This is a genomic window from Marinobacter sp. CH_CUG1437-1, from assembly GCF_037029655.1.
Taxonomy (GTDB): Bacteria; Pseudomonadota; Gammaproteobacteria; order Pseudomonadales; family Oleiphilaceae; genus Marinobacter; species Marinobacter salsuginis.
Map to the genome: position 1 here is coordinate 516248 of NZ_JAYMEW010000002.1, position 57671 is coordinate 573918.

The following is a 57671-nucleotide window of genomic DNA, read 5'->3' on the forward strand; positions in this document are numbered from 1 at the left end:
CAGCGCTCTGGTTCCGGTACCATCCGCTATTCTCGGTTTATCTGCGCCATCTGCTCACCTGCACCACTCGCGAGAACCAGAGAGACCTCAATCAACGGGCCGCCGACGCCTGGCTTGAACTGGACCATGCGGAGGAGGCTGCCAAACACGCCATTGCTGCGGAAGATCCCGAGCGAATTACCCGCGTGCTCTCCATCCACGGGCGCAAATTCTTTACCGAAGGTCAGTTTCACCTGCTTCAACGCTGCCTGGACACGCTGCCACAGGAAATCATCGCCGAGGATCCCACGCTGACTCTGCTTAGGGCGTGGGTTGCCCAGGGGCAGTACAAGTTTGATGAAGTCGAAAACTGGCTCTCAGCAGCGGAAGCCCGTCTGAGGGCATCCCTGAACGAGGACACGCAGCGCGCCGTTCACGGCGAATTCAGTGCCATTCGCGCCCAGGTGGCGATGAATTATGGCGACGGCGAACGCGCCCTGACGCTTGCCCGCGAAGCCATCGAACAGGAAGCGCGCTTCCTGCCCACTTCCAGAGTTGCTGCCGCCTCGGTCATTGGTGAGGCGCTGTTTGTGCGCGGAGAACTTGAGGAAGCCCTGGCCCGAATGCAGGATACAGAGCATCTCGCCCGGGCCCATCAGGCCCACCAGAACGTGATCTGGGCGCTCTGCCAGCAAAGCGAAATCAGTGTCGCCATGGGTCTCCTGCAAAAGGCCTACAACATTCAGGAACGTGCTTTCCAATACGCGGAAGATAACCAGCTGAACCACCTGCCGATCCTGGAATTCCTCTTCCGTATTCGCAGCCAGATCATGTGGGAGTGGCACCATCTGGAAAGCGCCGAGCGGTGTGCACTTCAGGGCATCGAAATTCTTGAAGCCCAGGGAGAACGCTGGTATGTCCAGAGTTACACCTCCCTGGCCAAGGTTGCCCAGGCACGGGGCCGACAGAGCCTGTGTGCGGATTACATCGCCAAGATTCAGAAAATGCTGGCAGCCGAAGACTACCACCTGGATTGGGTAGCCAATGCGCAGGCCACCATGCTGTCATACTGGGATGCAGTTCGGGATCACGACTCTATTCAGCGTTGGCTCACAATTGCACCGCACTGCGATCCGGTGAAGGCCACTAACCATTTTAATCAGTGCAACGGCCGCAACCAGGCCCGGGCGTTAATCAGCCTCGGCCAATACGAACTGGCACAACCACTCCTCGAGGAGCTGACCGCGGTAGCGCGGGAGTTTGGCCTTAAAACAGACCTGAATCGCAATCACATTGCCCTCGCCTACCTTTACTGGCAACTGGATGAACGCGAACAGGCTCTCGATCACATGAAAACGGCGCTGGAACTGGCAAGTACCACCGGTGCTGTGGGCAGCTTCCTGCGGTTGGGCAAGGAGCTGATTGTTCTGCTCAAGGCGCTGATCAACGATGAAGCCATTGAAGGTATGGAACTGCAGCGGGCAGAGCGTCTGATTCAGCTAGCCCAGCAACAGCGGGACTTCAGCCGCGCCATCCGGATCTCGCTGGATGAAGCCATCATCCAGGACATCATCGACCGGCCGGATGTGCCAGAACTGATCCGAACCTCTCCTCTTACCCGCCGCGAATGGCAGATTCTCAGCCTGATACATGCCGGACTATCCAATGACCAGATTGCGGAGCACCTGAAAGTGGCCTCGACAACAGTCAAGACACACATCCGCAGCCTTTATCAGAAACAAAACATCAGCCATCGTTCAGAGGCCATCGAACTGGCCAAAGACCTACTGAGCAAGATCCAGGGAGACTAGTGTCGGGCCTGACTACATCGAGAAAACCACACCAAGAAGCAGATAACTGACCAATGTCACCACCACAATGCCCATCAGATTGAGGGCAAATCCGGCTCTGATCATATCGCTGATCTGCATATGGCCGCTGGAGAACACGATGGCATTGGGTGGAGTGGCCACAGGCATCATGAAGGCGCAGCTGGCCGCGATGGCGGCAGGCACTGTCAACAGCAATGGTGACACTCCCTGACTGAGGGCCAGTGCTCCCAACAAGGGCAGAAACGCCGCTGCCGTTGCCGTATTGCTGGTCACTTCCGTCAGAAAGATGATGATGCCCGCCACCAGCACAATCATAACCAGTGTTGGCAAAGCGCCGGCGACACCCAGGCTCTGGGCGATCCATTCAGCAAGACCTGAACTGCTGATCACGCCGGCCATGGCCAGCCCGCCACCGAACAGCAGCAGCACACCCCAGGGAATCCCCTTCGCGGTCTCCCAGTCGAGAACGAATTCTCGGCTGCGGGTATTGACGGGTATGAGGAACATGGCAATGGCCGCGGCAATGGCGATGCCGGTGTCACTCAGCCAGGGCATGAGGTTCTCGGACAACAACGGTCTGAAGATCCAGGCGGTGGCCGTGATCAAAAACACCAGGGCCACGAGTTTTTCCCCTTTTCCCAGTGGCCCCAGGGCATCAAGCTCCTCGCGTATCGCCTCACCACCGCCTGCGGTACTACCCAATCCGAAGTCGCGACGAGTCAGCCACCACCACGCAAGGACCAGCATGACGACCGTGACCGGAACCCCCAGCAGCATCCATTGGGCAAAGCCCACGGAAATACCCTGGTTTTCGCTCAGGTAGGCCGCCAGCAAGGCATTTGGCGGTGTGCCAATCAGCGTGGCAATGCCCCCGATACTGGCGGAATAGGCAATAGCAAGCAGGAGGGCTGTGGCGTAACGCCGAATGCCCTCGGGATTATCATTGCTGTCCATCATTGCCACCACCGACAGACCTATCGGCAACATCATGATGGCCGTTGCGGTATTACTGACCCACATGCTCAGAAAAGCCGTTGCCAGCATGAATCCGGCAATCTGCCTGCGGGGTTTGCTGCCCACGGCCTTCAGCGTCAACAGTGCGATCCGCCGATGCAGGTTCCATCGCTGCATGGCAAGCCCTAGCGTAAATCCCCCAAGGAACAGGAAGATGATCGGATTCGCATAGGGCTCTGTGGCTTCACCAACCGTGCCAAGCCCGAGCGCCGGGACCAGAACGATTGGCAGCAAAGCTGTGGCCGGAATCGGAATGGCCTCGGTGGACCACCAGGTCGCCATTAGCAGCATCAGGCCGAGGGCGGCCCAGGCTTCCGCCGCCATGGTTTCGGGGGGTGGAAGAAGGATGGTTGCCAAAAGAAACGCGGCGCCGAGGATCAGCCCGATCACCTGGCTGCGGGGCAAGCCCCGGGGTTGGTTGTCAGCGCTGAGCTCTTCGGACATACCATTTTGTTCCGTTATTTAGACTCTCAAAATTTGCGGGCAAGAAAAACGTCAGAACTTCCGAAGCTGGCGATCATGCAACCGCCCAAGCAGGATAAGAGCCAGGATCGCGCCGGACAACGCCCAGGCCATATCCGACTGGGTATCCCAAACATACCCCTGGGTGCCCAGAAAAGCCTCAGCGGCTTCGTCGCTGAGCAAGGCCACCCACCACTCGATCAACTCATAGAAGGCGCTCAATGCCAGACAGAAACAGACGATGAAAAATGCGGCCCAACGGGGGCCGGAGAATACGTCGAATCGAATGACCAGTTCCCTGGCGACCATTGCCGGTATAAAACCCTGCGCCAGGTGGCCGAGCTTGTCGTAATTATTGCGCTGCCAATCAAACCAGTCCCGAAACCAGTCAAACAGAGGCACTTCCGCATAGGTATAGTGCCCTCCAACCATCAGGATGACGGCATGGATCAGAATCAGGAAATAGACCAGCGGCGTCAGCGGATAACGGAAGAAACACCAGACAACCAGTGCAAATCCGATGACCGCGGGCAGAACCTCAAGTACCCAGGTTGCCCGATCCATCGGCCCGATGGCAGACCAGACAAAGACTGCAAGAAAGACAACCACCCAGACTGCGGGCGCAAATCGTTGGTTCATAGGTTTCCTTTTGTCCGAAACTACCCAGACGCCCCGGCGCGCAGGAAGTGGCCGTATCCAGGTTCCCTGCCCAATGCAGGTTCCACCTCACCATCCGTTACTGCAGCTCGGCCGTTGATCAACACCTCTCTGACACATCCAGGCATCCGGTTCACCATTCGCTCCAGCCCGAAGTTTTCCATTTCGGCCCATTCGACCTGTTCCAGATCCTGATCAAGGCCACGGGGGTCCAGTACCGTTATATCAGCCCGGTCTCCTTCCCTTATATGACCCGCATCAACCCCCAGCCAATCTGCCTGCTCGCCCGTCAGCCTGTGCACGGCACGCTCCAGGGACATAACTGGCTCACCGTCTTCATGGCTTTCACGGACCAGCTTGAGAAACCGTAACGGCAGATTGTAAAAAGCCATATTCCGGATGTGGGCACCGGCATCGGAAAAGGTGATGAGGGCGCCGGGGTTGGTAACCATTTTCCGGAGCCGATCCTTTCTGTGATTGCCTACCGTGGTAAACCAGCGCAATGAGCGGCCATGGGCGACCACCATGTCGAGGAAGAAATCGACCACATGGATGCCGCGATCAGCCGCCAGTTCAGCGAAGTTGCGACCAACCACGCTTTTATCCGGGCAGTCGAGAATCACGGCATCACCGAAATCCCTCTGCCACACCCGGGGCGACAGCTTTTCCTTGTAGAATTTCCTGAACTTCCGTCGGTACTGTTCGTCTTTCAGGAGCTCGTTGCGCTCGAGTTGATCGCGAATATCTAGGGCCATCTCACCGGCACCGAATTCCTCGAACAACACGATATCCATACCGTCGGCATAAACGGTGAACGGCGTGGGCAACAGCTGCCAGCGAAAGTTGCCGCCAAAGCTGTTGGCCAGCCACCCCACCAGGCTTGCCATGGGTTTTACCGTGGGATTGCCTTTCAAATCAATCATGGCAATCAGGGTGGTTTTCAGGGGCTTTCTCAACCAACCCAGGGTCTCTTTCAAATACTGGGTAACCTGAAGAGGATTCGCCGCATTGGGTGCGCCCTGGTGCACCCGCCCGTAACGGCGCAGAAGGGCATTCAGACGGCTGACCTCCCGCCATCGGGCATAAGTGCTCGGCAGGCTCTTGGACCACTCACGGTCACCATCTACCTTGTCCCATTTCAGGCACATGGTAGAAAGCCCGAGGAATCCTTCCTGTAGCGCCTCCTCCAGCAATGCTTCCATTTTCCGCTGTTCTTCCGCAGTCGGCGTCACGCCTCGGTCGGTAGCCCGATGCAGCCCCATGACTGCCGTCCGCAGATCACTGTGACCGAGAAAGCTGATGACATTGGGCCCCAGTGGGTGCTGGTCCATGAACTCCACCCACTCTTTGGGTGTCTTCCAGGACTTGTGCTGTCGCAGTATGGGCAGCACCTTTGCCCTCGGCACGGTCTCCACCCGGGTAAAAATATCCGAGGCGTCTTCCGGATCGGCACAGACCATGCTCAGCGAACAGCTGCCGATAAGCACTGTGGTGACACCGTGACGCACAGATTCAGACAGAGAGGGCGCTACCAGCAACTCAGCATCGTAGTGGGTATGGGTATCGAGAAATCCCGGCGTTACCCAGCAACCGCTGGCGTCGATCGTGCGAGTGGCCAGACCGGTGTCAGGCTGTTCATCAAATATCCGGGCAATCCGGCCTTCTTTGATGCCCACGTGGGCTATGCGGGAGGGACCGCCGGTACCATCGAAATAACGACCACCGACAATCAGAGTATCGAACTGGTTCACCTCGCCAGGCTCCTTTTTGTTGTTTTATGTCGTCAGTCTAGCCAGCAGAACGTGATATGTCCTCTCATTTTAGTGGGCGGGCCCTGCAATATGGGCCATTAACGAACCCTGATCCTGCTGCCGTCTTCAAGTTGGCGATCAGGGTGGCGCACCACTCTATCCGAGTCTGCCAGCCCCTCCTGAATCACCGTTTGAAATCCATTGGTGCGCCCTACCGACACGTTGGTCAGGACCGCCCTGTCATCGACCACGCGGAACACCTGATGCTGCCCGTCACCGATGAAGATCGCGGATTCCGGAAGCTGCAGGACATTGTCTGACTGCCATAGCAGAAATTCGGCATCCACACGGTAACCGTCACCGAGGCTCTGCCAGGCTTCGGGGGAACTGGTAATGTCCGCAACCACCTGAACCCGCCTTTCCTCGACCCCCAGGGCCGACACGTCTTCAAAGCCCACCGGCTCAACCCGCCGGACTCTGGCATCAAGACTGCCCCCGCCCCACCCAGTCAATCGCACACTTACCCCAGGGCTAAGCTTGACCGCATCGAAACTGAGCACGTCCACGACCACTTCCAGTGCGCCGGGATCACCCAACTCAAGGATGGGCTCACCCGCCTGGATGACGCCTTCACTCTTGCGGGCAACGCCCAGCACAGAACCATTGACCGGCGACCGGACAGGCACTCTCTCCACGTTGCCATTGCCGGTCTCCCGGGCCGCCGATACCTCCAGACGAGTCCTTGCTGCGGCCAGCTCATGGGCCATCACCTCCTCATCAAAACGGGCCGACCGAAGGATTGCCTGGGCCCGGTCTGCGGCCGCCCGGGCCTGCTGTAACCGTTCATCGGACACGAAGTGGTCATCGCTGAGAGCCTTCAATCGCGACAGCTCGCGGATTGCCAGATCGGCTTCCGCCTCGGCTGCCGCCACTTTCTGGCGCGTTGAATTCAGAGCGGAACGAGCTGATTGCACTTTTGCTTCCGCTTCAGCCCGACTTCTGGCATCCAGGGTACTTGCCGGCATCGGATCCACTTCGGTAAGCAGCTCGCCTGGTATAACGGCATCCCCCACTTCCAGAGGTACCCGATGCAGGTAGCCCGCCACCGGGGATGACACCACGTAACGATCGCGGACCCGTGTTCTGCCCTCTTCCTTGATGGTGATTTCCAGGGGACCACGGCTCACGGACGCCAGATCGACCCACACGGGCTCCGGACGGACCGTATACACCAGTGCCGCCAGGGCGAGCAGCGCAAATACGCCCCAGAACAGCCATTTTCCAGAAAACCCTTTTACCGTCATGATATTCACTCACCCCCTGCTTCCAGATGCTTTTATTCCCGGGTTTTCAGCACAGCAACCAGATCCAGCGCTTTCAGGCGCCACCACGCAATCACTCCGGACGCCATCGCTGACACCACCACGACCAGCGCTGAAATTGCCAGCGTCTGGCTGGTGATGGTCAGAGGTACCCGGTAGAGCTCTGTCTGCATGGCCGTAACAATGGCCAATGCCAGTCCCTGCCCGATCAACCAACCCAGCGGCACACCCAGCATGATCAGCAACGCCACCTCGCCGAGCAGTATGTGCGCAACTTCGTTATGGGTGTACCCCAGCACCCGGAGACTGGCCAGTTCTCTACCCTTTTCGGCCAGGGATATCCTGATGGTATTGTAAACAACACCGAATGCGATGATGCCGCCCATCAGGCTGTTGAAGAAAGTGAACGTCAGGAAGGTCTTGGCCAGGGTGTCATAGAAGCTGTCCAGCATGGCCTGGCGAATGCTGAGCCCCAGAACACCGGGCGTTTCCCTCAGACTGTCATAGATCTCGCCGGCTCTTTCCGGATCAAGGTTAATCATGGCCTGATTGATCAGGGGGCCGTCGCCCAGAGCCCGGTTGAGAGCATCCAGGTTCATGTAGGCACCCACACCGAGAAATTCACTCGTAATGCCTGCAACAGGGACCTGGATTGTCCGTCGGTCACCCTCCAGCACTTCCAGTTGGACAATCTCCCCGGGAGTAACGCCCAGCTCTTGGGCGAGAAAATCCGTCAGCAACAAGCCTTCCTTTGGCAACTGGACCCGCGCCAGATTGCTGTCCACAACGAACTGGAGTCTTGCATCCGAGGGGATGCCGGTTACGGCGCTGCGCCACTGACGGTGACCAAACGTGAGCCGCGCCGGCACCAGTCGTTTTCCCTCGACATAGAGAATACCGGGCTGTCGCTGAAGCGTGTAAATAGCGGAGCTGTTGACCGGATCTATGAACGCCGCCGCCAGATCCTGTTGCTGCACCCGCGCAAACTGGGTGTGAACCATCAGGGACACGGAATCAAACTGAAAATTGCCCACCATCACGATGGCGGTTGCCATCGCAATGCCACTTATTGAGAGCAGGGTTCGACCGGGACGTCGATCCAGCTGACGCACAATCATTCTCGACGGCTGAGAGAAGCGAATACCGGAGAGCAGCTTCTCGGCACCGGCAATCCGGTACCTCGCCGGCCCCTCCGGTCTCATGGCCTCGGCCGGGGGCAAGGCCGCGGCTTGACGAATTGCCCGCCAGGCCCCTGCCCAGGCCACCAGTATCGTCAACAGGCCAAGCAACACCAACCAACCCGGATGAATACGGAACAACAGCCCCGGAAACCGGTAGTAATCCATGTAGAGCTCCGCCAGCCCCCGACCTAGCCAAAATCCAAGAGCGAGCCCCACGGCCAGACCAATCACCGCAATCAGTATCACCAGTTTGCTGTAGTGCCAGGCAATCTGTCGGTTGCCGTATCCAAAGGCCTTGAGCACCGCGATGATATCCCGCTGGGTACTGATTAAACGGCTGATGACGACATGCAGAAGAAACATGGCGACCGACATGAAAATCAGGGGAAACACCGTCGCCATGGTCTTCAACTGGTCCAGTTCGTCACTGAGGAACCTGTGCGAGAACTGATGCTCCCTGCCATAGGCGCCTGTCGCCCCGTACCTGGCCAGGGACCGATCCAGATGATCAATCACTGTGGCATCCGACATGTTGGATCGCAGGGTCACCACAAGGCTGTTGAAAGCCCCGACCATATCAAACCCCGCAGCCAGCGCTTCCCTGTTCATCCACAGCACGCCATAACGCTCATAGTCCGGCAGCATCCCCCCCGGAGGAATCACATAAATAAACTCAGGCGATTCGACAATACCGGTCAGGACCAGCGACTGGCGCCTGCCATTGATGATGCCCGTAAACCGGTCACCGGGGGACAGATCGTGGGCTTCGGCAAAGCTTCCGATGGCCACGACCTCCTGGTTGCGTCCCGCCATCGGCAGTCGTCCCTCACGGATGAAAAGCCGGTTGATATCAGGTTGCGTGTTCGGTGGCAGTGACACCAGGCGGGCCGACACGGGATCCGTATATCCGGGCATCTCAAGCTTGGCGATGCCCTCAACCCGGCCTTCGGCGCGGGCCACCCCGGGGATCTTCGAAATCTCCTGCAGGACATGACGCGGGGCACGTTTGACGGCTGCAAACACTTCGGCAAACCGGTGCTGCTCGTAGTACTGCGCGCGCGTCTCCACAAGAGAGGAATAGTTCAGAACGGACATGACACACACGGCTACACCACCGGCGATCACCAGAGCGATGGCCACCACCTGGCCACGCAATTGCCAGAGTTCGCGCCGCAGTTTGATGTTGAGTGCGTTTCTGCCCATCAACTTACCTGCTCAGTCTTTTCACCATGACAGGGTCCGGGGATCCTGGCGCTCAGAATTGCGGTGTTCGCCGCTGATGTTGCCATCGGAAAGGGTTATGACCCTGTCGCCCATGGCCGCGATCGAAGCGTTGTGGGTGATAATAACCGTCGTGGTACCGGTTTCCCGGTTTGCCCTCGCCAGGGCCTCAAGGACCAGCACGCCAGTGGCTGAATCGAGCGCTCCCGTGGGTTCGTCACAAAGCAGCACAGCCGGACGCTTGGCGACAGCCCGGGCAATGGCAACTCGCTGCTGCTCACCACCCGACAACTGAGCGGGAAAGTGATCAATGCGCGCTTGCAGGCCCACCAGGGCAAGAGCCTCTTCGGGCGCCATGGGGTTGGATGCAATCTCGGTAACCGCCGCCACGTTTTCACGGGCAGTCAGGCTCGGAATCAGGTTGTAGAACTGAAATACAAAACCGACGTGTTCCCGACGGTAACGGGTCAGTTCCCGATCGCCGGCCTTGCTGAGGTCTATATCCCGGTAGTGGACCTCCCCGGAGGTGGGAACGTCCAGCCCACCCAGGATGTTGAGAAGCGTGGATTTACCCGAACCGGAGGCGCCAAGCATGACGACAAGCTCGCCGCCAAAAAGATCCAGATCGACGCCACGTAGCGCATGCACCTGAACCTCGCCCTGATCGTAAGTCTTGGTCAGCCCTCGTGTATGAAACACTGGCAGTTCTGAACTGCCCGCCGTCCGTGGTTCCACTGTGTCAGTCAGTCTTCGGCACAGTCGACACAGACCGTGGTATAGGGCAACACCTGCAAACGGCGCGGGTCGATGGCTTCGCCGCAGGATTCACATTCGTCGCCCACACCGTTCTCAATGCGCGCAAGTGCGTGTTCAATCTGCACCAACTCTGCACGGGTTTCCGTTTCGAGCGAGTCGACCACCTCGTCATTCTGGGTCTGGGTAGCCTGTTCCTCGAAATCCTTGTCCAGCGCACCAGCCTCCCGGTGCTGATGGGCTTCATAGCGGGAAAGTCGGGCCGTCAGGTCTGCCTTCAAGGTTTCCAGTTCGGATTTCCGGTCAGTCATGTGGTGCCTCCTGCCTTGCCGGGAAAACATTCTCTTACAATAAAGCATAAGCTGAACCCGGGATTGATGCTTGTCAAAATTGCGTCACGCCGGCTGAGGCAGAATGGAACTCCATCGATTCTTCATGCAAAGGAGTTGTGACCATGAACACTGAGCTTTTTGAAAAGGCGACCCGACTGAACGAGACCCTGGTTGAGCAGTTCGGAAAGGCCGCGGAAATGCAGATGAACGCCTTCCGCCGCTATGCCGATGTCACCATGGAGCAGGCCAAAAAGGTGTCTGAAGTGCGTGATCTGGAAGGCCTGAAAAGCCTTACTGGCGATCAGGCGGAAACTTTGAAATCCCTGAGCGAGCAGTTCACGGCAGACTGGAAAGCCTGGCAGGACTACTTCAATGAAAGCCGGGAGCAGATTCAGAAGGTGTTCGAAAAAGCGCCGGAAGAAGTCACCAAGGCCAGCCCGAAAGCTGCCAAATAGGGGATACCCATGTTCGGTCTGGATACGCTCGGGAAAGCGGTTGGTCAGCTCGTCAACGTTTTTGAAACGAACGTCCGCCAGGGACAGCAGCAATTGGAGAAATTGCTGGGGGACGCTGGCGTCCTGGATGATGCAACCCTCTCCACGATCACGGAAATGTCCGACGCTTACCGGACAATGGCCGAGGATCTTCTTCTCCATCCGCTCCGGTTCGCCGGCGCGGAGCTGGATCTGGCCCGCAAACATGCCGCGCTGGGGCATTACACCCTCGCCCGGCTGATGGGTAAGGACAAGAAGCCCGTTGTGGAACCCGAACCCGATGACCGGCGCTTCCAGGCCGAAGACTGGCACAAGCATCTGCCGTTTGATGTGCTTCACCAGGCGTACCTGATCAATTCCCGCACGTTCCTGAACTGGGTCGCCGGCATGGAAGGGTTGCCCCAGGCCGGGCGGGATCAGATGCTGTTCTACGCCCGGCAACTGACCAGCGCGCTGTCACCGTCCAATTTCCCGGCCACCAATCCGGAAGTGCTTCGGATTACCTGGGAACGCAAGGGGATGAACCTGGTCGACGGTGGGCGTCAGCTCATCGAAGATCTGCGCCAGAACCCATCCCTGTTCAATGTTGGCATGACGGATCGCTCCGCCTTCGAAGTTGGGCGTAACCTGGCAACCACGCCGGGCAAGGTGGTCTTCCAGAACGAACTGATGCAGCTGATCCAGTACTCGCCAACAACCGAAACCGTCAGCAAACGCCCCCTGCTGATTGTGCCGCCCTGGATCAACAAGTATTACATCCTGGACCTGACGGCCAGGAACTCCTTTATCCAGTGGTTAGTGAACCAGGGGCAGACCGTTTTCATTATCTCATGGCGCAATCCTGGCCCTTCCCTTCGGAACAAAGGCTGGGAAGACTATATGGAGCTCGGGCCGCTGGCTGCCATGGAGGCTGTAACCGAAGCCACCGGCGAAGAACAGATGAACGTGATCGGTTACTGTATCGGTGGCACCCTGCTGGGCTCAACACTGGCCTGGCTGAAGAAAAAAGGCCGCGATCCGGTAGCCAGCGCCACCTATCTGACCACCCTGCTGGACTTCTCGGATCCGGGTGGAATCGGGGTGTTTATCAACGATCACTCGATCCGGGGCATTGAGAGAATGCTTGAACGCAAGGGCTACCTCGACGGCCGTGCCATGGCGTTCACATTCAATCTGCTGCGGGAAAACGAGTTGTTCTGGTCGTTCTGGACCAATAACTACCTCAAAGGCGAGAAGCCTGCGGCGTTTGACCTGCTGTACTGGAACACCGATGGCACCAATCTGCCTGCACGCATGCACAGTTACTATCTGCGCCAGATGTACCTGAATAACCGGTTGGTGCAACCGGATTCCCTGAACCTGCTCGGGGAATCCATCAACCTGTCCGAGATCGAGGTGCCCTCGTTCTTCCTGTCTGCCCGGCAGGACCACATCGCCAAATGGAAAACAACTTATAAGGGAGCCCTGGCCCACGGCGGCGATGTCCGCTTTGTGCTCTCCGGCTCAGGCCATATCGCTGGCGTGATTAACCCGCCCTACAAGGAAAAGTACGGCTACTGGACCAACGACACACTGGTGCCGGACGCAGACGCCTGGTTCGAGCAATCCGAACACCATCCGGGCTCCTGGTGGCCCCACTGGCTTGAGTGGATCGGGCGCTTTTCCGATGGAGACGTACCGGCCCGAGTACCTGGAGAAGGCAAATTGCCCGCCATTGAAAATGCTCCGGGTAGCTATGTGAAGGTCAAGGCAGCCGATGCTGCTAAACAGTAACCCAAACGCTTTACCTCTAAAGGCAAGAACAAGACGCCCGACCCAAAAACGACAAAAACCAGGAGTGACCATGGGGCGACCGCTACCGATATCCCGCATCATGCACAGCGGTCTTCTGTTGCGTTGCCCTCCGCAAACGTCAATCGCGGAGGCGGCCGCGCGTATGGCTGAAAACTCGGTCAGTTCGATTCTGATTTCTGATAATGACAAGGTTATCGGCATCTGGACCGAACGGGATGCCCTGACCGTCGATTTCTCCAGACCGGAAAGCTTTGAGCGACCGGTCAGTTCCGTTATGAGTGCCCCGGTGCTGACACTCCCCTGCGACATGGATGCTGGCGAAGCCGCACTGCGTTTCCGGGAAACCGGCAAACGCCATTTTCTGATCGTCGATGAGTCAGGCACCCCGTCCGGCATTCTTTCCCAGACTGACCTAGCCCTGAATCAGGGGCTGGAACCCTACCTGCGCTTGCGGGAAGTAAGTACTGCGATTACCCACCCCCCGCTCGTCACTGATGGCAAGCTGCCACTCTCCGAAGTGGCTGCGATCATGCACCGTCAGCAGGCAGATGCCATCGTGGTGGATTGCCACGACGGCGGTCTCGGGATCCTGACTGAGCGGGATATTGTGCGCCTGATTGCACGTAATACCGGTAACGCATTGGCTTCTGACCTCGCCACCCGGCCGCTGTTAACCGTTGGCGAGTCGGACCCGTTGATTCACGCCAGGGACCTTCTGATCAACCACCGGATTCGCCATCTGGCAGTGATCAATAGCCAGGGAGAGGTGACCGGTCTGATTGGCTACAACGATATGCTCGCTGGCGCCGAACAGATGTATCTGGACGATTTGCGAGACGCTCTTGAGCAGAGAGACCGCGCCCTTGCCCAGTCCCGAAAGACTCTCCAGTTGGCAGAGCGAGTCATCGAGTCTTCTTTCGAGGGCATCATGGTGACGGACAGGAACGTGAACATTGAGTTCGTTAACCCTGCATTCACACACCTGACCGGCTACAGCCAGGACGAAGTTATCGGCAAAACGCCGCAGATTCTCTCGTCAGGACGACACGACACCGAGTTCTACCAGCGGATGTGGAACTCTCTGGTTACCCATGGCTATTGGCGGGGTGAAATCTGGAACCGGCGCAAAACCGGAGAACTCTACCTCGAGCTGCTGACAATCACCGCCATTACCGACAACGAGGGTAACACCACCCACTACGCCGGCCTGTTCACCGATATCACCCAGAACAGGAAAAATGAGGATCAGATTCGCCAGCTGGCTTATTACGACGCGCTTACCGGCATTCCGAACCGACGCTTGCTTGAAGACCGACTGGAGCACGCTATTCGGCATGCCCACCGACGATCCTCACTGCTTGCCGTCATGTTTATGGACCTGGATCATTTCAAAAACGTGAACGACCAACTTGGTCACGCCGCAGGCGACGAACTGCTGCTTCAGTTCACGAGTCGGGTCCAGAGCTGTCTGCGTGAGGACGATACCCTTGCCCGATTGGGTGGGGACGAATTTATTGTCCTGCTGCCCGATCTGGAGAATGTTGAAGATGCCTATCGGGTTGCGGAACGCCTGATTGCCCAGAACCAGGAACCCTATCGCATAGATGGCACGACTCAGCGTGTAGGTTCGAGCATTGGCATCAGCCTTTACCCCCAGGATGGCTCGACGGCATCCGAGCTGCTGCAAGGTGCGGACATCGCCATGTACCGGGCCAAGCAGGACGGTCGCAATCTGTTCCGGCTGTTCACCCCCGAGGTTGCTGCGGGCGCCTGATCTCGCCCCGCCTTTGCCATTGTGGCACTATAGCCCGCTCGAAGAATGGCGGAGAATCCCCCGATGTTTTATACCACCCTTGCGGCGATTGCGGTTGCCATGATCCTTTTTGCCTGGCTGGGACTCAGGGCCCGACTTGCAGACGGCGGCCTGGATGATTACGTAACAGCGCGGAACAGCCAGGGGGCCAGGGCCCTGGGACTCTCTTTTCTTGCCTCCGGCATGGGTGGCTGGATTCTATTTGCACCGCCTGAGGTAGGTGCACTGGTCGGGCCTTTGGCGCTGGCAGGCTATGCCCTGGGTGCCGCCCTGCCGTTCATTGTGTTCGCCTTCTGTGGCCCAGCCATCCGCCGATTCCTGCCCGAGGGACGCAGTATCGGCGAGTTCGCCAACGCCTGCTATGGCAATGGCGTGCGCCGCTATGTCTCAATGATCTCGGTACTCTACATGCTCTGCTTCCTGACCGCGGAGCTCACCGCCATCGGTGCCATTACCGCGCTGCTCTCCGGCATAGAAGGTGGCATTGTGGTTATTGGCGTGGCGGTCACCACACTGATATACACGGCCGTCGGCGGCCTCCGGGCAAGCATCGTCACCGATCAGTGGCAGGCATTATTACTGATCGGCTTGCTCGCCATTGTCAGTTTCGTCGCCCTGGGCAAACTCCCGGACGCAACACCCGCCGCCCTGCCGGACATACCAACCTCTGCATCTCTGAGCGTGGCGCTGACGTTGGTAATCGCGGTAACCGCCGCCAACCTGTTCCACCAGGGATACTGGCAACGATTGTGGTCAGCCCGTGACACCGGTGCCCTCAGTCGTGGGGCTCTGCTAGGCGGCGCAGTCACCATCGGCGTTGTCGCCGTAGTGGGCGGGCTCGGAATCTTGGCCGCCATGAGTGGCGCCGACCTGGGCAGCCCTCCAATTCCGTTCTTTGCCTTGCTCGCTGATGCTCCGGCATGGCTTGCTTTACCGGCTCTTATTCTGGCCATCACCCTGGTCGCTTCGTCGGTGGATACCCTGCAGAACGCGCTTGCTTCCCTGGCGGTTACCGAGAAACAGGGCCTGTCCATAATCAGCGCCCGTTGGTTCACTGTGCTGCTGATGATTCCGGTCGTTCTGGTAGCGCTTCAGGGCATTTCCGTACTACGGCTGTTTCTGATCGCCGACCTGCTGTGCGCCACGGCGGTGCTGCCGGTGCTGATGGGGCTTTGGAGAAAGATGACCACTCGGGCGGCGATTCTGGGCTGCCTGGCAGGGCTTTTCGGAGCGATTCTGCCGGGCTGGATTTCCGGTGGCAGCCTGATGGCAGGTCTGGAAGCTGCGAGTTTTCCGGGCAGCATTCCGACCCTTATGCCATTCGTTGGAGCCCTTGCAGGCTCCGGTCTGGTGAGTCTCGCGATTGCGGTTGTGACCCCGAAACGCTAGGCGGAGGTTATGCTGTCCAGTCGGTTAACTGGACAGCAATTCAATCGGGTACCTGATCTTGGTCTGGTCGACGCCCGGCCGCGCCCCGAAATCCACCAGCCTCAACCGGTTACAGATCTTGTTCTCGAGCGCCGGCTCATTCAGCGTTGATTCAACCACTGAGCAACTGGACACCGCACCGTTAGGTTCGATGACCAATTCCGGTGTGATACTCCCCTGGAGCGAAGGCTTCCGTCGCAGCTCCCGGTTGTAGATGCTGTATATTGCCGATTTGTTGGCGTCCATGGTTCGACGCAACTCTTCCTTGCTTCGGGTTCGGGCGGCGGTCTCCTGTTTTTCCTTTCGGGCAGCTTCTTTCACTGCGGCAACCCGCTCTGTCTCCGCAACCTCTGCGCGCTCGCGCTCAGCAAGCGCAACCTGACGAGCCTCCCGGTTCAGAGCCTCTTCGTTGACACCACTGCTCCGGGTATTTTCCGTAGCACGGGTTGCGAGCGTATCGCCGGTTTTCCGCGCAATTGGTTCAGCAGTCTTCGCTACCGGCCCATCAAGCTTGACCGACTCTGCCAGGGAGCTGAGTTTTGACAGCTCGTTCCCCATCGCGAGGATACCAGTGTTCTTGGCCTTCTCCCGGGCTTTGGCCACCGCCTCAGGTTTCGGTTCCGGCTTGGGCTCAGGTTCTTCTGCTACCTGTGGTTCCGGCTCAGGTTCCGGAACCACCGGTTTGGGAATGGGCTCCGGTTCGGGCTCAGGCTTCGCCTGCTCCACGGGCTTTTCCTCGGGTTTCGGTGGTTCTGGCTCAGGCTCGGGCACAACCAGTTTTGGCGGTTCCTTTTTCTCGATGATCAGTTTGGCGAGTTGGGGTGGCAAGGCCTCCTGTTCCTCACGGTCCCGCTCTGGCAGTTCTATCCAACTGACATAGCCTGCAAAAGCCAGGAACAAAGGCACCACAACAACGGCTGCGGCAAGCAGCCGCTTTCGCTCACCGCGTTCCTGATTCCAGGGCAATCCATACCGGTAATCCATAAGGCTCAGGCTCCCTGTTCCGTACGCTGATTAACCGCCAGGGAAATGCTGGCATAACCGGCGTCCACACAGGTGGACATGATTTTCTTGAGCAGCTCGTAAGGAAGTTCCCGGTCCGCAAGAATGGTAATCGGACGCCCTGCATCCGGCGCTGGCGCCGACGACCGGCTGGCCTGGTAGTCGAGCTCCTGCTTCAGGGATGGCTCAACCTGCCCGTCGAAGGTCTGGAAGGCGTCGCGTTTTACCACCAGTCGACCATTTACCAGAATATCCCTGTCGGTCACCGTTAATGCCAATACATCACCCGGGGGTTGTTGGGCAGTCGAATCGGGCAATTTGATGGTGCTGTTCTGGTTGAGTACCTGCACGTCAGACGAAGAGTTCACCATCAGGAAGAACACGAGGATGGTAAAAATATCCATCAGCGACACCAGGTTCATTTTTCCCTGGCTTTTGTTGCGGCGGTAATGACGCTTCAGACGACGGGCTTTCGCGGATTCTTTCACGAGCTCACCTCCGCGGAGCCCGAGGCCTGGGCAGGCGCATCTCCGAGGGAGATTTCGGGGAACAGTTCCGCCTCTACAACACTCCCAGCCACTACGGCTTCATAGGAGCGCACCGTATCCATCACGGAAACCAGGGACTGATAGGAGGTCTGGCGGGACGGCATGATGATCACATCCTTCTTGTCCGGCACCCGACTCTTGATCTCTTTCATGACATCCTTGAGCAGAGCAAAATCATACTCGCCCTCACGCCGGGGTATGTCCTTGATGACGCCGCCCTGGTTATCTGCAACAACCAGCCGATCTTCATAGATCACAACCTGGATCTGCAGTTCTTCGGCCTGCTCTGCCGACAGGCTCTCGCCTGTCGGGAAGTTCAGTTCCAGAACGCTGGTGTGGGCAAACACCATGTTCAGCAGCAGTACCGGCACCAGCACAATCATGAGATTCATGAAGGGCGTGATGTCGAGATCTGCCTCACTTTGTAGGCGACGATGCTTCCGTCTCATGGCCTGACATCCTTCTGGCTGGTTATCAGGCCGGGCTACCGGCCGGTGTCGCTACCTGTGCCGGCGCAGCGGCAGTCTGACCCTGAGTTTGTGCACCGGACTTATTGCCGGAGCCATCGCTGAGAAGGTTCAGAACCTTGATGCCGGCCATCTCGAAGCTATCAACAATCTCGTTGGTCTTGGTCTGCAGCAGCGAATGGATCAGGAGCATCGGAATGGCTGACATCAGGCCAAACGCCGTGGTGTTCATGGCGACCGAGATACTCTGGGACAAGAGGCTTGCTTTCTGGGCCGGATCCGCTGCGGCTACTGCGGTAAAGGCGGCAATCAGACCGATGATGGTACCAAGCAGGCCCAGCAGCGTGGCAATGTTGGCCAGCGTTGCCAAATATTGTGTGCGCTTTTCCAGCCGGGGCATAACATCCAGCAGCCCCTCTTCCATGGCGTATTCGATCTCTTCGCGACCCTGGCGGCGGGCCAGACGCTGGAGGCCGAAGCCGATCATGGTGGACATGGCACTACCGGACTCCTGAGTATAATTCAGTGCGCCCTTCAGATCGCGCTTTGCAATCATCTGGTGGAGGCGGTTGAAATCCCGACGGTTGGTCAGTTTCTGGGCGGAAAGGTAGACGTAACGTTCAATGGCAACAATGAGTCCGATGATCAGCACAACGGCGATCGGAAACATAAAAAAGCCACCTTCCTGGAAGAAGCGAACGGCGGTATCGATCATTTTCTGGGCACTCCATGGTCCGTTTTCAGATCAGTCTATGCGCGTCCTGCCCCTGTGCGGGTAAGTTCGCGAAAGTCTGTGTGAGGGTTTGTTTAATCTTGCGCAGGTACACACACAGGATGTGACAGGCATCACATCCTATTCCCCGGTTTCTGCCTGATTCTGTTTGATAAACGCCTGGTGGTAGCTGATGAACCGCTGAAATTCATAGCGCTCCAGCGGCGCGAGGCCCTGGTCGACCATCAGGCGTTCTTCCGGCGCTCGCAACTCGTCGACTTGCGGTGGCTGCCAGGGCACCAGATACATCACAGTAGGCACTTCCTGGTCACCACGGATGCGGGTGCCTTCAATGGTTACAACACCCGGGGCGTCCTGGGCATACAGCATAGGCGCTGCAGGCAGCAGCGCGGACGCAGCCAGAGTGAGCAATACGAGACGTTTCATATCACCTTCTTCCCATCAGATTCGGTTTTTCGCATCGAAGATCCAGTCTTCCAGTCTCGGGTGCGGCTCGCTGGCAACCGATTGATAGCGCTCGTAAAGCTCAACGGCATCAGCAGGATTCCCCAGGTAGATATCGAGCAGAAAGGCGAGATTAAGGATCGCCGGGGCGTATTTCGGATCCGAGGACAGTGCGGCGCGATAAAACTGCTCCGCTTGGTCGAATTCTCCGGCATTCCGGGCAATCACGCCCAGATGATTCAACGCCTGGACATGGTCGGGATTTACCGCCAGCGCCGCCTCAAACCATTTCGTGGCTGTCTCGGTGTCGCCTTCGTTGAAAGCAATGATTCCCAGGTTGACCATGGGCCCTGCCTTTTCCGGGTAGTCGCTGGCCAATTGCTCGAATCGGGACCGGGCTTCGGCAACATCTCCCCGCTCCATAGCTTTTACAGCTTCGCTGAATGACGCCTCAAGAACCGCCTGCTCGGCTTGTTCGTCTGACTCCGGCTGCGGCGGGGCGGTCACACATCCAGACAGCACGGATATCACGACAAGACAGATTCCGAAGGTCTTAATCGAGCTCATAGACAATCCCCGAGGTTACTTCTTCTTTCCGGTAGCGCCCTGGCAACAGCACTTTCAAGGCCTCGTAACTGCGCCTGACCCACTCATCGAAAATGCCCTCCCGGGCCCGCCGGATATTCTGCTCGTGAATATCAATGGCGTTGTCTTCGAATGGATAGGCCTGCTCTTCCAGCAACAGCTCGTACTGGGCCAGTTCAAGCTCGCTCAATCCGGTAGGCCGCTCAGAATCCATCAGATCTGCGCCGAGGCGTCCATAGATATGGGCAATCTGATAGCCCGCCTCGGTCGAGAACGAGGAGAGTCCGTAACTGGCGGTTTTCTGATAGGCATTCACCGCCCTCTCCAGCGCATCGGTTTTCGCAGTCATGCTCTCGTTCAGAGGGAGCGTCAGGCGAATGCTGTCATACCGGGCAAGAGCCTCCCGGGCAAGGGTCGCCGAGGCTGATGCCGCAAGGTAACGCATGCGATCGTCCGCCTCCTCGGGGGCGTCGTCCACCGTTTCCATCTGCTTGCGCAGCCAATAATCCCGTCTTTCTGTGTCCCCCTCTTCCTGATAGAGCTCGGACAGTCGATTGGCCGCTTCCATATAGACATCCGCCGGCTCGGGATGGCTGTTGGCATAGTCGCGCCAGGTGTCGATCGCCTTTTCCCGGTTGCCCGCCTGATCGTAGAGTTCTGCTGCAATCAGCAGATTTTCCCGACGCTCTTCGGGCGTTGTCGCCAGGGCTACCATTTGCTGAAGTTCGTCTGCGGCTCGCTCCCACTGCTCCGTTTCGCGATAGGCCAGCGCCAGTTTTGCCGGGACAGTGTCAATCAGTTCGTGATCCGGGAAAGCCCTCCGGAAACTGGTCAGCACACTGATAGCCTGATCCCACAGATTGGCGGTGATCAGAAGTGAGGCAGCATCGTATTCCGCATTTGCCCTCAAAACGGACTCGGGGACGGCACTACCGACTCGCAGGAATTCGCTGACTGCCGCCTCCACATTGCCGGCATCTGCCAGCTGCTCGGCCTGCCGATAGACTGCTGCGGCGAGATTCTCGCGCACACTACCTCTGCGTTCATCGTTTTCAGCCATGGTGGCGAGGGCATCACGATAGGCCTGCTCCGCCTCCGCGTATCGCGCCAGTTCAGACAGACTGTGGCCAGACAGTAACAGGGCTTCGGTGGTCAGGTCAGACGGAGGTGCCGGCTGCCAGGTAACAAGACGGGCTGCCATGTTGACCGTCTCTTCCCAGCTGTTCTGATCAAACTCCCGTTGCAGCGCAATGTAATACACGGCCGGAGCCCGGGGATCATCCGGGAACGCGTTGGCAAATCGCAGCCGATTCAATTGCTGCAACTCCTGATAGGCCCTCTGGTCCGATACGGGCTGGTTGTCCCATGTATTTGCGTACTCCCGGAAGGCGAGCACAGAGGCATAGCCTGCTTCAGCGGCGCGCTCGGGCACCCTGTCCCCGGGGTAGTCATAAGCAACCCGCTCAAACGCTGCGATGGCTGCCGGCCAGTCTTCCAGTTCCAGATAGGTCTCTCCGAGGAGGAAAAGGCGCTCAGGTGTCCGGGGGTGATCGGGGAATGTGGCTGCAAATTCTGCGTAATAACGGGCGGCATTGCGGTAGTGACCATCCGCCTGCTGATCATCTGTGGCCTCCCCTGCCAGCAGATACTGACGGTCTGCCAACTCTGGCAAGAGCTGTTCCAGTTGCTGTTCGATGAAGGCGATCGCATCGGGGTCTGCTGACTGCCAGTAATCACTGTAGATACCGTAAAGGCTGACAAAGCCGGCCTTTCTGTCAGGAATAGTCCGGGTGAAGCCGGCAAGCTCCAGGGTATCGATGATCCGTATGTGGTAGCGCGGCGCCCAGGGGCTTGCCGGATGGTCTTCTATATAAGCTTCATAGACATCGATCGCGTCAGTGTACTGCTCCCTTTCCAGCAGGAGCTCACTGTAGCGGTCGTAGACCAGAATTTCGTAGGGACGCCCACCAGTCTGGCGAAACAGCGCCTGAAGGGTTTCCGCTCCGTCCAGGTATGACAGTGACAGACCCACTACCCTGAACAGATCCTCGATCAGGGTCTGGCTCCGCTGGTCCACATCTTCAACCGGTTGCCCATCGGGCATCACCAGATCGAGTACTTCAACGTAGCTGAACAGGGCCTCCTGATATTGCGCTTGCTTGAACAGGCTCCAGCCTTTCATGTAATGCGCGTTCACAAGGAACGAGGCATCGGCCATGCGTTCCTGGCTGGCAAGGGTAACCTCGTCGAAGGCCTGCTCAGCATCCTGGTACCGGCCATCGATGAACAGCAGATCGCCCCGACGGAACTGGGCTTCAATCCAGTATTCCGAATCCGGATAACGGCGGACCAGCGTATTCAGCGCCTCCAGCTGCTGGGGCGTCGCACCCCGAAGTTCCCAGGCCCTGGCAAGCTGATAGTAGATCTGGTCATTGCCCTCGCGTTCTGGATATTCAGACAAAAGACGCTGATAGGCATCAATCGCACCGGAGAGCTCATCGACGGCTGTATCCGCCATTTTCCGCTCCGCTCGCTGGAACTCCAGATCGGCCAATCGATGCCGTATCGTGACCTGTTTACGGGGATCGTCCACGAGTGGCAACAGCGCGTTGTAGCTTTCCATCACCGTCTCGATGGAGACATCGCTCGCTTGTTCACTGTCAGCGTCCGCACCTTCAGTGGATTGCCGAACGTCGGTTGCCGGCAGCGCTGCCAGGGTGCCCTCACGCACCCGGGGCATTTCCTCGTCGCCGACGGGCATTATCGACTGCCACATCTGGCAGCCACTGACCAAGACAAGGGCGCCGGCAATAACAAGCCCTCTAACGATGTTTCCAGGCGCCCAGTTATTCATCTGCAACACCTGCACTCTGCGATGCACGGAACAGCTGATCCGCCAGCCTCGCCTGGGCATGGCGGGAGGCCACCAGATACCCGTTCAGTTCTTCCTGCTGGGCTGCAAGCATGTTGTCTACCTGGCGCACGAGAGCTCGCCGGGCATTCCCCAGTGCATCGGCTACCTCTGCCCCAAGGTTCGCGAGTTCCCGCTCACTGGCAGCGATACGTCGAGCCAGTTCGGCATGGCGGCTGTCATCGGCCATCAGAGCTTCAACCCGCTGCCGTTGGACCTGGAAGCGTTCCATTTCACTGTCCAGCTCACGCAACTGCTTTTGCGCCGCCCAACGGTTCACCCCGTAATCATCAGCAATCCACCAGTCGAAGTAGGCACGCATCCTCTGATAGGTCGCGCGCTGGCTGTCGGTGGTCGCGTCGTCAGGCAAGCCCGCCAGGGTTTCTTCAACCTCATCGAGCTTGTCCCTCAGTGCTTTCTGTTTTGTGGTCATGAAGAAACCGGCGTCTTCCTCGGACACCGCAGCAGATATCTTGTCTCTGAACGCCTGATGTAGCTTTTGCCACTGGTCAGCTTGCTGGTTTTCCAGCTCCCGACGGGTCTGGGCAATGCGAACCTGACGTTGCTGTTCGCGGGTCTGAAGCATGACTCGGAAGGATTCAAACCGGGACTGCCGTTCAGCAATGAAGGACTGCATCCGGTAGAGTTCGTTCAGTTCAGCAAGGGCCTGCTGGAACGTCTCCGATGCCAGCACTTCCGCCATGCCGAAATCGGTCGGCTCCACACGCAGTCGCCCGTAGGAATCCGTAAGAATCCCGTCGCTATCACGGCTGAAATCCAGCTGCGCCATCAGGCTCTCTTCACTGAGTCTATCCCGGATTCCGTCGAGCTCCTCGATCCGGGCCTGGTAATGATCGGCTGCCTTTTGAAAAGCGGGCAATGCACTCTTCGGCCGGTTCATCTGCTCTAGAACGTAGGCCCTGGCAAACGGCACCTGTTGGCGCCAGGGGAGAAACAGATCGCGATTCGCGAGGGTATCGAGAGCATCCAGTGCCCGCTCCGGCCTGCCCTGCCCGGCGGCAGCTACCGCGTAGTCAAAGAGGGCCTGATCGGCAAATACCCCGTCCAGGGGTATGTTCCCAAGAACCTCCAGGGCCATGTCGAACCGATTGTCCCTGAGATACAGCCTGGCCAGTGACAAGCGGGCCCGGCCCAATAGTCCCTCGCGCTCGTCCTCTGGTTCGGCAACATCGATAGACTGTTCGATGATGGCAATGAGTTTCTGCAGTTCCGACTCGGCGGCGACTGCTTCTCCCGCAGCCAGAGCCGAAACCGCCGAATTGTAGCGGAGGTAAAGGGACCAGATATCAGTGTCTTCCAGTTGCGCGCGAAGCGACGCAAGTCCCGATTCCTCTCCGAACTTCGAAGACATCATAGCCAGCCGGGCTTGCAGATAAATCCACTCGCGGAACAGGTCATGGTTGGCCTCAGCCAGAGTGTTGCCATCCACGCGACCCAGATTCTCGCTGGCCAGCTGGTAATCACCTTCCAGGTAGAACACCTTGCCCAGGTAGAACCAGGCCTGATTGCGGACATCGGGCGAGAGCGTGCTGCCCGAACCTTCATCGCCCAGCAGCTGCGTGAACAAACGGCTGGCCTCACGAGTCATTCCCCAGGAGAGCATCAGCCCGCCCTCTACCAGAGCCGGGTGGTCACCGTGACCCTCAATGCCACCCTGTTCCCGGGCAACCGCCAGCTGAGTCAGTGCCTCGAAGGCGTTGCCCTGATGGTATTCATAGAGTACCCAACCGTAACGAAGGTCCTTCGCACGCTCTGGTTGAACATCTTCGGCCTGAGCCGGAGAAACCATCGTCAGCCAGAGCAAAGCACCGGTGAAAAAAACCGGAAGCGCTCGAAACGACGTGATCACGATCAATCCCACGACGCGATTTACTCCCACTCCACGATGGATACGGAAGGCTGATAGTTGGAAGAGCGATCCTCAACGCGGATCTCCAGAGCGGCCGTACCGGTGCCCTTTTCAAATTCCAGAGACGCGGCCTGCTTGTAGGGACGCTCATCCGGACCGATTCCCTCGATGAACGCCGTCATCTGGTGAACTCCGGTTTTCAGGTTACCCACGTACAGCCGCTGCATGCCGCCGCGTTCAAGAGCCGTGACCTGGCGCTGCGTGTAGAGATGAGAGGCGACGATCTCGTCATTGACCTTCAGCTTCACTGCATCGAGCTTCAGGAACTTTCCGGCATCCACGCTGAGAAACACCGCAACCTGGGTGTTGGCCGGAAACAACAGATCCTCTTCAAGGATGAACAAGTCCCGGTTCAGCCGGATCACCTTCTTTTTCAACGCCTCCACCTGTTCGGCGACGGCCGTATCATCGTCATCTGCTCCGGTATCTGTCTGGGCGAACACGGGCCCTGTCAGTGCAAGTGTCAGTGCTGCCAAAAGAGCCGGAAATCGATGGTTCAAGCAAGTGGCCATGGTCGTTCTTCCTGCATGCTCAGTATTCAAGAATCAACGACGCCCGGGTGACCAGCGCGTCGAAGGAATAAAGGGGTTCTTCTCCGGGGAGATAGTCGCCGGGTGCGGTTACATCCCGGAAGTTGTCATAATCAAAATTCAGCCAGTCCAGCAGAAGGCTGAACTGCAGGCGATCAATGCCGGGAAGCGACGTCTGCTTCCATTCATAGACGGCGCCTGCTGCCAGGGTTGTCCCCGAGAGAGAGCTGAGCTCCTTGTCCCGTGCAAGATGAGTCTGGGAGTTCTCGAACGGGAAAAGATCGCTGTAAAAATCCGCCTCATTCTGGCTGTAAAAGCGGATGGAGCCCTCAAGGGTCCAGTGCTGGTTCAATCCGTGAACGTATCCGAGTTCGACAGTATGGGCATTGATGCCCCAAGTATCGGAAAAATAGCGGTATTCCCCCCGGATCGAGGCCCGGTACGGTAGATAGTACAACGCTCGCAAAGCCACGGAAGTACTGGTTCGGGTTTCCGGATAACGCTCCGGCTGGTACAGGAACGCAGTGGAATCGTTGGGATCAATGTAGCGATTCTGACGATAGGGGTTCTGCAGAAAGCCCTCATCCGTGACCACTTCAAGATCGACACCTACCAGGCTATTGCGAGTAACAACCTGGCTAAGGCCCAGCTGATAGTTGCGACGATCGGCCTCTTCGCCGAAGGAATCGTTGCCAACCCGGCCCACTTCGTCCCAGCCACTGGCATAGCCCATGGTAACCGTGGACATGCCTCCGAAGAATTCCTGGCTCACCGAGAAATAGACGGTATTGGCTTCGTAATCGTTTTCCGTGCTGTTGGTAAAGCCCAGACTCAGAATGGATTTATCGTGCAGATAATCGACGCCAAAGGTGTATTCGTTGCGCTCTTCCTCATAAGGGCTGGCTGTGGCCAGAACATCTACCGAGGCCGCTGAAACGGAATCGACATAGTACTGCCCGGACAGGGAGACCTGGGAACCGATACCCTTTCGAACCAACACCGATGGGCCATCGATAACCATGCCCCCGCCGTCATAGCGGTGATACAGAACGTCAACGTTGTCGACAGGAAGGGTGGCTGCAATCGCAGAATGCCCAAACAGTGCCAGTGCAAGCAGGAGGCACCCTGACCGCACCAACTGTCTTCTGTCAGTTGCAGCCACAACCACCTCCCGAACCGCCTTCAGCCCCCCGGGCAGATTCCCGAGCCTGATAGACGTGGTGCATGTAGGAATCCGCTTTGCCATGACGACTCAGGCTCATGACCGGGTCCGCCAGATTATCCCGCTCGTAAGGTTTCACCCAGGGCTTGACTGAGCTGCATCCGGAAACCGCGAACGTGGCGGCCAGAAGAGCGGAGACAGTGAAGATCGACAAACTACGCATAAACGTCCCGTCCGAAAATTACTCGCGCACCAGTTCGCGAATCTGCTGTTCGTACTCGTCTTCGTAACCCGGCTGGTATCCGTAATGGAGATACCGCGCATTACCATCACGATCAATCATCACCGTGGTGGGCATGGCCTGCACTTCGTACAGTTCGCTAACCGAGCTCTCTGGATCGTAGAGGATCGGATAATTCACGGGCACCTTGTCCAGAAAACGATGTGCCTCCTCCCGATTCTCATCCACATTCACTGCCAGAATCGTGAAGCCAAGATCCTTGTACTGGCTATACAACTCATCCATCAGTGGCATCTCCTGGCGGCAGGGCCCACACCAGGAAGCCCAGAAGTTCAGCATCACCACTTCCCCACGGTGATCTTCCAGCCTCAGGTTCTCTCCGGAACGGCTTTCAAGAGTGAAATCCGGAGCCGGAACATTGATTGCCTCGGCGCCCGCCAACGGGCTCAGGCAGGCCAGAATGCCTGCAACTGCGAGTGATTGAATGGATGCTTTCATAACCATTGCTCCTGTATTCAGAAAAAGACGGACAGGCCAGTGCTGACCTCGGTGTTCATGGAGGTTTTCTCGGCCCCGAGAACATCGATTCGGTAGTAGTGCTGTCGCACGCCAAGGTGAACGGCAACGCTGTCCGTCAACAGCACCTGATAGCCCGCACCGGCGTTCAGGGTAAAGCGGGTATCACCGGCAAAATCGGTGGCTCCTGCCCCTGCAATCAGATAGAAATTGGTGTTGAACGCGTAGTTTTCGGTGAGGAAGGCCTCCCCCGGCAGCACGTTGTAGCCCAGATTGATGTTGTAATAGCTGTAATCCCGCTCACTATCGGTGAGCACTTCAACGTTACCCGCCAACTTTTCGAAACTGGTTTCTCCGCCCTCCGCGAAGCCGATTCCGGCCTCGAAGAAGAAAGACTCACTGAGGTGATAGGTGAGCTTGCCACCATAGAGCAGTGACGACTCGAAGTCCTCGATGTTCAGGACACCCACCAACGCGCCGATTTCAAAGTTCTCGGTGTCGATCATTGCCTCGGTAACCGGTACCGGGGTTACGTCAGGCTCGATCAGCGGCCGATCATCCTGGGCCTGGGCAACACCCGCTACACATAGCCCTGCCGCGAGGCACGCTGGTTTCAGAAAAAGATGCTTAGTCCGATTTTCCATTCTGTCGCTTCTTCGTTGGTGGACCGGGTAGTGAACACTTTGTAGTCCTTCACTTCGGCACGGATGAAATATCGATCGGTGATGTAGGCCCGGATGCCAAGGCCGGCATGGCCGATAGCGTTGTCCCGCTCTTCCGGCTCAGCCAGGGTGGCCTTGGGATCCACCCAGATATGCCCGACCCCGAGGGTAAAGAAGGGGGATACCCGCCAGTGTGGAAATGGCTGATGCACCAGATTGGCATCGACCTTCCGAATCTCCGACGCACTGCCCAGAATCTGGGAGGCCCACAGCTCGGCAGACAGGTTCCGAGTCATCCAGAAACCACCGTAACCGGCGGTGACGGCGGCACCATCAAATTCGCCCACCATTAAACCGGCCTCGAACCTCCGATCACTGAAAGAATCAAAATCCGGGACCTGAAGATCCACCCGGTTACCCGTGGCGTCCACTGTCTGTGCGATATCGGCAACAGCTACCCAGCCTTCCCGACCCCGGGAGTCAGTAACTTTGAGCCAGCTTGTCTTGCGCTGAAGAATGGTCAGCCACTCTCCTTGCTCGCTGGTGTGAAAAACCGGATAGCCAGTTGCCGGGCCGGTTCGCCATTCAATGTAAGGTTCGGTCACCTGCACTTGCGCGACGTCCTCGTCACCCTGACCCCACAGCCAACCAGCCCAGCTCTGGGCCGGAAAAAACAACAGAAACACGAGAATGGCAATGGGCATGGCGCGAGTGTCAGTCCTTGGATCAGTCTTCCGGGGCATCGAACGGGTTGTTGAAATACTGGCCGCCAACATCCAGCCATTCCGCGATCAGTCTGAGCTCCGACGGTGTCAGGAAATCGCGGTGCGTTCCCCCCTTGGCAAACACATCAAAGAAATTACTGGCACGGGCGCCGTTGACAGACATTGAAGCCTGCACAGGCACTGTCACGAGGATGGGTTGCTCATTGCCATTGGCATCCAGAATGGGGTTGCCTTCTTCGTCCCTCAAAACCTCTCCCGAGTCCACAAGTACGTCGATCAGGGCTCCGTTAACAAGTTCTTGCCTGTTGTCCGGGAAAAGCAATTCACGGTATGCGTTGAAGTGCAGCGGTTCATCGGGTGACGGGCCATCGCCCAGGTCCAGCTGTCCAGCCGGCACCTGCTGAGCGTCGGCCGCATCGGTGTCGGTATGGCAACTGGTGCAAGTCGTAACGAGTACCTCCATTGTCTCCGGATCAATTATCTCCCGGTTCAGGCTCCAGAGCGGATGAATATGCTGCTCGTAGTTAATTACAATCCGACAATTCGGCGCCCAGTCGCTGGCGCAAACGCCGGATATGGGCTGAGGGGTCTGCAGCTCGCCATAGGCATAGGAAAAGCTGTCAGGCTTTGGATCCACCGCATCACCGGACCACTCATCGGCATAGATCACATCCGGCGTCGGTCGGCGAATATCGTTGATGCGAGCAAACACCTCGGCCATGGTTTCACCCATATCGGCGAACAGGCCCGGGTCGGTATTCGGAAACGGAATACCGGTGGTTGCTGCCCCACCCCATACGGGATCAGGTCCGGCATCCGGCCTGCCATGGGGTGTAGGACTGTTCGGGTTGTGGCAGCCTGCGCACTCGAGGGTTTCACCGGGACGCACCGTCAGCCAGTTCTGGTGCCGCGCACCGATTCGCTGGCCTTGCTCATCCAGCACACTGATGGCGAACGCGACATTGGCCGGCACTGCCACCTTCACGGAGCCGTCCGGCTCGATCGGCACGTAACCCAGGATTTCCCGCATCAATTGAGCGCGGCTCCGGCCAAACGCGCTGTTATCAAAATCCCGGACGTTTTCATCGGGGATGGCGACGGGTTTTTCCAGACGCAAAAATCTGGCGGGACGATCTTCGGGCGGTGTCTGCAGCGGATCGGCCATAACATCGATGCCTGCAGGAGTGGTATCGACACCATCGATATCATACACACTGCGGATGTGCAGAACGCCGTAACCGGCATCCTTCAGCGCGCCTTCTGGACCAGCAAACTGCGATTCAGGAATGAAGCCTTCCAGGGGCCGTTCTTTCATCAGGACCGCTTCATCAAACTGGACACCTTCCACCGGTGGAACCACCGGCCGCTGCGTTTCGCTGTTGATATCAAGAAGCCAGAGACCGTAGACGGGCTCTGCGGGCAGATACGCTTCCGACTCCAGGCGATCATCCGTGCAATTCACAATCCGGTCGGTTGCTACCTCCCGCAAACGGCAGGGAGTCCAGCTCACAAGATAACGGTTGGTCCCGTCCAGCAAGGGAGAAACCGATGCGTAGCTGCCCTTCAACGATAGCTGCCCGTCCAGACCCACTCCGGGAACCAGAGGTTGTTGACCCGTGCCCTCGGTTCCGTCGATGCGGAGATTGGCCTCGACAAACTGCTCGACGTCTACCTCCGCCAGCACAGAGGCGTAATCATCACTCTCAAAGGGACGCAACTGAACCAGCAGATTGCCGCTGTCCGACTTCCGAGGCTGGAGATACTGAATGCTGTTCGCCTCAGGCACGGAATCGTGGGAATGACGACCGTAGAGATAGCTCAACCCGGTGCCATCGGGATTAACGCGATAGAGGTTTACACCGTTGTTTCGGGTCTGGCCGGCATTGTCCCAGCGACTGAACACAATGGTCCCGTCGTCAGCCACCATGGGATCGAGGTCGTGACTCTGGTTAAACGTAATCTGTTCGATGTTCTCGCCATCATCGTCCATCACATGCAGGACAAACGCAGGACTGTCGCCCTCTTCGTCCAGGCCGGAGTATTGAGGCTTGCCTTCATCAAGCAATACCGCCTTGGAGATCCGCTGACGGGTAGAGGAGAAAACGATTCTGCCATCGGGCAGATAGGCGGGAGCAACATCCTGTCCGGCGCGCGCGGTAACGTCCGAGCCAATGATCCGACGCAGGGTGTCTGCACTGACGTCGTATTCCCAGATATTCCAGGTTGGCTGATCCTCGTCATCGGCGCCCTCGATTTCCGGAGCGCGCATGGCGAACAGCAATCTGGCGCCATCATGGGAGACATGGAGATCTTTAACGTCGTAACGCAACTGGCCGTTGTCATCGAGAAATCCCGGCCCGGCGAACGCTCTTGAAGCAATATCCCGTGTTTCAGCATCGGCCGTCGCACTGGCCTTCAGTAGCAGCCTGGCACCGGGGCGGAAGGCCGTAGGGTCTGCGAGGTTGTCCTCCACCAGGGCGCCGGTGTTCTCGTCAAAAAGCAGAGCTCGCTCTACATACGCCACCGGGTTCTCGACAACAACCGGATCCGCCTGCTGGCTGTCGCTGCTTGAAAGACAGCCAGACAGCCCAGCAAGTGAGCCAAGCGCGATAGCCAGACGAGCACTGCGACAGATGTTCAGATTGGGTGACTTAATTTCCAACGTAACAAACCCTGTTCCGGATGACATTCCATGACATAAATTAAGTCGGTTCCGAGGGCAGGCTCCAAGGCTTTTACGTAACCTAATGTAATAACGTGGCCTACAGCTCAAAACGGAGGATATAGCAAGCCGTAAACTTTTAACAAATGTCAAAAGGCATTAATGTGCAGATGCTAACGAAAACCGAGGGAAAGGACATGACCGCCCGGAACAGGATCAGAAGCCTGCTTTGCAAGGCTTGCAGTACCGCAGTTCTCGTCGCACTGGTGTCTGGACAGGCCAGCCTTGTTCAGGCCGGCCCCAGGGAACAGGCCAAACGAATCCACGACCGGATTGCCGGCGTGCCACCTTCCGAAAGCGTCCTGAATTCCATGGCCAGCCTGATTCCTTCTAATCCAGAGGGTGCAGCGTTCATAGCTATGGATGATCCCGCTTTTTACAACGTGACTCTCAAGAACTTCGCTGCACCTTGGACCAATGAGGCCATGTCAAAGTTCGTTCCGTTGAACGACTATATTGCGACTGTAATCGGTTTAGTGAGGGAAAACGAAGACTTCCGAAAAATCCTCTACGACGATGTGCTCTACGTGGGCAATTCATCAGAGTTAGCCGTCCCACCCTATTCGGTTAATAACAACAACCACTATGTTTGGCTTGAGGAAAGAGCAGTTGACCTTAGCGATCCAGACAACCTGGTCCGGGTAAACCAGTCGACCTACACAGGCCTCCCCCCCGCTGCCACGGCAGGCGTGATTACGTCCAGAGCCTCAGCCCGGGCGTTCTTCAGCGCCGGTACCAACCGTGCCATGTTCCGTTTCACATTGATCAACCACATGTGCAACGACCTTGAGCAGGTAGCGGACGTTACTCTGCCGCCAGATCGCATTCGCCAGGACGTGTCCCGCAGCCCGGGAGGGGACAGCCGGGTATTCCTGAACAACTGCGTTGGCTGCCACAGCGGCATGGACCCGATGGCCCAGGCGTTTGCCTATTACGATTACGAATACGACGCCAATACCGATCCTGATGGCGAGCTGGGCCGCTTGGTCTACAACGCCATGGGCGAAACGGATCCTGAAACCGGCTCCCGGGTTCAGGCCAAGTACCACATCAATTCTGCAACTTTCGAGCAGGGCTATGTAACGCCTGACGACAGCTGGGATAACTACTGGCGCCAGGGCGCCAATCGCCGGCTGGGATGGGATCCCTCGTTGCCGGGTTCCGGCAGCGGTGCCAAGAGCCTGGGCAGAGAATTCGCCCATTCAGACGCCTTTGCAGAGTGCCAGGTCAAGAAGGTGTTCGAGAATGTCTGTCTCCGACCGCCATCAGACAGCGCGGACCGTTCACAGGTAAGCAGTATGGTTGCCAGCTTCGCAAGCCAGGGATACAACCTGAAGCAGGTATTCGCAGAATCCGCTGTGTATTGCATGGGGGAGTGAGGACGCTATGAACACATTTAAAGGAATTTCCATGAGCTCCCTCAAATCGGTCCTTGCTGTCACTGGCCTGGCGTTTCTGCTTTCAGCCTGTGGTGGCGAATCCACGGAGCAGTTGCCGAATACCTCCCAGAATTCCGGTACGGTTACCTACAACGGGCCTGCTCCTGCGACCGATGACGTTGCCAGTTTCAAGCGAACCGTGTGGGACAACCTGGTAACCCAGGACAAATGCGGCGCATGCCACGGCTCCAACGGTCAGGCACCGACGTTCGTCAACGAGCTGGACGTCAACCTGGCTTATGCCCAGGCAAACTCCATTGTAAACCTGTCTGATCCTGCTCAATCCACTATGGTGACCAAGGTAGCCGGTGGCCATAATTGCTGGCTGCAGAGCACTTCGGCGTGTGTGGACATTCTCACCACCTACATCTCCAACTGGGCCGGTGGTTCTGAAGGCTCTGCAAAAACTGTCGAACTCCGCGCACCGGCCCTCAAAGAGCCGGGTGCCACGGTTGCCCTGCCCAGCGACTCTGGCCTGTTCTCCAACACCGTATACCCAGTACTCACACAGTATTGCAGTGACTGCCACGGGGACGGCGGCCAGACCCCCTACGTGGCCAGCGCCGATGTCACCACCGCCTACGATCAGGCAAAAAGCCGCATTGATCCGATGAACCCGGGCTCATCTCGCCTGGTGGAGCGCCTTCGCTATGACTTCCACAACTGCTGGGACGACGACTGCGAAGCTTCCGCCGATTTGATGGAGCTGAAGATACTTGAAATGGTCCAGGACCTGAGCGCCGAGCCCGTGGACCCGGCGATGGTAGCGAGCAAGGCACTCAACCTCGAGGCAGACGGCCTGCTCGCCAACTCCGGAGGCCGCTTTGAGGACAACGTGATTGCCCTCTACGAATTCAAGTTTGGTGAAGGCCAGACAGCCTTTGACACCAGCGGCGTATCGCCGGCGCTGGACCTGACCCTCAGCGGAAATGTCGACTGGGTTGGCGGCTGGGGCATCGACCTTGGCCCGGCCGGCGAAAACGAGCAGGGCTTCATGGTCCCGGCCGGCAAGGCCCAGGGCAGCACCACCGCAAGTCGTAAGCTCCACACTTTGCTGACCGCCTCCGGTGAATACAGCATCGAGGCCTGGGTCGCCCCGGGGAATATCACCCAGGAAGATGCCCGCATCGTGACCTACTCGGGTTCATCCACCACGCGAAACGTTACCCTGAGCCAGTCGCTCCAGCGTTACGAGGTACTGCACCGCAGCACCACCAGTGACGAAAATACGCCTTTCGCAACCCAGGACGCCGACATGCTTCTGCAGGCAACCCTGCAGCACGTTGTGGTGAACTACACCCCGGCGACCGGGCGCCAGATCTTCGTGAATGGCGTTCCAACCGGTGATGTCGACCCGGACGACGGTGGACTGTTGACAGAATGGGACGACAGCTTCGCCCTGGTGCTGGGCAACGAAACGGATGGCAATTCGCCCTGGCAGGGCGCGATCCGGATGGTTGCCATCCATAATCGTGCGCTGACACCGGAGCAGGTCCAGGCCAACTTCGAAGTCGGTGTAGGCCAGAAGTTCTACCTGTTGTTCGGCGTCTCTCACCTGATCGACGTGCCCGAGAGTTTCATTGTGTTCGAAGTCAGCCAGTTCGACAGTTACGCGTACCGGTTCACCAGTCCTTTCTTCATCAGCCTGGATGACACCGCCGAACCGTCAAACATCGCGTTGCGAGGCATGCGACTGGGCATCAATGGCAAAGAAGCGACGGTGGGACAGGCCTGGGCCAACCTGGACGTTGTCCTGGACGCTGACAGTTACGAGCCCGGCACCGGGCAACCGCTCTCTTCTTTGGGCACCATCATTGCGCTGGAAAACGGGCCAGGAAATGACGAGTTTTTCCTGACCTTCGACCAACTGGGAGGTAACAGCTTTGCCCGGTCAGAGCCATCCCTGCCTCCGCAGCCGGAGCCTGCAGACCTGGAACCGTCATCGGAGATCGGCCTGAAGACCTTTGACGAGATCAACGAGTCCATGTCGCGAATGACCGGTGTTCCCACGACCAATCAGGCCGTATTCAACACGTACACCACCGTAAAGCAGCAATTGCCCACGGTGGAGACTATCCAGGGCTTCCTGTCCTCTCATCAGATGGCGGTTACTCAGATGGCCATCCAGTATTGCGATGCCCTGGTCTCCAATGCGCAGCTTCGGGACCAGATGTTCCCCGGGTTCGATTTCTCCGCCCCGGCCAGCACGGCATTCGATCACGGCGGTAAGAGCCTGGTTACCGGGCCGCTGCTATCTCGGTTCGTGGGCAGCAACCTGGCATCACAGCCTGGTGATAGCACAATCGAAACTGAGCTCAGTTCGCTCATGGATAGACTGACCAGCTGTGGCGCGGGTTGCGAGCCTGACCGCACAGAAACAGTCGTAAAGGCAAGCTGCGCAGCAGTGCTTGGCAGTGCCACCACCCTGGTTCAGTAGAGGAAGCCGATCATGTTTATACGCAAGTCACGTAAAAAACCTTTGGCCAACGGCAGCCCACTGCTCCACGACGACCACGGCAAGCCAAGGACACGTCGAGAGTTTATCGCGCAGGGCCTTATGGCAGGCTCGGCAACCGTGTTCGGGGCGTCTTTGTTCAGCCTCTTCGGTAATCCCAGAATGGCGTCCGCAGCGCTCTCTTCCGATCTGGAAACCTTGAAGCAAAGCTGTGGCATAGCGGTTCAGGGCGCAGGCAAGATCCCGTTCATCTGTTTCGACCTGGCAGGCGGCGCCAACATTGCCGGCTCCAACGTGCTGATGGGCAAATCCGGCGGGCAAATGGACTTCCTGAGCACCGCGGGCTACAACAAGCTTGGCCTGCCGGGTGACATGCTGCCCAACGACCCAGCATTCGTGAACACCGAGCTGGGCCTTGCTTTCCATTCGGACAGCGGCTTCCTGCGCGGCATCCTGCAGAGCACCAGTGCCGGAACCCGCGCAGCAACTGACGGCGCCATTATTGCGGCTCGCTCGGAAAACGACACTGGCAACAACCCCCACAACCCGATGTATGGTATCCATCGTGCAGGTGCCGACGGCTCCCTGCTCTCTCTGGTGGGTTCCCAAAGCTCTGAATCCGGCGGTAACTCGTTGGCGCCCATGAATCTGATTAATCCGGAGGTTCGCCCCACCAAGATTGACCGGCCGTCAGACGTCACTGGGCTGGTGGACGTGGGCGACCTGATCGGGATTCTGGATCAGCAAGATGCTGTTGCAGTCATGGAGTCTATCCAGCGGATCAGTGACGCCAAGATGAATCAGGTCAACACGAGTATCTCCACGGATGAAGTGGTCAAGGACCTGGTCCGCTGCGGTTACGTAAAGAGCGCCGATCTCGCCGACCGATTCGGCAACCCGGCGGACCTGGATCCGGAGCTGGACCTCGAAATCGTTGGCCCCACCGGCATCTTCAGCCACGATGAGTTCAACAGCAACCGCGAATTCCGCAAAACCGCCTCTGTGATGAAGCTAGTTCTGAGCGGCTACGCCGGTGCCGGCACAATCACGATGGGCGGCTACGACTACCACACGGGAGAGCGCGGAACCGGCGAACGTCGTGACGAGCAGGCCGGCCGCTGTATGGGCGCCTGCCTGGAATACGCAGCCCGGGTGGGTATGCCGTTGATGCTCTACGTATTCAGTGACGGTTCGGTATCGAGCAACGGCCGGATCGACGATTCCATGGACGGTCGCGGCAAAGGCGAATGGACCGGCGACAACCAGCAGACGGCCGCATCTTTCTTCCTCGTTTACAACCCTGCTGGCCGCCCCACTCCGATTCGCAGGCAGATCGGCTTCATGCGTTCTGATGCATCGGTGGAAACCGCTTCCAGTCCGGCGGCCAACAACGTCAATCAGCTGGTTCAGACCGTGTTGCTCAACTACATGGCATTACATGGGGAACAGGCTGACTTCGGCAGCCGTTTCAACGGTCACGGGCTGGGCAACGGCACCTCTCAGGACAGCCTGATAGCCTTCTCGAATGTCGTGAACGGTACAATCGGAAACTAACCGAAACCGCTCGTTCCACCCCCTAGTCGGATTGGGGTGGAACGAGCCCTTCTGACACGTGCATCATGCGCTGGTCATCGATAACAACCACATCGATACCCTTCAAACGCTCGATCATCTCCAGTCCCTTTTGGGGGCCGAGTACGAAGACCGCCGTGGAAAGTCCGTCGGTTGTCAACGCATCCTCGCCAATGATGGTCACGCTCTGAACACCCTGAACGGATTTGCCGGTTTCGGGAGACAGAATGTGATGGACCCGCTCGCCCGCTTCATCCACGAAAAACCGCTCATAGTCGCCGGAGGTGGACACCGCCACGTCCTCCAGTGGCAGAACCACCGCGTTACGCCCCTCTGAGCGGGGATCCCGGATGCCCACGTACCAGGGGCGGCCCCGCTTGTCTCCGAGTAACCGCATATCGCCTCCGGCACTCAGCCGTGCATGGCGGATGCCAGAGCTGACCAGGCGCTCGATCCCCAGATCAACGGCATAGCCCTTGGCAATGCCGCCCAGATCCACCAGGATCCCCTCCTGGCGAAATTCAACGGTTTGCGCACCCTGGTCAAGAATCACATCCCGGAAATTCACCCGGGGCAAGCCAGATTGTAGCTGCTCCTCCGTGGGCTTTTTGCCGGCTCTGAAGTCGTACAGGTAACCGACCGAACCAAAGGTGATGTCGAAGGCGCCATCACTGAGAATCGACACCTCCCGTGCCTTTTCAATAACTTCGAAAAGACCGTCACTGACGGCAACCGGACCATTGGCGGCGTTGCGGTTAAGTCGGGAAACTTCCGAGTCCTCCCGGTAGCGACTCATCTGCTCATCAACCTGATGAAAAACCGCCAGCACCTCTTCCCCGACCTGGTCGGCCAGCACTTTATCCTCTGCCCAGAACTCCAGTTCGATGGGCGTCGTCATGGCGGTGTCGGAAAACCGGTACCACTCGGCGCTGGCCGCGCCCGCAAAGCCAGCAAGCCAAAGGCAGGTTGACACTGCCAGGGTGCGCCGAAACCACTTTCGGAATCCTTCATCCATCATTCTTGGTTCACCATGTCTGTTATCCACTCCTCACCGCCATCGGTGGCTCCCCCCTCCTACTCCCCCCTCATCCCCCCGTCTACGCCAATAAAAAGTGGCGCAGGAGGATGAATGGAGTGCGAGCCAGCCGCAGTATGGATCGAGTCTATTTGGGTGGAATGCGATTACCACTTTCAACAATAACAACTTCTCACCGCCAGAAGTACAAGCGAGGCTACATGATCAAGAACCCGGACTGGTGGCGTGGCGCCGTCATTTACCAAGTTTATCCGCGAAGTTTTTACGACTCCAATGGCGATGGTATCGGGGACCTGCCCGGGGTCACCGCCAAGCTGGACTACATTGCCAGCCTGAACGTGGACGCTATCTGGCTGTCTCCGTTCTTTACCTCACCGATGAAAGACTTTGGCTATGATGTCTCGGACTACCGCAATGTGGACCCAATTTTCGGCACGCTCGAGGATTTTGACGAGCTGATCGCCGAGGCCCACAAGCGGGACCTGAAAATCATGATCGATCAGGTGCTGAGCCATTCCTCGGATCAACACCCCTGGTTCGTGGAGAGTCGTGCCAGCCGTGACAACCCCAAGGCTGATTGGTACGTATGGGCCGACCCGAAATCCGATGGTACGCCGCCAAACAACTGGCTGTCTGTCTTTGGTGGCTCGGCGTGGGCCTGGGACAGCCGCCGAAAGCAGTATTACCTGCACAACTTCCTGACCAGCCAACCGGACCTGAACTTCCACAACCCGGAGGTTCAGAAGCAGGTTCTGTCGGACGTTAAATTCTGGCTCGACCGGGGTGTGGACGGGTTCCGCCTGGATGCCATCAACTTCTGCTTCCACGACCCCAAGCTGCGGGACAACCCTGCCAGCAAGGCGGTGGCAGAAGGCTCAATTGGCGTGCGCAAAGAAAACCCCTACGCCTACCAGTTCCACAAGTTCGACAAGACCCAACCGGAGAACATCGACTTCCTCAAGCGCCTTCGTGCCCTGCTGGACCAGTACCCGGGCACCACGACTGTGGGCGAAATCGGCGACGACAATTCCCTACAGACCATGGCCGACTACACCAGCGGTGGCGACAAGCTGCACATGGCGTATTCCTTCGATCTGCTGACAGAACAGCACGGTGCGGATTTCTTCCACAAGACCGTGAACACCATTGAGGGCAAACTGACCGACGGCTGGCCCTGCTGGGCCATCGGCAACCACGATGTCGCCCGAGTGGCCACTCGCTGGAACGCAACCTCGGAGCAGCAGCTCAAGGCCTACATGGCCATGTTGCTGACCCTGCGCGGCAGCGTTTGCATCTACCAGGGTGAAGAACTGGGCCTGACGGAAGCCGAGTTGCAATACGAAGATCTTGTCGATCCCTACGGCATTACCTTCTGGCCGGAATACAAGGGCCGGGATGGTTGCCGCACGCCCATGGTATGGCATCACGAGGAGTCCCATGCGGGATTCTCCGATGCGCGTCCCTGGCTGCCGGTTTATGATGATCATTACAACGCCGCTGTCGCTGTCCAGCACGCCGAGGACAATTCCGTGCTCGCCGCTTACCGGGCGTTCCTGGGCTGGAGAAAAGACCAACCCATCCTGCTCAAAGGGGACATCGAGTTCAGCAAGAGCCCGAAGAATACCCTGGTTTACACCCGCAGTCTGGGTGATGAAACCGTGATGGTGGCACTGAATTTGAGCGAGAGCGCCGTCACCATTCCAATGCCCGGCGCCGGCACGCCTGAACCGGATACTCCGGATTTCGTGGGCGGCCAGTGGCACGGCAAGGATCTGACACTCGGGCCCTGGGGCATCGACATCGCCCGGCTCTGACATTATTCAATGACCAAACAAGAAGACACGAGATATGGCCAGCGTCACTTTACGCAATATCTGCAAGAGCTATGACGAAGTCCAGGTTACCCGAGACGTAAACCTGGACATTCAGGACGGAGAATTCGTGGTCTTTGTCGGGCCCTCCGGCTGCGGCAAGTCCACCCTGCTGCGCATGATCGCAGGCCTGGAAGACATTACCTCCGGCGACATGTACATCGGCAACGACCGGGTTAACAACCTGCCACCCAAGGAACGGGAAGTGGGCATGGTGTTCCAGTCTTATGCCCTCTATCCCCACATGGACGTGGCAGAGAACATGGCGTTTGGCCTCAAACTGGCCAAGACCAACAAAACCGAAATCAACCGTCGGGTCCAGGACGCCGCCAACCTGCTGCAACTGGACAAGCTCCTGGAGCGCAAGCCCAAGGACCTCTCCGGCGGCCAGCGCCAGCGCGTGGCAATTGGCCGGACCATCGTCCGGGAACCAGAGGTATTCCTGTTTGACGAGCCGCTGTCAAACCTTGACGCCTCCCTGCGGGTCCAGATGCGCATCGAAATCTCCCGCCTGCACAAACGCCTCGGCGCCACCATGGTGTACGTAACCCACGACCAGGTAGAAGCCATGACCATGGCCGACAAAATCGTTGCCCTGGACAACGGTTCCATCGCGCAGGTGGGCAAGCCCATGGAGCTGTACCACTATCCGGCCACCCGTTTTGTCGCCGGCTTTATCGGCTCACCCAAGATGAACTTCATTGACTGCACCGTTGCTTCCGCCAGCAGCCAGTCCGTCACCATCGTCATGCCGGGTGACCACCGACTGGAACTGCCGGTAAACGGTGCCGAGCTCTCCGAGGGCGAATCCGTCACCCTTGGCATTCGCCCGGAACACCTGAGCGAAGATCAGGAAGCCGACATGTATCTGGAAGGGGAAGTGCACGTGGTTGAACGCCTCGGCTACCAGACCCTGGTGCACCTGGACGTCAATAACGTTGAAGGCGTTATCACCATGCGCACCGACGGCTCCAACCCGATTCAGGAAGGCGCCCGAATGACCCTGGGCATGAACGCCAACAAATGCCACCTGTTCCGCCAGGACGGTAACGCCTGCCCCCGCCTTTACCGCGAGCCCTGCATCGATTTCTGACTCCCACTGACTTCCTCAGGGGCCTTGGCTGGCCCCTTTTTTCTGCCGCGTTAGAAACCACATCAACTCTGTCGATCCATAAGAATCGAAGCTCCTTTGATTGAAAACCATCTCCCAGGCGAGCGCATTGGTCGGGACCGTATTGGCAAAACCGTGCGGAGCCATGGATGGCGGAGCCGAGCATACATGGACGTATTAACAGCGTGTTTTGCCAATACGGTCCCGGCTGATGTGCGGCAAGTCATGAATCCAGGTCTTGGCAACATCAGGATCGACAGACAAAAAAAGCCCGGTCAGCAGGGGGGAATTAACCTGACCGGGTCGCGAAAGCTAACGCTGGAAGACGCTGGGATCGCGTAAAGAGAAGTCGCCTACCCTTTCACACCACCGGCGGTGAGGCCGCCGACAATCCACTTCTGGCAGTACAGGAAGATCACGGTAATCGGCAGACCGGAGAGAACCGCCGCTGCCGCGAAATCGCCCCACAGGTAGTTCTGTTCATACAGATATTGCTGGGCACCTACCGCCAGGGTCAGCTTATCGGTGTCCACCAGAAGCACCGACGCCATGGGGTACTCCATGATGGTCATGATGAACGCCAGGATGAACACCACCACCAGAATCGGCACCGAAAGTGGCAGCAGGATGTAGCGGAAGGCCTGCCAGGTGGTGGCGCCATCCACGATAGCGGCCTCCTCCAGGGAGCGGTCAATGGAGTCGAAGTAGCCCTTGATGGTCCAGATATGCAACGCCATGCCACCCAGGGAGGCCACGATGACCGCACCGTGGGTATTCAACCCGAGCCAGCTCACGTGATTGCCGATCTGATCGAACAGAGCGTACAAAGCCACCAGGGAAAGCACCGGCGGGAACATCTGGAAAATCAGCATCGATTTCAGGACAAATCCCTTGCCGGCAAAACGCATGCGCGCAAAGGCGTAAGCACTGGTTGTAGAAAGTGCGAGGATCAGCACCGCCGAAACAACGGCGATCTTGATCGAATTCCACAACCATAGAAGTACCGGAAACGGCGGCTGAGTGGTCACACCATCTTCTCCGGTGTAGGGAATACCCAGCGCCAGGTACCAGTGTTCGAGGGAAGGGTTCTCCGGCAGCAGGCTGCCGGATGCAAAATTACCGCTGCGGAACGAGATGGAAATGACCATCAACAACGGGAACAGAATGATCGCGATGAACGCCAGCATCCCCAGGTGGGATGCCAGCACGCGGTATTTGGTGGAGCGGGGTTCAACCATGGCCATAAGAAGCTCCTTACACCTTGATCTTGGACAGTTTGAGATTGATCAGGGACAACGCGCCCACCACCAGGAAAATTGCAGTGGCAATAGCGGCGGCCAGACCAAAGTTCTGTCCGGAGTCCTGGAACGCAATGCGGTAGGTGTAGCTCACCAGAAGATCGGTGGTACCTGCCGGCGTGCTCGCGCCGATGATGTCCGGGGCGCCCCCGGTCAGCAGTGCAATCAGGACAAAGTTGTTGAAGTTGAATGCGAAGCTGGCAATCAGCAGCGGCATCAGCGGCTTGATGATCAACGGCAGGGTGATATTGAACAGATTGTTCACCGGCCCTGCTCCGTCCATGGCCGAGGCTTCATACAGGTCCCGGGGGATAGCCTGCAGAAGCCCCATGCACAGCAGCATCATATAGGGATAGCCAAGCCAGGTATTCACGATCAGAATCATGGTTCTGGCCAGCGCCGGGTCACTGAACCAGTCCGGACGAATACCGAACAGGCCCTCGAGAACCAGGTTGATCTCACCGAAGTTCTGATTGAACAAGCCTTTGAACACCAGAATCGAGATAAAGGCCGGCACCGCATAAGGCAGGATCAGCATGGTGCGGTAAAAGCCCTTGCCCCGAATCTGGCCCCACTGCAGGAGGTTGGCCAGCAGCAGCCCCAGAGCCAGGGTAAAGACAACCGTGGCAACTGCGAACGAAAGCGTCCAGACGAAGATCTCAAAGAATGGTCCGCGTATGGAAGGATCGGTGACCACCTTGAGATAGTTATCCCAGCCGATATTGACCGTCCAGCCAGGCGACAAGGCATTGCCATCGGCGTCCCGGTAGAAGCCGGTTTCCTGGTCCGGGAAATAAGTGACGCCGGTCTGGTTATTGGTCAGGCTCCCATTGTCATGCAGCGTAAACTGGGGATGGATCGCCGCGAATGAACGCAGGCTGGCCTGGCTCAGCTCGCGCCCGTCTTCGGTGATCAGGGTCAGTTCCGAGAGTTGCCCCCTGAGCTGGATGATCTCGCGAATGGACAAAGGTTCACCTTGCGGCTTGCCCGACACCGGCAAGACCGGTGCCGAGCGCTCGCCCTCATTCAGGTTTACCGGTGTTGAAGTCAGGTTCTGGTGTTCTCCCTCAAGCCAGAACACATAGCCTTCGTCGGTTTTGTAGAGCTGATAGTCATAGCGAACCGCTTCTGACTGATAGGTCCGGCTCAGGAGGTTTTCCTGCACCTGCTCGAAACTCAGCAGATTGCTGGCACTGTAATTGGTAAAGCCGATACCAACGGTATACATCAGGGGGAAAATGACGAATAGCCCCATGCCGGCGATGGCCGGAAAAATGTAACGGTGCGCGTACAGCTTTTTGCTCACGAACACCGCAACAGCCGACGCGGTGAGCACCAGAAACAGCATAGCGAAGACAAACTCACGCTGGGCGTAGAGTGCCAGAATGAGGTAGAGCGCGGCACCGACCAACGCCGCCAGCGCGCCCCATTTTAGAAATACTCGGGTCATGGAGTGTCTGCTTTCAATACCGGGAGAGGACAGGGTTTCCGTTATCATTGTAGTCAGCCCGTTGATTACCGTCGCACGTCGGCAACGGCGAATGTTCATGCACGTCCAGGCGGCCCGGTGTCGGAGGGAGGAACCCCCTCCGACACCGGTTTACCCTTTGGTTACCGGGTAATTCGCTGTGCTGCCGCGTTCAGGGCATCTTCAACGGACTGGCGTCCGGAGGTGATGTTTTGCAGGGCAGGCCCCATGGACGACCAGAAGGCACCCATAGCCGGTACGTTCGGCATGGGTTCACCCAGCTGGGCATTCTCGAAGGTCGCCTTGATATTGGGATCGGAGGAGAGTTCATCCATGAATTCCTTGTTGGCCACAGCACCCAGGGGAACGTCGTTGTTCACCATTTTCAGGCCCTTGACGGAGAGCGCGTAGTTCTCCAGGAATTCAACCGCCAGATCCTTGTTGGGACTGGCAGAGTTCAGGGTCGCGGCCATAACACCCACCATCGGTTTGCTGGGCTGGCCATCCACTGTCGGGATGGTGGTTACACCGAAGTTGATGCCGCTTTTCTCAAGGTTGCCCCAGGCCCAGGGTCCGTTGATCATCATGGCCGTCTCGCCCTTGTTGAAGCTGGACTCCATGGCGCTGTAGTCGGCTCCGCGGGGCATAACGCCCTCCTCGATCAGCCGGGTCAATGCTTTGGCACCTTTGATGGCTCCTTCGGTATTCACGCCAGTGTCCTTCACATCCACGGAACCATCGGCGTTTTCACCAAAAATGTATCCGCCAGCTGCCGCCAGCATCGGCCAGGTAAAGTAGGTGTTGTTGTAATCCCACAGAATGGCGCGCTTGCCGTCTTCCGCCAGCTTTTGGTGAACCGCAGGAATGTCTTCGAAGGCGCTGGGGGGCTCTGGCAACAGATCCTTGTTGTAGATCAGGCCAATAGACTCGACCGCCATCGGGTAGCCGTACATCTTGCCGCCCACCGTAACCGCATCCCAGGTAAAGTCATAGTTGGCGTCAATCACACTCTGGGACGGCTTGATCTCGGAAATGATGCCGCTCTGGGCCCATTCGCCGAAACGGTCGTGGGCCCAGATGAAGATATCCGGGCCATTGCCGGTTGCGGCAGATTGCTGGAACTTGTCGGTGGCGCTGTCCGGGTGGGCGACTTCAACCGGGATACCGGTTTCTTGAGTGAACCAGTCCCCCACTTCCTGCAGGCCGTCATAGCCCTTGTCACCGTTGATCCAGACCAGAAGCTTGCCCTCTTCGATCTCGGCATGGGCCGGCGCGGAGACGCCGAAGGTAGCGGCAACAATGGAGGCTGCGAGAGTGCTGCGGATAAAAGTTCGACGATTCATCAGGTGATTCCTCTGTATGTTCTTGCCTTATTCTTGTTTTCCGGCCATTCACGAGGTTGTCGGGCCGGACTCAACGCAAACTTTCTTTTGCGAGTATTGGCACTGTGTGGCAATTCCAGGTAATAAGCATCACCCCTTATTTCATTCCCCGAGGCGTAGTAGAGGGGAGTAGGCGGGCGTAGAAAATTCCTTCTACCACCCCGGGGTGGAGTCTGGTTTGATGGCATCCACAAGAATGAAAACCGTAACGGAGCATTTGCCATGAGCCCTCGCGCCAGACACCTGAAACTCTCAGCTTGCATCGCCTCAGCCCTGATTACAGCCGGTTGTGCTTCCGGCCCGGGTAAGCCCGCAGTTGTGGCCGGGCCACCCTCAGCCAATGATACCAATGTCTTTTGCGAAGCGGCGTCAGCCGAAATGACGATTCCGGTCGGTTCCGCATTCCCGGACGGGACACTGGTCCGGGATTTCTACACAGGTAACACGGCCCGGGTTATCGACGGTGAGGTAACCATGGCGCCGGGTGCCAACGCCGAGGGGCTGGTGTTACTGGAATCAGTCGACGCCAAGGCGGGCCAGTTCACCTGGGCAGGGGCGACCGTCTATTTCGCCGTAACAGACCGGTTTGCCAATGGCCGGACAGACAACGACCTGAATTACGGTCGCCAACCCGACGGCAAGGACGAAATCGGCACCTTCCATGGCGGAGATTTTGTCGGCCTGACCCGAAAACTGGATTACCTGTCGGAGCTGGGTGTCAGCGCGCTATGGATTACCCCTCCGTTCGAACAGATGCACGGCTGGGTCGGCGGTGGCGACCGGGGCGATTTCCAGCACTACGGCTACCATGGCTATTACGCCCTGGACTTCACCGTCCCGGATGCCAACTTCGGTACCCGGGAGGAATTCCGTACCCTGGTTCAGGAAGCCCATAAGCGAGGCATCCGGGTGGTCATGGATGTGGTCATGAACCATCCGGGCTACAGTACCCTGCAGGATATGCAAACCTTCCGGTTCGGTTCGCTGTTCGAGGGATTCGAAAAGCATCTGCCCGAGCGCTGGGGCAACTGGCAGCCGGAATCCTGGGAAAACTTCCACGCCTACCATGCCCTCATTGATTACGACCATCCGGATTGGCGCAACTGGTGGGGCAAAGACTGGGTCCGGGCTGGAATCGCCGACTATGACACGCCACCGAATGCCTCCGTGGATGCCCAGCGTGGCTCTCTCGCGTTTCTGCCGGATTTCAAGACCGAGGCCGACCAGCCTGTGGATCTTCCGGTTTTTCTGAGGAACAAAGCCAGCTCCAGAAGCCAGCAACTGGACAATGCCTCGGTAAGGGATTACCTGATCACCTGGTTAACCGACTGGGTCCGGGAATTCGGCGTGGACGGCTTCCGGGTGGATACCGCCAAGCATGTAGAGCCGGAGGCCTGGCTGGCGCTCAAACAGGAGGCCCAGGCCGCCCTGGATGATTACCGCAGCCGCAATCCCGACGCCGACCTGCCGGCCGAGGAGTTCTGGATGGTTGCCGAGGTATTCCCCCATTCGGTTCGCAGGACCGCCTATTTTGATGCCGGCTTCGATGCGGTGATCAACTTCGACCTGCAGGAAGAAGCCCGGGCCGGCGCGCAATGCCTGCCCGCCATGGAACCCATCTACAGTGATTACGCCAGCAAACTGCACGGCGAAGAAAACTTCAATGTGATGAGCTACATCTCTTCCCATGACACCAAACTCTTCAGCCAGATTGCCGGCAATGATCCCGCGCTACAGAGGCGCGCTGCGGCGGCTCTCATGCTTACGCCTGGCGCAGTTCAAGTGTTCTACGGTGATGAGTCCGGCCGTCCATTTGGTGCAACCGGATCGGATCCGCATCAGGGCACCCGCTCAGACATGAACTGGAATGCCATTGAGAATGGCGAGGTGTCCGATATCCTTGAGCACTGGCAGAAGCTGGGGCAGTTCCGCGAGCGTCATCCCGCGATCGGCGCAGGCGAGCACCGTTTGATCAGCCAGCAACCCTATGTATTCTCAAGAACCAACGGCGATGACCGGGTGGTGATTGCGTTCGGGAAAAAGTGACCTGACCATGAGTTATTCGAGATTTCTGGAAGACACCCCTCTTGTTCCTGGCATGATGCGTCTGCTGGACCATGCCGATCTGTGCCAGCCGGCACGGCTGGCAGACTGGATCCAGGGGAGGCTGGATGAAGGACTGACTGTCTTCGATCATGCCGACATCTACGGCGATGGCGAGTGTGAGCGTATTTTCGGCGAGGCACTGATGGCCTCACCGGAACTGCGTCAGAAAGTACAGGTTATTTCCAAAGCCGGCATTGTGCCTGCCCATCAGGACACCAGCCAGTGGACCACCAAACACTATCGGGCCGAAGCAGACTATTTTTCCGGGGCTATCGACAGGTCTCTCAGCCGGCTGCGGGTTGAGCAAATCCACACGTTCCTGATTCACCGGCCAGATCCGCTGCTGGAGGCGGAATCACTTGCCCGAACCCTGGAGCAGGCCGTCAGCGCCGGCAAGATTCGGCACATTGGGGTATCCAATTTCCTGCCGGAGCAGTGGCGCTGGCTTCAGAAAAATACCCGCCTGCCCCTGGTGTGTAATCAGAGCGAGCTGTCACTCAACCATGCATCACCGTTGTTCGATGGCACCTATGAGGCCCACCTTAGCGATGGCCTGCGCTGGCTTGCCTGGTCACCACTGGCTGGTGGTGCCCTGCCCGGCTCGGTTCCAGAAAGCCTGCTGCAAACCGCCAAAGAAGAAACCGGACTGTGCGCGACGGGGCTGGCCATCGCGTGGTTGCGGCAGCTTCCGGGTGCCCCGATTCCGGTTCTTGGCTCCATGCGTGAGGCGAGAATTGAGGCAGCGCTCAAGGGCGCCCGCACAACTCTCCCCAGACCGCTCTGGTTCGCCCTGCTGGAGGCAATGCGTCAAACCGCGGTGCCCTGAGGGGCATCGTAAAGTTGATAGAAGTCACTGACCTACAATTTGTTACCGAAAATTCCACTTTAGTCCCATTGTTGACTCCATAATCAGCGCTGACACTAGCTCTGCTTAACAAATAATCAAAAAAAGATTCGCAGCCCTCTCCCTCCATTGGCGCTGCAACTCCGGAGGCCAACCTGAATGAAGATCAGAAAAGTAATCTTTTCTGCTTGCCTGCTGTTGCTGGTGAGCTCCACTGTCTATGCCGAAACCCTGAAAATCGGCCTGAACTATCCGCAAACCGGTCGCTACAAGGATCAGGGCCTGCAACAGCGTCTGGGCGCGTTCCTGGCCGTTGACGAAATCAACAAGGCCGGCGGTGTCATGGGTCGCCAGCTGGAGCTGGTGATCAGAAATACCCGTGGCGAACCTGCTCAGGGCGCAAAAAACACCGCAGAGCTTATCGACCGTGAAGGCGTCCAGATGGTGTTCGGCGGCGTGTCCAGCGCCGTTGCCATTGCCTCGGGTAAAGCCGCCCGGGATCGCGACCGGATTTACTTCGGTACCCTCACCTACTCGAACGCCACCACCGGGGCCGAGGGTCACTCACACATGTTCCGGGAGCCCTACAACGCATGGATGACGGCCAAGGCGCTTAGCCAATACCTCACCACCAATCACGCCAACGACGACTACTTCTACATCACCGCTGACTACACCTGGGGCTGGTCCGTGGAAGAGTCGGTACGAAAATTTTCGGGAACCGAGGACATCCAGCGCCACCAGGGCGTGAAAACGCCTTTCCCCCGAGCACTGATTACCGACTTCCGTGAAGCGCTGGAGCAGGCGGAAGCGAGCGATGCCAAGGTTCTGATGATGGTTCTTTTCGGTGACGACATGGTGCGAGCCCTGAATGTCGCCTATGAAATGGGCCTAACCAAGAAAATGCAGATAGTTGTACCCAATCTCACCCTCGGAATGGCGCGCCAGGTGGGCCCCACCATTATGGAAGGCGTTATCGGCGGCTCGCCCTGGGTATGGAACGCACCCTACGAGCTGAACTACCCGCGAGGCAAGGAATTTGTAGAGGCCTTCTCAGCGCGATATGAAATGCGGCCATCCACCGCTGCGGCCTCTGCCTACAGCATCGTTTACCAATACAAGGATGCTGTGGAGCGTACCGGAACCACCAATACCGCCCGCCTCATACGGGCCCTGGAGGGACACAGATACACGTTCCTGAAGGACGAGCAGTACTGGCGGGACTTCGATCACCAGAATATCCAGACTGTGTACGTGGTGAAAGTGAAACCACGCAACACCATCATCGCTGACGAATACAGTTCCGATTATTTCAGCATCATCGATTCGATGCCCGGCGATCAGGCAGCCCAGACCCGGGAAGAATGGGAAGAGCGGCGCCGGGAGGCTGGCAAGCCCCTCCGGCTCTGAGAGTCCGCGAAGTAAGATCCGGCGATCAGAACAGGTAATCGGTCGTAAGGATCTTCGATTGTCGTCCACGCACGATGCTGGTCACCAGGTCCCTGTTGCTGTCACTGGACTTGGTGGCCACCGTTGTGCGTATCGAGAATACCCTCAGGGCATCCGATACCGACAGCGTGCCCTCCGCAGAATCCTTTCTGCCATTGAATGGCAGGGTGTCCGGCCCCCTCTGGCACTGGGCATTGAGATTGATCCGGCCTACCTGATTGGCAAGCAGATCGATCAACCGTCCCACCATATCGGAATCCGTACCGAAGATACTGAGCTGCTGGCCGTAGCTGGAATTCCGGACATGGTCGATCACTTCCTGTTCATCCGAGAAAGCAACAACAGGAATGACCGGCCCGAACTGCTCCTCATGATAGATGCGCATGTCAGAGGTTACCGGGTATAGCACGGCAGGGTGAAAATACGTGCCGTTCACTTCGCCGCCACCGGGATTGACCACCGATGCGCCTTTGGCGATGGCATCATCCACCAGCTCCCTGAGAAACCCGATCTTGCCCGGCTCGGGCAATGGCGTCAGCGATACGCCCTGCTCCCAGGGCATTCCCGCAGCCAGTTCATTGACACCTTCCGACAGATGGCTGACAAACTGATCCGCAAGGGATTCATGGACAAAAAGCAGTTTCAGGGCGGTACAGCGCTGACCGTTGAAAGACAACGCGCCGGTGACGCACTCGCTGACGGCAAGCTCAAGGTCAGCGTCTGGCAGCACAATGGCCGGATTGTTGGCGTCAAGGCCCAGCACAGCCTTGAACCGGTGCGGTTTTGGATGCATCTGTTTCAGTGCGGACGCACCCCGGTGAGTGCCAATAAAGGCGAACATGTCCACCTTACCGCTTTTCATCAACGGCCCGACGGTGTCCCTGCCCCGCCCGAAAATGATATTAATGACTCCGGGCGGAAATGACTTCCGGAATGCATCCATCAGAGGGCCGATCAGGAGCACCCCGTATTTGGCGGGTTTGAACACTACGGTGTTGCCCATGATCAACGCCGGAATCAGCGTTGTGAAGGTTTCGTTAAGTGGATAATTGAACGGCCCCATGCACAGGGCAACGCCCACCGGTAAGCGACGGGTCTGCGCCACAACGCCACCTACGATCTCGAATCTCGATGAACGTCGGTCGAGCACCTTCAACTCATGGATTGTATCGTTGATGTATTCACAAGTTCGGTCAAATTCCTTGCAAGCATCTTTCCGGGTCTTGCCGATTTCCCACATTAGCAGTTCGACCACGGACTCCCTGTGATTCCGCATCTCCGCGAGGAACTGTTCGACGTGATCGATTCTGTTGGCCACTGACATGCTTGGCCACTCTCCGTTGCCCTGACCGTAAGCCTGCACTGCCGCATCCAGAGCATCCAGGGCGGCGGCCTCATCCATCAGCGGCGTCCGGCCGATCACCAGCGGCCGAGGTTCGCTATCGCCCTCCACGATAGTGCAGATCGGGCTTCGAACTTCGGCATAAGGGCCGTCCCAATGGCGGAGTTTGCCCCCGATCAGTGCATCGGCCAATTCCACACCGCCCCCGCGAAATTTTTCAGGTACGTCGCTGTCTTTTGGGAAAAACGTCGTTTGCATCCAGCGTTTTGACTGCATGTCCATCTCCATCAATTGGTTTCGCATTCGCCGGCCAGAACGCCGGAAGCCTCGGCCAGGGCACCGGCAATCATTCCGAATTCGTCGGCGTGCAGCGAGGCACCGCCAATCAGGCCGCCATCAACGTCGGCAAGACTGAAAAGCTCGAAGGCGTTAGCCGCCTTGACGCTGCCGCCGTAGATCACGCGAAGATCCTGGCTGATGTCTTCGGATGCCTCAGGTGCGCTCTTCCCAATGAATTGACGGATCTGCTGATGCACCCGGGAAACCTGCTCTGGCGTGGCCGTTTTGCCTGTGCCAATAGCCCACACCGGCTCATAGGCAATAACTCCATTCGCCATGGCGGCAAGGCCAACTTCGTCAATCACCGCCTGAAGCTGCTGTTCAATGATCAGATTGGTGCGTCCAGACTCCCTGTCGTCCAGTGTTTCGCCAACGCACAATACCGGCGTGAGCCCGGCTCCAAGAACCGACCGGTAACGGGCAGCCACCTCCTGATTGCTTTCGCCAAACAGTAACCGGCGCTCAGAGTGCCCCACCAGCACATAGCGACACCCCATCTCCTGCAGCATGGTGGCACTGACTTCGCCGGTGTAGGCGCCGGAGACAAATCCAGACGCATTCTGGGCACCCAGCATAATGCCGGTGTAACCCAGCAGATCCCGCACCTGAAACAGATACGGGTGCGGCGGACACACGGCCAGATCAATGGACTTTCGGAACATCCTCAGCCGGGGCAACACACGAACCATCAGGGCCTGGTTTGCCTGAAGGCTGCCGTTCATCTTCCAGTTTCCAATCAGAATGGGTTTTCTCATGATGTTTCTCCCGAAAAGCAGTCTCAGGTGTCCAGGGCACAACGGATTGCGCCGACACCGGGGTAAAACGCGTGGGCGCCAAGATCCTGCTCAATGCGCAGCAGACGGTTGTACTTGGCGACCCGGTCGGATCGGCAGAGAGAGCCGGTTTTGATCTGGCCCGACCGTGTGGCCACCGCCAGATCGGATATGAAGGTATCTTCGGTCTCGCCGCTGCGGTGGGAAATCACTGTGGTATAGCCTGCATCCTGGGCCATTCCGATAGCATCCAGAGTTTCTGTAAGAGTCCCGATCTGGTTGAACTTGATCAGTACCGAGTTGGCAATGCCCCTGCGGATGCCCTCTGTGATGATTGCGCTGTTGGTCACGAAAAGGTCGTCACCCACCAGTTGCACACGTTCGCCCAATTTCTCGGTCAGCAGTTTCCAGCCGTCCCAGTCGTTTTCGTCCATGCCGTCTTCAATAGAAGCGATGGGATACTTCATGGCCAGGTTGAGCAGGTAATCCGAGAACTCCTCAGAGGTATACTCTTTACCGGCACCCTTGAGGTTGTAACGGCCGTCTTCATAGAATTCCGAAGCGGCACAATCAAGGGCAAGGACCACATCGGATCCAGGCCGGTAACCTGCCTTTTCAACGGCGGCCAGAATGAGGTCCAGTGCCTCCTCGCTGGAACGCAGGTTCGGTGCGAAGCCACCTTCATCGCCCACCGCCGTGGACAGCCTGTTTTTCCGTAGAAGCGACCGGAGGGCATGAAAGGTTTCCACCCCCATCCTCAGCGCCTCGCTGTAGCTGGGCGCCCCGACCGGTTGGATCATGAATTCCTGGATATCAACGTTGTTGTCGGCATGAGCGCCACCATTGATGATGTTCATCATGGGCACTGGCAAGATACTGGGGCCGTTGCAGCCATAGAGCTCGGCAAGATACCGGTACAGGGGCTGTTGCCGGTAATTGGCGCCGGCGTTGGCTGTGGCCAGGGATACGGCCAGAATCGCATTGGCGCCCAACTCCGCCTTGTTGGGCGTGCCATCCATCTCGCACATGAGGCGATCCATCACGAGCTGATCAAAGACCACTCGCCCCTCCAGCGCCGGAGCAATCCGTTCGTTAACACACCGAACTGCCTGCAGGACGCCCTTGCCGTTGTAGCGACTGTCATCACCATCGCGCTTTTCCAGCGCCTCCCGGGTTCCCGTGGACGCCCCGGATGGCACCCGGCCCTGCCCGACCACGCCATTTCGGAGTTCTACGTCCACTTCCACTGTGGGAAATCCGCGGGAATCCAGAATTTCCCGGGCAGTGACTGATTTTATCTGTTCCATAGCGTCGTTCCTGTTCAATCATTATTGTTTGCGAATTTTATTTTTGGATACCGAACATTAAAACCATCTTAATATTCGTAAACGAACATCATCAAGCGAAATAAACCCATCAATCAGACAAATTTGTTATATGGAAACGAAAGTTGGTTGGTACGCGATGGGTTCAGTGGATGCGAAATCGAGCCATCAATGATTCAATACTGGTCACCGAATCCTCCAGGCGGTCACAGGTCGTGACCAATTCGTCGATACTCTCAAGGCTTTCAGCTACCGAGGCGCTGATTTCACTGACCTGCCGCGCCACCGACTGACTGACATTCTCCTGCTCGTCCATGCCGTGACGAATATGCTCGGCGCCCTGATGGATCCGTCCCACTGCCGAACCAATTCTGCCCGCGCCTTCCGAGACACTGGCCATCAAATCACGCACAGATCCCAGCTGTTCAAAACTGGAGTTCATGGAGATGACCGATTCCGAGGCTTCCTGCTGCAGACCTTCTACGAGATCCCGTATGGTATCGGTGCTCTCAGTGGTTTTCCGGGCCAGCCCACGAACCTCATCTGCAACCACCGCAAAGCCGCGACCAGCATCACCGGCGCGCGCCGATTCGATCGCGGCATTCAGCGCCAACAGATTGGTCTGATTGGCAATATCATCAATGGCTTCGGTAATCCTGCCTATGTCAAAAGATGCCTGCTCAAGTTGCTTCAGTTTTTTTGCAGTCTGCTCCGCCTGGCGGCCCAGGCTTTCAACACAGTCCATGCCGCGCTCGGCTGCAGACAGATTGTCTTCAACCTGCCGGTTTACCTCACCAACGAGGATATGGGTATCCCGAACCGAACCCGCTACCTCCCTGGCAGACGCCTCCATTTGAGTCATCGCAGCAGCAATAGAACCAAGCTCGTCGGACTCGGTTCGAATCCGTTCGTTAAAATCCCTGGTAAACCTGGCGTTACCCGATGCGATCACGGATATGTCCGATCCAGCCTGTTGCAGGCTTCCAAGAACCGTTGCCATGGCTTCGGACAACCGGTTAACGGAACGCTTCAGGTCGATAAACTCGCCACGCGCCGGAAACTCGAGCGCTCGAGAGTAGTCACCCCCGGCCATTGCAGCCAGATGTTCCTGAGTCGCCTGTAGCGGCCGGCTGATCATCCGCCCAAGCCTGACGGAAGTTGCCAGCGCAATCAGAACCACCAGGGGAAGCAGCCAGTAAACCAGCTGTTCCGAATTCAGCGCAGTTTCATCCAGCGCGAATACCGACGCGCTTGCCCTGTCGGCAACGATTTTTCGCGCTTCATCCAGCTCCGATGCCATTGCCGAAAGCGAAAGGTCTATCTTCCTGGCCAATAAATCCAGTTCAAGCCGGCTCTGGCGATAGTCTGAATACTGGCTGATGATTCCGGCGTCATCGTTCACCGCGGCAAGAAACCTTTCAACCAATGATGGCAAGCCCTCCAGGCGAGGCACCTCGTTCACCAGGGCGGACATGTCCTGCTCAAACGTGCTGGTATTGAACCGAAGGTTCTCGACGATGGCGTTTAGCTCACTCGGGTTTTCAGTACTCACCATCTGCATGATCAGCAACTCGATGTTTGCGAGGTTTTCCATCACCGTCGTGAACAGGTCGCGAATATAGATATCCTGTCCCGCCGGCTCTGTACCCTCCCTGACCAGGGTTCTTTTCATCTCCCCGTTGTTGGCAAGGAAATCACTTAGCCCGGAATTTACCGAATCCGACACCGAGAGCAGTTGCCTTTTTATGCCCAGGATCGCTTTGACCGAGCGCTGCAACTCAGCCAGCCGGGCATTCGCGGACTCGTTGACCGCAGCCAGCTCCGGGAACATGGCCGTGCTGTCGGAGGCAGCGACGGCATCCAGGCTGTCGGCAAGCTTGCTGAGTGCACCGGAAAGTCTGTCAGACTGGGAGTTCAAAACCTTTTGATCGCCTGCAGCCACCACTTCCACTGAGTATCTTGCGGTTTCTGATCGATGGGCTTCCATTTCCTGAATCGATCCACTGAGTGGAAATACATCCGATGTCAGCCTGTCCGTTGCGCCAGAGAAGGACGACATAATGCTTATGTTGAATGCTCCCCAGCAAACGATAATCAGGCAAAGCAGGCCGAAACCTGCGTACAAACGATGAATTACGGAGATTCTGTTCATTAGATACACCCTTCCCGCCAGATTCTCGCAAAGACGGGCCAAACGGCAGAAAAAGGGCCGGCAGGGTTGACCCCGGGAGGGGCTACCTTGAAATGCTTGAAAGGGGGGGAACTAAAAGCAACCGGCCAAAACCCACCGTGACAACGGTGCTCTGCCTGCCGCAACCAAAGGGTCCTGTTGCGACAGGCATTGCTCTTGAGGGAATCAGCTCGTCTTAGCGGGCTTCTTCCCAGGTTTTCAGCAGCTCATCGTAGGCAACGGTCTTGCCCTGGGGCTTCTCGTTATCCAACTTCGGCTTGGGTGCGCCGGGTTGATCCAGCCAGTATTGCGGATCCCGGGGCTCGTTCAGCTTCGGACCACAAGTGGGTTGAACATTGGCGCGCTCAAGGCGCTCCATAACCCGATCCTGGGCCTGAGCCAGCCCGTCCAGTGCCTCCTGCGGAGTGGCTTCTCCACTGGCAGCCTGGGCAATGTACTGCCACCACAGCTGTGCCAGCTTCGGATAATCCGGCACGTTGGTACCAGTCGGCGACCACTGCACACGGGCGGGGCTGCGGTAGAATTCCACCAGACCGCCGAGTTTCGGTGCCATTTCGGTCATCACCTCGGACTCGATATCAGACTCGCGAATTGGCGTCAGGCCTGCAATGGTTTTCTCCAGGGACACAGTCTTGGAAACGGTAAACTGGGCGTACAGCCATGCCGCCAGACGACGCTTTTCAGGGGTAGAATCCAGGAACGTCCAGGAGCCCACGTCCTGATAGCCAAGCTTCATGCCTTCTTCCCAGTAGGGACCACGTGGTGACGGCGCCATCCGCCATTTGGGCGTGCCATCCTCGTTCACAACTGGCAGACCATCCTTGATCATGCTTGCGGTAAAGGCGGTATACCAGAAGATCTGCTGGGCAACGTTGCCCTGGGCAGGCACCGGGCCGGCCTCGGAGAAAGTCATACCCTGGGCTTCGGGGGGCGCGTACTCACGCAGCCAATCCACGTATTTCTCGGTGGCATACACGGCAGCGGGACCATTCGTTGCACCGCCACGGCTGACGCTGGAGCCCACAGGATGACACTCTTCAACCCGGATACCCCATTCATCTACGGGCAAACCGTTAGGAAGGCCTTTGTCGCCAGCACCTGCCATGGAGAACCACGCATCGGTAAAGCGCCAGCCCAGGGACGGGTCCTTCTTGCCGTAGTCCATGTGACCGTAAACGCGCTCACCGTCTATTTCCTTCACGTGCACCGAAAAGAACTCGGCAATATCTTCATAGGCAGACCAGTTAACCGGTACACCCAGGTCATAACCGTAGATCTCTTTGAACTGCTTTTGCAGATCTTCACGTTCGAACCAGTCCGCACGGAACCAGTAGAGGTTGGCGAACTGCTGGGAAGGCAACTGGTAAAGTTTGCCGTCAGGCCCGGTGGTAAAGTCGAGCCCGATGAAATCGTCAAGATCCAGGGTGGGCAGGGTAAGATCCTTGCCGGCACCGTTCATGATGTCTTCAACGGCCACTACCTTGCCATACCGGAAGTGGGTACCGATCAGGTCTGAATCGTTCACGTAGCCATCGTAGATGTTCCGTCCGGACTGCATCTGAGTCTGGAGCTTCTCGATGACATCGCCTTCCTGAATCAGCGTATGGGTCAGGTTGATACCGGTAATTTCCGAAAATGCCTTGGCCAGAACATTGGACTCATATTCGTGAGTCGCGATGGTTTCGGAAACCACATTGATGTCCATGCCGCGGAACTGCTCAGCCGCTTGAGTGAACCACTCCATCTCCTTGAGCTGTTCTTCCTTGGTCAAAGTAGAGTTCTTGAACGCTTCATTCACCCACTTTTCAGCCGCCTCACTGTACTGATCGGCGCTGACATGCAGGCTTAACCCCATACTGGCAACACCAACGGCGGCGCTCAGCAACAGGGTCCTCGGATATTTATTGTTGTTGAACATATCCAACCTCGTTCGTCTTTTTATGAATGGAACGAAACAACCGGGTTTCGTTTCCGCACTTATAGCGCTCTGGTCGCTATCCTTCCACCGGAATCGCTTATGATCGATTCCGATCATTTAAGTAAAAATAGTTCGGTTTCGAAATCATTACAAGTGTTTTTAGAGAATTTTTAGAGCCGAATGTTCGCAAAAACAACATAACGAACATCCGACCTCAGACTCATCCCCAGCGCAGCAGCACCAATAGCCAGGCCACCGAAACCGCAAGCGCCACCCATAACGTGATATCGCTTACAGCCAGGAAAGCCAGGTGTATATACGCCGCCGAGAGCAATCCGATAAACAACCTGTCACCGCGGGTCGTGGCTATAGGCAGAAAGCCTTTCCTTTCGCTACACGGGGAGACAATTTCGTAAACCGTCATCACCGCCAGAATCCCCGCAATCACTGCAAAGAAGATGGCGACAGTCGGTGTCCAGTTCATCCAGGCAATCATAAAACCTCTCCTTACACGCGTCCGAGGGCGAAGCCTTTGGCAACG

Annotated in this window: 46 protein-coding genes (2 of these 46 running past the window's edge); 13 read left to right on the forward strand and 33 right to left on the reverse strand. The window is 57.7% G+C overall.

Annotation, left to right across the window (positions count from 1 at the left end):
* Positions 1 to 1790 carry the 3' portion of an HTH-type transcriptional regulator MalT gene (gene malT / locus WA411_RS07780; protein WP_291907186.1) on the forward strand. The gene continues 967 nt to the left of window position 1, outside the view, so only the last 1790 of its 2757 coding nucleotides appear in the window; its start codon lies off the left edge, out of view; the stop codon is at positions 1788 to 1790.
* Between the two features lie 12 nt (positions 1791 to 1802).
* Here malT and WA411_RS07785 read toward each other — a convergent pair whose 3' ends face one another.
* The 7 genes from WA411_RS07785 to WA411_RS07815 all read right to left on the reverse strand — a co-directional run bounded on the left by WA411_RS07785 (position 1803) and on the right by WA411_RS07815 (position 10483).
* A complete protein-coding gene (locus WA411_RS07785; protein WP_291907183.1) occupies positions 1803 to 3269 on the reverse strand; it encodes an SLC13 family permease in 1467 nt (488 codons plus the stop codon).
* Between the two features lie 51 nt (positions 3270 to 3320).
* Positions 3321 to 3926 (reverse strand): DUF2238 domain-containing protein, encoded by a 606-nt coding sequence (locus WA411_RS07790; protein ID WP_291907179.1) that lies wholly within the window; start codon positions 3924 to 3926, stop codon positions 3321 to 3323.
* A gap of 20 nt (positions 3927 to 3946) precedes the next feature.
* Positions 3947 to 5695, reverse strand: coding sequence for an N-acyl-D-amino-acid deacylase family protein (locus tag WA411_RS07795; protein WP_291907178.1), 1749 nt, complete (start codon positions 5693 to 5695; stop codon positions 3947 to 3949).
* Between the two features lie 98 nt (positions 5696 to 5793).
* The gene (locus WA411_RS07800) at positions 5794 to 6999 is read right to left on the reverse strand and encodes an efflux RND transporter periplasmic adaptor subunit (RefSeq protein ID WP_153634392.1); all 1206 of its coding nucleotides are present in this window, start codon (positions 6997 to 6999) and stop codon (positions 5794 to 5796) included.
* Between the two features lie 32 nt (positions 7000 to 7031).
* Positions 7032 to 9401, reverse strand: a complete 2370-nt coding sequence (locus WA411_RS07805; protein WP_291907175.1) for an ABC transporter permease — start codon at positions 9399 to 9401, stop codon at positions 7032 to 7034.
* A 21-nt stretch (positions 9402 to 9422) separates the two neighbouring features.
* On the reverse strand, positions 9423 to 10118 hold the full coding sequence (locus WA411_RS07810) for an ABC transporter ATP-binding protein (RefSeq protein WP_227549488.1): 696 nt from the start codon (positions 10116 to 10118) through the stop codon (positions 9423 to 9425).
* A gap of 44 nt (positions 10119 to 10162) precedes the next feature.
* Positions 10163 to 10483: a TraR/DksA family transcriptional regulator gene (locus tag WA411_RS07815; RefSeq protein WP_069183342.1), complete on the reverse strand. Its 321-nt coding sequence runs from the start codon at positions 10481 to 10483 to the stop codon at positions 10163 to 10165.
* 143 nt (positions 10484 to 10626) lie between these two features.
* Between WA411_RS07815 and WA411_RS07820 the strand changes: the two genes are divergently transcribed.
* From WA411_RS07820 to WA411_RS07835, 4 genes are all read left to right on the forward strand, one after another.
* Positions 10627 to 10959: a phasin family protein gene (locus WA411_RS07820; protein WP_069183341.1), complete on the forward strand. Its 333-nt coding sequence runs from the start codon at positions 10627 to 10629 to the stop codon at positions 10957 to 10959.
* A 9-nt stretch (positions 10960 to 10968) separates the two neighbouring features.
* On the forward strand, positions 10969 to 12771 hold the full coding sequence (locus WA411_RS07825) for a PHA/PHB synthase family protein (protein ID WP_291907168.1): 1803 nt from the start codon (positions 10969 to 10971) through the stop codon (positions 12769 to 12771).
* Between the two features lie 100 nt (positions 12772 to 12871).
* On the forward strand, positions 12872 to 14566 hold the full coding sequence (locus tag WA411_RS07830) for a diguanylate cyclase domain-containing protein (protein WP_336064753.1): 1695 nt from the start codon (positions 12872 to 12874) through the stop codon (positions 14564 to 14566).
* 63 nt (positions 14567 to 14629) lie between these two features.
* Positions 14630 to 15994 carry a sodium:solute symporter family transporter gene (locus WA411_RS07835; protein WP_136631834.1) on the forward strand — a complete coding sequence of 455 codons (1365 nt, stop codon included), beginning with the start codon at positions 14630 to 14632 and terminating at the stop codon, positions 15992 to 15994.
* 24 nt (positions 15995 to 16018) lie between these two features.
* On the opposite strand, the gene WA411_RS07840 is transcribed toward WA411_RS07835, so the two are convergent.
* From WA411_RS07840 to WA411_RS07910, 15 genes are all read right to left on the reverse strand, one after another.
* Positions 16019 to 17017 carry an AgmX/PglI C-terminal domain-containing protein gene (locus WA411_RS07840; RefSeq protein ID WP_291907161.1) on the reverse strand — a complete coding sequence of 333 codons (999 nt, stop codon included), beginning with the start codon at positions 17015 to 17017 and terminating at the stop codon, positions 16019 to 16021.
* 5 nt (positions 17018 to 17022) lie between these two features.
* On the reverse strand, positions 17023 to 17523 hold the full coding sequence (locus WA411_RS07845) for an ExbD/TolR family protein (RefSeq protein WP_064228964.1): 501 nt from the start codon (positions 17521 to 17523) through the stop codon (positions 17023 to 17025).
* Positions 17520 to 18032 carry an ExbD/TolR family protein gene (locus WA411_RS07850; protein ID WP_023009970.1) on the reverse strand — a complete coding sequence of 171 codons (513 nt, stop codon included), beginning with the start codon at positions 18030 to 18032 and terminating at the stop codon, positions 17520 to 17522. Before WA411_RS07850 ends, WA411_RS07845 begins: the two co-directional genes overlap by 4 nt.
* A gap of 25 nt (positions 18033 to 18057) precedes the next feature.
* Positions 18058 to 18765, reverse strand: a complete 708-nt coding sequence (locus WA411_RS07855; RefSeq protein ID WP_069183336.1) for a MotA/TolQ/ExbB proton channel family protein — start codon at positions 18763 to 18765, stop codon at positions 18058 to 18060.
* A gap of 138 nt (positions 18766 to 18903) precedes the next feature.
* Positions 18904 to 19209 (reverse strand): hypothetical protein, encoded by a 306-nt coding sequence (locus WA411_RS07860; RefSeq protein ID WP_069183335.1) that lies wholly within the window; start codon positions 19207 to 19209, stop codon positions 18904 to 18906.
* Between the two features lie 15 nt (positions 19210 to 19224).
* The gene (locus WA411_RS07865; protein WP_136631836.1) at positions 19225 to 19794 is read right to left on the reverse strand and encodes a tetratricopeptide repeat protein; all 570 of its coding nucleotides are present in this window, start codon (positions 19792 to 19794) and stop codon (positions 19225 to 19227) included.
* Entirely contained in the window at positions 19781 to 22666 is a 2886-nt protein-coding gene (locus WA411_RS07870) for a tetratricopeptide repeat protein (protein ID WP_291907149.1), read from the reverse strand. The genes WA411_RS07865 and WA411_RS07870 overlap by 14 nt, the downstream gene beginning before the upstream one ends.
* Positions 22659 to 24593 (reverse strand): hypothetical protein, encoded by a 1935-nt coding sequence (locus WA411_RS07875; protein ID WP_291907147.1) that lies wholly within the window; start codon positions 24591 to 24593, stop codon positions 22659 to 22661. The genes WA411_RS07870 and WA411_RS07875 overlap by 8 nt, the downstream gene beginning before the upstream one ends.
* A 20-nt stretch (positions 24594 to 24613) precedes the next feature.
* Positions 24614 to 25165: an AraC family transcriptional regulator gene (locus tag WA411_RS07880; RefSeq protein ID WP_069183333.1), complete on the reverse strand. Its 552-nt coding sequence runs from the start codon at positions 25163 to 25165 to the stop codon at positions 24614 to 24616.
* A gap of 19 nt (positions 25166 to 25184) precedes the next feature.
* Positions 25185 to 26345, reverse strand: coding sequence for a DUF3570 domain-containing protein (locus WA411_RS07885; protein ID WP_418766802.1), 1161 nt, complete (start codon positions 26343 to 26345; stop codon positions 25185 to 25187).
* Positions 26332 to 26568, reverse strand: coding sequence for a DUF4266 domain-containing protein (locus WA411_RS07890; RefSeq protein ID WP_069183331.1), 237 nt, complete (start codon positions 26566 to 26568; stop codon positions 26332 to 26334). Before WA411_RS07890 ends, WA411_RS07885 begins: the two co-directional genes overlap by 14 nt.
* 18 nt (positions 26569 to 26586) lie before the next feature.
* Positions 26587 to 27090 (reverse strand): TlpA family protein disulfide reductase, encoded by a 504-nt coding sequence (locus WA411_RS07895; RefSeq protein WP_136631838.1) that lies wholly within the window; start codon positions 27088 to 27090, stop codon positions 26587 to 26589.
* An 11-nt stretch (positions 27091 to 27101) separates the two neighbouring features.
* Positions 27102 to 27746, reverse strand: a complete 645-nt coding sequence (locus tag WA411_RS07900) for an outer membrane beta-barrel domain-containing protein (RefSeq protein WP_291907141.1) — start codon at positions 27744 to 27746, stop codon at positions 27102 to 27104.
* Positions 27716 to 28468 (reverse strand): SH3 domain-containing protein, encoded by a 753-nt coding sequence (locus tag WA411_RS07905; RefSeq protein ID WP_291907139.1) that lies wholly within the window; start codon positions 28466 to 28468, stop codon positions 27716 to 27718. Before WA411_RS07905 ends, WA411_RS07900 begins: the two co-directional genes overlap by 31 nt.
* A 22-nt stretch (positions 28469 to 28490) precedes the next feature.
* Positions 28491 to 31178, reverse strand: a complete 2688-nt coding sequence (locus WA411_RS07910) for a hypothetical protein (RefSeq protein WP_291907137.1) — start codon at positions 31176 to 31178, stop codon at positions 28491 to 28493.
* A gap of 170 nt (positions 31179 to 31348) precedes the next feature.
* On the opposite strand from WA411_RS07910, the gene WA411_RS07915 reads away from it, so the two are divergent.
* Genes WA411_RS07915 through WA411_RS07925 form a run of 3 tightly spaced genes read left to right on the forward strand, consistent with a single transcriptional unit; the run spans position 31349 to position 36659 of the window.
* Positions 31349 to 32590 carry a hypothetical protein gene (locus WA411_RS07915; RefSeq protein WP_291907134.1) on the forward strand — a complete coding sequence of 414 codons (1242 nt, stop codon included), beginning with the start codon at positions 31349 to 31351 and terminating at the stop codon, positions 32588 to 32590.
* A 31-nt stretch (positions 32591 to 32621) separates the two neighbouring features.
* Positions 32622 to 35087: a LamG domain-containing protein gene (locus tag WA411_RS07920; protein ID WP_291907131.1), complete on the forward strand. Its 2466-nt coding sequence runs from the start codon at positions 32622 to 32624 to the stop codon at positions 35085 to 35087.
* Positions 35088 to 35099: 12 nt separating this feature from the next.
* Positions 35100 to 36659 carry a general secretion pathway protein GspF gene (locus WA411_RS07925; RefSeq protein ID WP_291907128.1) on the forward strand — a complete coding sequence of 520 codons (1560 nt, stop codon included), beginning with the start codon at positions 35100 to 35102 and terminating at the stop codon, positions 36657 to 36659.
* Between the two features lie 22 nt (positions 36660 to 36681).
* Here the strand turns inward: WA411_RS07925 and WA411_RS07930 are convergent, their stop codons facing one another.
* Positions 36682 to 37722 carry an FAD:protein FMN transferase gene (locus WA411_RS07930; protein ID WP_291907126.1) on the reverse strand — a complete coding sequence of 347 codons (1041 nt, stop codon included), beginning with the start codon at positions 37720 to 37722 and terminating at the stop codon, positions 36682 to 36684.
* Positions 37723 to 37913: 191 nt separating this feature from the next.
* Between WA411_RS07930 and WA411_RS07935 the strand changes: the two genes are divergently transcribed.
* Together WA411_RS07935 and malK are read left to right on the forward strand one after the other, a co-directional pair.
* Complete coding sequence (locus WA411_RS07935) at positions 37914 to 39527, forward strand: alpha-glucosidase family protein (RefSeq protein ID WP_291907124.1); 1614 nt, start codon at positions 37914 to 37916, stop codon at positions 39525 to 39527.
* 34 nt (positions 39528 to 39561) lie between these two features.
* Complete coding sequence (gene malK / locus WA411_RS07940; protein ID WP_291907121.1) at positions 39562 to 40677, forward strand: maltose/maltodextrin ABC transporter ATP-binding protein MalK; 1116 nt, start codon at positions 39562 to 39564, stop codon at positions 40675 to 40677.
* Between the two features lie 371 nt (positions 40678 to 41048).
* Here the strand turns inward: malK and malG are convergent, their stop codons facing one another.
* The 3 genes from malG to malE form a co-directional block, all read right to left on the reverse strand.
* Positions 41049 to 41939: a maltose ABC transporter permease MalG gene (malG, locus tag WA411_RS07945; protein WP_069183322.1), complete on the reverse strand. Its 891-nt coding sequence runs from the start codon at positions 41937 to 41939 to the stop codon at positions 41049 to 41051.
* Positions 41940 to 41949: 10 nt separating this feature from the next.
* Positions 41950 to 43491, reverse strand: coding sequence for a maltose ABC transporter permease MalF (gene malF, locus WA411_RS07950; protein ID WP_291907118.1), 1542 nt, complete (start codon positions 43489 to 43491; stop codon positions 41950 to 41952).
* Between the two features lie 113 nt (positions 43492 to 43604).
* Complete coding sequence (malE, locus tag WA411_RS07955; RefSeq protein ID WP_291907115.1) at positions 43605 to 44804, reverse strand: maltose/maltodextrin ABC transporter substrate-binding protein MalE; 1200 nt, start codon at positions 44802 to 44804, stop codon at positions 43605 to 43607.
* A 261-nt stretch (positions 44805 to 45065) separates the two neighbouring features.
* On the opposite strand from malE, the gene WA411_RS07960 reads away from it, so the two are divergent.
* From WA411_RS07960 to WA411_RS07970, 3 genes are all read left to right on the forward strand, one after another.
* Complete coding sequence (locus WA411_RS07960; protein WP_291907113.1) at positions 45066 to 46889, forward strand: alpha-amylase; 1824 nt, start codon at positions 45066 to 45068, stop codon at positions 46887 to 46889.
* 7 nt (positions 46890 to 46896) lie between these two features.
* A complete protein-coding gene (locus WA411_RS07965; RefSeq protein WP_291907110.1) occupies positions 46897 to 47775 on the forward strand; it encodes an aldo/keto reductase in 879 nt (292 codons plus the stop codon).
* 177 nt (positions 47776 to 47952) lie between these two features.
* The gene (locus tag WA411_RS07970; RefSeq protein WP_291907107.1) at positions 47953 to 49203 is read left to right on the forward strand and encodes a substrate-binding protein; all 1251 of its coding nucleotides are present in this window, start codon (positions 47953 to 47955) and stop codon (positions 49201 to 49203) included.
* Positions 49204 to 49228: 25 nt separating this feature from the next.
* On the opposite strand, the gene WA411_RS07975 is transcribed toward WA411_RS07970, so the two are convergent.
* The 7 genes from WA411_RS07975 to WA411_RS08005 form a co-directional block, all read right to left on the reverse strand.
* Entirely contained in the window at positions 49229 to 50860 is a 1632-nt protein-coding gene (locus WA411_RS07975; protein WP_291907104.1) for an NADP-dependent glyceraldehyde-3-phosphate dehydrogenase, read from the reverse strand.
* A gap of 11 nt (positions 50861 to 50871) precedes the next feature.
* Entirely contained in the window at positions 50872 to 51678 is an 807-nt protein-coding gene (tpiA, locus tag WA411_RS07980; RefSeq protein WP_222464736.1) for a triose-phosphate isomerase, read from the reverse strand.
* A 23-nt stretch (positions 51679 to 51701) separates the two neighbouring features.
* Complete coding sequence (eno, locus tag WA411_RS07985; RefSeq protein WP_291907100.1) at positions 51702 to 53003, reverse strand: phosphopyruvate hydratase; 1302 nt, start codon at positions 53001 to 53003, stop codon at positions 51702 to 51704.
* Between the two features lie 163 nt (positions 53004 to 53166).
* Entirely contained in the window at positions 53167 to 55173 is a 2007-nt protein-coding gene (locus WA411_RS07990) for a methyl-accepting chemotaxis protein (RefSeq protein ID WP_291907097.1), read from the reverse strand.
* Between the two features lie 214 nt (positions 55174 to 55387).
* A complete protein-coding gene (locus WA411_RS07995) occupies positions 55388 to 57130 on the reverse strand; it encodes an ABC transporter substrate-binding protein (protein WP_053112330.1) in 1743 nt (580 codons plus the stop codon).
* Positions 57131 to 57350: 220 nt separating this feature from the next.
* Positions 57351 to 57626, reverse strand: coding sequence for a DUF2160 domain-containing protein (locus WA411_RS08000; RefSeq protein ID WP_291907092.1), 276 nt, complete (start codon positions 57624 to 57626; stop codon positions 57351 to 57353).
* A gap of 11 nt (positions 57627 to 57637) precedes the next feature.
* Positions 57638 to 57671 carry the 3' portion of a carbohydrate ABC transporter permease gene (locus tag WA411_RS08005; RefSeq protein WP_053112339.1) on the reverse strand. 773 nt of this gene lie beyond the right edge of the window, so the window shows 34 of its 807 coding nt (coding positions 774-807); its start codon lies off the right edge, out of view — the gene reads right to left on this strand; it ends in the stop codon at positions 57638 to 57640.

Coding starts and splice junctions, on each gene's coding strand:
- WA411_RS07785 (WP_291907183.1), bottom strand. CDS start 3,269: ATGTCCGAAGAGCTCAGCGCTGACAACCAACCCCGGGGCTTGCCCCGC.
- WA411_RS07790 (WP_291907179.1), bottom strand. CDS start 3,926: ATGAACCAACGATTTGCGCCCGCAGTCTGGGTGGTTGTCTTTCTTGCA.
- WA411_RS07800 (WP_153634392.1), bottom strand. CDS start 6,999: ATGACGGTAAAAGGGTTTTCTGGAAAATGGCTGTTCTGGGGCGTATTT.
- WA411_RS07805 (WP_291907175.1), bottom strand. CDS start 9,401: ATGGGCAGAAACGCACTCAACATCAAACTGCGGCGCGAACTCTGGCAA.
- WA411_RS07815 (WP_069183342.1), bottom strand. CDS start 10,483: ATGACTGACCGGAAATCCGAACTGGAAACCTTGAAGGCAGACCTGACG.
- WA411_RS07820 (WP_069183341.1), top strand. CDS start 10,627: ATGAACACTGAGCTTTTTGAAAAGGCGACCCGACTGAACGAGACCCTG.
- WA411_RS07825 (WP_291907168.1), top strand. CDS start 10,969: ATGTTCGGTCTGGATACGCTCGGGAAAGCGGTTGGTCAGCTCGTCAAC.
- WA411_RS07830 (WP_336064753.1), top strand. CDS start 12,872: ATGCACAGCGGTCTTCTGTTGCGTTGCCCTCCGCAAACGTCAATCGCG.
- WA411_RS07835 (WP_136631834.1), top strand. CDS start 14,630: ATGTTTTATACCACCCTTGCGGCGATTGCGGTTGCCATGATCCTTTTT.
- WA411_RS07840 (WP_291907161.1), bottom strand. CDS start 17,017: ATGGATTACCGGTATGGATTGCCCTGGAATCAGGAACGCGGTGAGCGA.
- WA411_RS07850 (WP_023009970.1), bottom strand. CDS start 18,032: ATGAGACGGAAGCATCGTCGCCTACAAAGTGAGGCAGATCTCGACATC.
- WA411_RS07855 (WP_069183336.1), bottom strand. CDS start 18,765: ATGATCGATACCGCCGTTCGCTTCTTCCAGGAAGGTGGCTTTTTTATG.
- WA411_RS07860 (WP_069183335.1), bottom strand. CDS start 19,209: ATGAAACGTCTCGTATTGCTCACTCTGGCTGCGTCCGCGCTGCTGCCT.
- WA411_RS07865 (WP_136631836.1), bottom strand. CDS start 19,794: ATGAGCTCGATTAAGACCTTCGGAATCTGTCTTGTCGTGATATCCGTG.
- WA411_RS07870 (WP_291907149.1), bottom strand. CDS start 22,666: ATGAATAACTGGGCGCCTGGAAACATCGTTAGAGGGCTTGTTATTGCC.
- WA411_RS07880 (WP_069183333.1), bottom strand. CDS start 25,165: ATGGCCACTTGCTTGAACCATCGATTTCCGGCTCTTTTGGCAGCACTG.
- WA411_RS07890 (WP_069183331.1), bottom strand. CDS start 26,568: ATGCGTAGTTTGTCGATCTTCACTGTCTCCGCTCTTCTGGCCGCCACG.
- WA411_RS07895 (WP_136631838.1), bottom strand. CDS start 27,090: ATGGTTATGAAAGCATCCATTCAATCACTCGCAGTTGCAGGCATTCTG.
- WA411_RS07900 (WP_291907141.1), bottom strand. CDS start 27,746: ATGGAAAATCGGACTAAGCATCTTTTTCTGAAACCAGCGTGCCTCGCG.
- WA411_RS07905 (WP_291907139.1), bottom strand. CDS start 28,468: ATGCCCATTGCCATTCTCGTGTTTCTGTTGTTTTTTCCGGCCCAGAGC.
- WA411_RS07910 (WP_291907137.1), bottom strand. CDS start 31,178: ATGTCATCCGGAACAGGGTTTGTTACGTTGGAAATTAAGTCACCCAAT.
- WA411_RS07915 (WP_291907134.1), top strand. CDS start 31,349: ATGACCGCCCGGAACAGGATCAGAAGCCTGCTTTGCAAGGCTTGCAGT.
- WA411_RS07920 (WP_291907131.1), top strand. CDS start 32,622: ATGAGCTCCCTCAAATCGGTCCTTGCTGTCACTGGCCTGGCGTTTCTG.
- WA411_RS07925 (WP_291907128.1), top strand. CDS start 35,100: ATGTTTATACGCAAGTCACGTAAAAAACCTTTGGCCAACGGCAGCCCA.
- WA411_RS07935 (WP_291907124.1), top strand. CDS start 37,914: ATGATCAAGAACCCGGACTGGTGGCGTGGCGCCGTCATTTACCAAGTT.
- malK (WP_291907121.1), top strand. CDS start 39,562: ATGGCCAGCGTCACTTTACGCAATATCTGCAAGAGCTATGACGAAGTC.
- malG (WP_069183322.1), bottom strand. CDS start 41,939: ATGGCCATGGTTGAACCCCGCTCCACCAAATACCGCGTGCTGGCATCC.
- malF (WP_291907118.1), bottom strand. CDS start 43,491: ATGATAACGGAAACCCTGTCCTCTCCCGGTATTGAAAGCAGACACTCC.
- malE (WP_291907115.1), bottom strand. CDS start 44,804: ATGAATCGTCGAACTTTTATCCGCAGCACTCTCGCAGCCTCCATTGTT.
- WA411_RS07960 (WP_291907113.1), top strand. CDS start 45,066: ATGAGCCCTCGCGCCAGACACCTGAAACTCTCAGCTTGCATCGCCTCA.
- WA411_RS07965 (WP_291907110.1), top strand. CDS start 46,897: ATGAGTTATTCGAGATTTCTGGAAGACACCCCTCTTGTTCCTGGCATG.
- WA411_RS07970 (WP_291907107.1), top strand. CDS start 47,953: ATGAAGATCAGAAAAGTAATCTTTTCTGCTTGCCTGCTGTTGCTGGTG.
- WA411_RS07975 (WP_291907104.1), bottom strand. CDS start 50,860: ATGCAGTCAAAACGCTGGATGCAAACGACGTTTTTCCCAAAAGACAGC.
- tpiA (WP_222464736.1), bottom strand. CDS start 51,678: ATGAGAAAACCCATTCTGATTGGAAACTGGAAGATGAACGGCAGCCTT.
- eno (WP_291907100.1), bottom strand. CDS start 53,003: ATGGAACAGATAAAATCAGTCACTGCCCGGGAAATTCTGGATTCCCGC.
- WA411_RS07990 (WP_291907097.1), bottom strand. CDS start 55,173: ATGAACAGAATCTCCGTAATTCATCGTTTGTACGCAGGTTTCGGCCTG.
- WA411_RS07995 (WP_053112330.1), bottom strand. CDS start 57,130: ATGTTCAACAACAATAAATATCCGAGGACCCTGTTGCTGAGCGCCGCC.
- WA411_RS08000 (WP_291907092.1), bottom strand. CDS start 57,626: ATGATTGCCTGGATGAACTGGACACCGACTGTCGCCATCTTCTTTGCA.